Here is a 56,537-nt window from a genome sequence, read left to right on the forward strand (position 1 = left end):
CGCACTTCCATCCTGCCGCCAGGACCTACCCCTTCCTCACGCCCGGCCCCGTGTCACCAACGTCATGAACCACAACACCTAGGCCGCCCTCCCGCTCGGGTAGTCTCGACCGCGATGTCTACCCTCCCCACGCAGCCCGCCGCCGCTGCGACCACGCGCAAGCCCCGGGTCATGGTCCTCTTCGGGGGCCGTTCCGGCGAGCACGCCATCTCCTGCGCGACGGCGGCCGGCGTGCTGCGCGCGATCGACCGCGACCGGTACGACGTCGTCCCCGTGGGGATCACGCGTGAGGGCCGGTGGGTGGTCGCGGCCGACGAGCCCGAGCGCTGGGAGATCACGGCCGGGCGGCTGCCCGAGGTCGTCGCGAGCGACGGCGAGGTCCTCGTGCCGCTGTCCGTGGGGGACCGGCGCCTGCGCGTGCTCGACGCGCTCGAGCCGCCGCGCGAGCTGGGCGAGGTGGACGTCGTCTTCCCGCTGCTGCACGGACCGTTCGGCGAGGACGGCACCCTTCAGGGCCTGTTCGAGCTCGCCGACCTGCACTACGTGGGCGCGGGCGTCCTGGCGTCGGCCGTGGGCATGGACAAGCACTACATGAAGCTCGTGCTGGCCGGGCAGGGGATCCCTGTCGCGCCGTACACGGTGGTCCGGCCGGGGGAGTGGGAGCGCGATCCCGAGGGCGTGCGCGCCCGCGTCGAGCCGCTGGGGCTGCCCCTGTTCGTCAAGCCTGCACGGGCCGGGTCGAGCCTCGGGATCTCGCGCGTCGACGACCTCGACGACCTCGCCGCGGCCCTCGCCGAGGCGGGGCGGCACGACCCGAAGGTGCTGGTGGAGTCCGGCGTCGACGGGCGCGAGATCGAGTGCGCGGTGCTCGGTGGCCGCGTCGGGGAGCGCCCGCGCGCCTCGCTGCCCGGAGAGATCGCTGTGACGGGCGACGCCCACACGTTCTACGACTTCGAGGCCAAGTACCTCGACGAGGCCCACGTCGCGCTGACCTGCCCCGCCGACCTGCCGGACGACGTCGTCGAGCGCGTGCGCGACCTCGCGGTGCGCACGTTCGAGGCGATCGGGGCCGAGGGTCTCTCGCGCGTCGACGTGTTCGTCACGTCCGACGGCGGCGTCGTCGTCAACGAGATCAACACGATGCCGGGCTTCACGCCCCTGTCGATGTACCCGCGCATGTGGGCCGCCTCGGGCGTGGACTACCCGGAGCTCGTCGACGAGCTCGTCCAGCTCGCGCTCGAGCGCCCTACCGGCCTGCGCTGACGCGCCGGCGTCAGCTGGTGCAGCGCTTCGTGGCCCTGACGTCGAGGACCGCGGGCGCGACGTCGACCAGCGCGACGGTCGGCTGGCCCTCGCCGAGCGACTGCGGCACCTGCACCTCGATCGCCGGGTCCCGTCCATAGGTCACGAACGTCCAGCCGCTCGAGGACTCGGTCGCGACCCAGTCCACGCTGCTGCCGTCGGGGTTCTCGATGGACTGGCACTGGTCCGACGGGCCCGGCTGCTCGACGCCGCAGCGCAGCGTGATCGCGCTGCCCGCGCCGCCCCAGGCGGACGTCGCCTGGCTCGAGGTGGTCCGCTGGTCCTGCCCCGCGACCTGGTCGGGGAGGTCGAGGACGACGTCCGCGCACGCGGGGTCGGTCGCGTTCGCCGCGGCGGGGACGGAGATGACGGGCGAGCACGCGGAGACGGCGGCCCCGACGACGCCGGCCGCGAGGACCGAGAGCGTGAGGACGGCGCGACGACGGCGGGGCGCCGAGGAACGGGGCCGGGACGAGCGGGGCACGGTGCCACGGTAGCGAGCCGACCTGAGAACGTCGGGTCCGTCTAGGGTTGCCCCCGTGCCTGAGACCTCCGTGCCCGCAACCCCTCCGCCCGCCGGCGACGGCCCCCTCGTGCGGGACGTGTCCGAGGACGAGCTTCTCGCGGCGATCTTCCCTCTGCTGCCCGCGGGCAGCGCGACGCTCGTCGGTCCCGGCGACGACGGCGCGGTCGTCGCGGCCCCCGACGGCCGGTTCGTCGTGTCCACGGACGTCCTCGTCGAGGACCGCCACTTCCGGCGGGCCTGGTCGACCGGCCACGACGTCGGGCGCCGGGCCGCCGCCCAGAACCTTGCCGACGTCGCAGGGATGGGCGCGCGTCCCACGTCGCTCGTCGTGTCGCTCGTCGTCCCCGGTGACCTCCCGGTCGCCTGGGTGACGGGCCTGGCGCAGGGGTTGGCCGACGCGTGCGCGCCGGTGGGCGCGGCTGTCGTGGGCGGAGACCTCTCGGGCGGCGACGCGGTCGTCGTCGCCGTGACCGTCCACGGTGACCTCGACGGCCGGGCGCCCGTGCTGCGCTCGGGCGCCCGCCCGGGCAACGTCGTCGCGCACGCGGGGGTGCTCGGGCGGTCGGCCGCGGGGCTGGCGCTGCTGGCGGCGGGGCACGACGCGGCGTCCGGCCCGCTCGCCGCGCTCGTGGACGGCTACCGCGCGCCGGAGCCCCCGCTCGAAGCCGGGCCCGCCGCCGCGCTCGCGGGCGCGACGGCCATGCTCGACGTGTCGGACGGTCTGCTCCGCGACGCCGGGCGCCTCGCTCGCGCGAGCGGCGTCGTCGTCGACCTGGACCCGGCTGCCCTGGCCGGCGACGGCGCGCTCGCCGAGGCTGCCTCGCTCGTCGCGCACGAGGGCGACGGGTCCGCCCTGGTCCGCGCGTGGGTGCTGGGCGGGGGAGAGGACCACGGCCTGCTCGCGACCTTCCCGGCGGCCGCGGTGCTGCCGCCGGGGTTCCGTCGCGTCGGGACCGTGCGAGCGTCCGGCGGCCCCGTGGTCCCCGGCGTCCTGGTGGCGGGCGCGGAGCCCGACGTCCCCGCCGGCTGGGACCACTTCTCGCGCGAGGTGTGAACCGCGTCAGCCGCGGCGGAACCGCACCTCGGTGAGGTCAGCCCCGCCGATGTCCTCCCGGCGCTCGACGCCGTCCGGCTGGAAGCCGTGCCGCCGGTAGAAGTGGTGGGCGCGGGGGTTGTCCGCGAGCACCCACAAGGACACCGGGACGCCGGGCGTCACCTCGGCCAGGAGCGTGCGCATGAGGTCGCGCGCGACGCCGCGCCCCCAGGCCTCCGGGTCCAGGTAGATGGCGTAGAGCTCGAGGTCGCCGTGCTCGGCGTCCTCGTCCCGTGCCGGGCCGAGCGTCGCGAAGCCGAGCGTGCGCCCCTGCGACGCGGCGATCCAGGTCTGCACCTCGGCCTCGGTCAAGGACCTGCGCCACGCCTCGGCACGGGCCGCGATGTCGAGCGAGGCGAGGTAGGCGTCGGGCACGATGCCCGCGTAGGCGCCGCGCCAGGAGGCGACGTGGACGGTCGCGATCGCGTCGGCGTCGTCCGCCGTCGCGCGTCGGATGGTAACGGTGTCAGGTTCCATGGCACCCAGGTCCACGAAAGGCCCCCTCGTGTGTCGCGTCGTCGTGGCTGCTTCCAGGGTGCCACCCGGGCCGGTGCAGGTCGACCCCGGGTCCACCCGGAAAAGACCCCGAGACGCGACGACGCCCGCCGGTCCGAGGACCGACGGGCGTCGTAGGGCTGGGCTCGAGCCACCCCGGCTCAGGCCGGGCGGGTGACCTTGCCGGCCTTGAGGCACGAGGTGCACACGTTCACGCGCTTGGGGGTGCCCCCCACGATGGCGCGGACGCGCTGGATGTTCGGGTTCCAGCGGCGCTTGGTACGCACGTGCGAGTGCGAGATGCTGTGCCCGAAGCCCGGGCCCTTGCCGCAGACGTCGCAGTTGGCAGCCACGGTTTGCTCCTGATCGTCGTGCACGCCCGAGCCACGGCCAGGCGATGAGTGGTCATCTGAGTGGTCACGGTCCGCACCCGCGCTGGACTGGGCCCGAAGGGGCGTCCACGCGTGCGGCCGATGCCGATGCTTGCCCGGCGTCACCAGGCAACCTCGATATGGTAGCCGACGAACGGCGTCCGCCCCAAACGGTGGTGCGTCGCCGTCCGAGCTGAGGAGGCCCCGCCCTGTGACCGACGGTACCGGCGCGCTGCCCGTGCGCGCGTGGGCGCGGCTCGCCGTCGGCGCCGCCGAGGCCGCCGTCGACCCCCTCGACCGTGCCAACGTGTTCCCCGTGCCCGACGCCGACACCGGCACCAACCTCCTGCTCACCCTGCGCGAGGGTGCCGCCGCGGTGGCGCGGGCCGAGCCGGGCGCGGACCTCGCGGCGAGGTTCGCGCGCGGCTGCGTGCTCGGCGCGCGGGGGAACTCCGGCGTGATCGTCTCCGCGTGGGTGCGCGCGCTCGTCGAGGGGTGGCCCACCGGCCCGGCGCGTGCCCTCGCAGCAGCGGCGGCGGCTGCTCGCACTGCGGTCGCCGACCCCGTGGACGGCACGGCGCTGACCGTCGCCGACGAGGCCGCGCGGGCCGCCGGGGCGGCCGCCACGGACGCGCCGGTCGCCGTCCTCGTGGCGGCCTGCGACGGGGCCCGGGCGGCCGTCCTCCGCAGCCCGAGCGAGCTCGGTTCGCGCGGCCGCGGTCGGCTCGACGCCGGCGCGCAGGGCCTGCGGCTCGTGCTCGGCGCTCTGGCGGCCGCCTGCGGAGCGGCCGACCCCGAGCTTCTGCGGGTCGTGCCGGCGGACGCCCCGGGCGTGTCGGTGGCCGGCGGCACGCTGGGTCTCGAGCGGCGCACCGGCGCCGTCGAAGCCGTGGAGGAGGTCCCGGACGTGCCGGCTGCTGAGGGTGACGACGAGCTCGAGGTCATGTTCACGCTCGACGTGCCGGAGGCCCAGGAACCCGAGGAGCCGGCCGGCGAGGACCGCGGCGACGTCGCGGACGCGATGCGCGCCGCGCTCGCCGCCGCCGGGACGTCGGTCGCCGTGGTCGGCGGGGACGGGACCTGGCGGGGGCACGTCCACACCGCCGAGCCCGGCATGGCGCTCGACGCAGCGGTCCAGGTCGCGAAGGACGCGGGCGGGAGGCTGCGCGACGTCCAGGTCCAGGACCTCGGGCGGCCCCGCCCCGGCGGGCTCGGCGTCGTGGCGGTGACGTCCGCACCGGGCCTGGTCGTCGAGCTCGCGCGGGCCGGCGCGGTCGTGCTCGCCCACGGGCGGCGGCGCACGCCCCCCAGCCCGGCCGCCCTGCGGCGGGCGCTCGAGGAGACCCGGGCCCGCGTGGTCCTGCTCGTCGCGCCGCCCGGCACGCCGGTGCCCGACGACGAGGAGGCCGTCTCGGGGGCGCTCGGGCCCGTCGTGGTGCGGGTCGAGACGCCGACCGACGCGCACACGGTGTCCGCGCTGGCGGCGCTGGCGACCCTCCCGCACGCGCCGGATCCGGACGTCGCGGCGCTCCGGGCGGCGGCGTCGCGCACGCGCGAGACCGTGGCCGGCGTGCGCGGCGCCGTCCTGCCGACGGAGTGGGGGAGCGCGGTCGGCGTCGTGGAGGCCCTCGTGGCGGCCGCGTCGCCTGCGGGGAGCGCCGGGAAGGCCGCGACGGGGGTCGTCGTGCTCGTCCACGGCGTGCGCGCCGACGACGAGCTCCTCGCCCGGGTAGCCGAGCACGTGTCGGCACGGGACCCGCACGCCGAGGTGCTGGTGCTGCCGTCGGGCCGGGACGACGCCGTCGTGCACGTGGGGGTCGAGCCCCCGGCGCCGCCCGGGCCGGGCCTCGCGGGCTCCTCGGGCGGCGCGGCCCGCGAGGGCGCGGCGTGACGGCCCCCGCCGCGGGCGTGGGCACCGAGGCCCTCGCGCGGGCGCTGACGAAGGCGCTCGGCCCGCGATCGGCGAACGCGCTCGCCAAGCTCGGGCTCGAGACGGTCGGCGACCTGGTCGACCACGTGCCCCGCCGCTACGACCAGCCCGGCAGGCTCACGGACCTGCGCTCGCTGCAGGTCGGGGAGCACGTGACGGTGCTCGCGCGCGTGGACTCGGCCACGGTCACCACCATGCGGTCACGCCACGGCGCGATGCTGAACGCCGTGGTCACCGACGGCGCCGGGCAGCTCGACCTCACCTTCTTCGCCAAGGGCAAGGGGGGCCTGCGGCACCACGAGCACCAGCTCGCCGCCGGACGCACGGGCCTGTTCACCGGGACGGTCGGCGTCTACCGCGGACGCCGCCAGCTCACCCACCCCCAGTACCAGGTCTTCGGGGCGGGAACCGGCGTCGACGAGGCGGAGGCCGCGCTCGAGGACGCCAGCAAGCCGATCCCGATCTATCCCGCCGGGGCGTCGATCGCGTCGTGGCAGATCCACAAGGCCGTCCGCACGGTCCTCGAGCCGCTGCGCGAGGCCGACGTGCCGGACCCGTTGCCCGAGGAGCTGTGCGCGCGCCGCGGGCTCCGGACCCGGCTCGAGGCGCTGCGGGACGTCCACGTCCCGGCGGTCGACGCCGACTGGCGCCGCGGCCGTGAGCGGCTCCGGTTCGAGGAGGCCTTCGTCCTGCAGGCGGCGCTCGCGCAGCGGCGCGCCGCGGTGGCGCGCGAGCCCGCGACCGCCCGCCCCCTGCCGCCGCCGGGATCGCCGAGCCTGCTCGCGGACTTCGACGCCGCGCTCCCGTTCGAGCTCACGGGCGGCCAGCGCGACGTCGGCGAGCAGCTCGCGCGTGACCTCGCCGCCGACCGACCCATGCAGCGGCTGCTGCAGGGCGAGGTCGGCTCGGGCAAGACCGTCGTCGCGCTGCGCGCGATGCTGCAGGTCGTCGACGCCGGCGGGCAGGCCGCGCTGCTCGCGCCCACCGAGGTCCTCGCGGCCCAGCACGCCCGGTCGCTGCGTGCACTCCTCGGCCCGCTGGCGGAGGGCGGGCTCCTCGGTGGGGCGGACCACGGCACGCGGGTGGCCCTGCTCACCGGCTCGCTCGGGGCTGCCGCGCGCAAGCAGGCGCTGCTCGACGCCGCGAGCGGGGCGGCCGGGATCGTCGTCGGGACGCACGCGCTGCTCGGCGAGCAGGTGCAGTTCGCCGACCTCGGGCTCGTGGTCGTCGACGAGCAGCACCGGTTCGGCGTCGAGCAGCGCGACGCCCTGCGCGCGAAGGGAGACCGGCAGGCGCACGTCCTCGTCATGACGGCGACGCCGATCCCGCGCACGGTCGCCATGACGGTCTTCGGCGACCTGGAGACCGCGATGCTCACCGAGGTACCGGCGGGCCGTCCGGGCATCGTGACGCACGTCGTGCCGGCGTCGAAGCCGGCGTGGGTCGCGCGGACCTGGCAGCGGGTGCGCGAGGAGGTCGACGCCGGCCACCGCGCGTACGTCGTGGCGCCCCGGATCCATCCGGACCCCGAGGGCCGGCAGGCGGGCGGCGTCGCGGAGACCGACGACGTGCTCGAGTTTCTCGACGAGGCCGGCGACGGGGTCGAGCGGGCGCCGCTGCGCGCCGTCCTCGAGGTCGTCGAGGAGCTGGGGCGCACCCCGGCGCTCGCGGGTGTCGACGTCGGCGTGCTGCACGGGCAGCTGCCGCCGGCCGAGAAGGACCGCGCGATGGCGGACTTCGCGTCCGGGCGCACTCCCGTGCTCGTGTCCACGACGGTCGTCGAGGTGGGCGTCGATGTCGCCGAGGCGACCGTGATGGTCGTGCTCGACGCCGACAGGTTCGGGATCTCCCAGCTCCACCAGCTGCGCGGCCGCGTCGGGCGTGGGACCGCACCCGGCCTCTGCCTCCTGGTCTCGGACGCCGAGCCGGGCACCCCGGCGCACGAGCGGCTCGACGCGCTCGCCTCGACGTCGGACGGGTTCGAGCTCGCGCGCCGCGACCTCGAGCTCCGCCGCGAGGGCGACGTGCTCGGCGCGGCCCAGTCGGGGCGGGCGTCGTCGCTGCGCCTCCTGCGGGTCCTGACCGACGCCGGTCTCATCGCCGACGCGCGCACCGAGGCGACGGCCGTCGTCGAGCAGGACCCGGACCTGGCCGAGCACCCGTCGCTCGCCGCGGCGATCGCCGACCGGCTCGACCCGGAGCGCGAGGAATTCCTCGAGCGGGCATGAGCGGGCGGGCGCTGGATAGGCTCGGGGCGTGACGAGGATCGTGGCCGGGACTGCAGGGGGACGCGTGCTCGAGGTGCCGGTGCGCGGCACCCGGCCGACGAGCGACCGGGTCCGGGAGGCCGTGTTCTCGCGGCTCGAGCACCAGGGGTCGGTCGACGGCGCCCATGTGCTCGACCTCTACGCCGGCTCCGGCGCGCTCGCGCTCGAGGCGATGAGCCGGGGCGCGGACGACGCGACGCTCGTCGACGCGGCGCGCGCCGCCGTCGAGGTCTGCCGTCGCAACGTGCGCGCGCTCGGCCTGACGCGCGTGCGCGTCGCGCAGCAGCCCGCCGAGCGGTTCGTGCGGGAGGTGCCCAGCCGCCCGTGGGACCTCGTGTTCCTCGACCCGCCGTACGACGTCGCGGCGTCCGAGCTCGTCCAGGTGCTCGGGCATCTCGCCCAACCCGGGGCGCTCGCGCCCGAGGCGGTGGTCGTCGTGGAGCGGCGCGCACGGGACGCGGAGCCGTCCTGGCCCGGCGGTCTCGGGCTCGTCGCGCGCAAGGACTACGGGGAGACGGCGGTGTACTACCTCGAGCCGTTCGCGGGCGCGGACGAGGGCGACGACGGGGTCCCGGGCGCGGACGCCTCCGCGGCGGGGAGCGTGCCCACCGGGAGCTGATCGACCGCGTCGAGCCCGACGAGCGCGACCTCGGCCCCGGACGCGGCGTCGAGCAGGCGGCGCGTGGCGGCGTCGTCGGCGAGGGCGCCCTCGCACGCGACGAGCCAGTCCTTGAGGAAGGCGCGCAGCGGTGCGGCCGGCAGGGCGCTGCGGTCGTCGGCGCGGAGCACGACGAGCATGAGCGCCGGCACGCGCGGCGCCCCGGGCCCGACCCCGGGCTGGAAGTAGGGCAGCGCGAGCGCCTTGCCGCCGTGCCTGGCGTAGAACCGGACGCGGGCGGTCGGGTCGCCGTGGGCCTCGCTCGCCGCGTGGTGGTCCGGGTGCTCGACCTCCGCGACGACCGCGAGCGGGTCGTGCGAGGCGGACCACGTGTCGAGCGCCGCGGAGAGCAGCGCACCGCCGACTCCGCCGCCCCGGTGCCCGGGCGCGATCGCGAGGTACAGCACCAGGAGGACGCGCTCGTCGGGGAACCACGCACCGACGACGCCCGAGACCAGCCGCGGCTCGCCGCCCGACTCCTCGAGCGTCCCGAGCGCCTCGAGCGACCCGAGCTCGACGTCGCGCCAGAGCTCCTCCGCGTCGACGAGCTCGGCGGGCGGGAACGACGGCGCGAGGACGTCACGGTGCAGCGCGAGCACCTCGGCCCTGGTGGTGAGCCGGCGGGGGGCGGTCATGGTTCGACCCTACGGTGACGGGTTCCCGCGGGCCGGTCGGGCGGTCCGTCCGGTCCGGCCGTCCGCGGAGTGGCACCGCCGCGGGCGGTGTCCGGTGGACTAACGTGACGCCGTGACCATCGCCGTCTGCCCCGGCTCGTTCGACCCGATGACGCTCGGGCACCTGGACGTCGTGCGCCGTGCGCGCTCGATGTTCGACGAGGTCGTGGTCGGAGTGGCGCGGAACGCCGGCAAGTCGGCCCTCCTGACCGTGGACGAGCGGCTCCAGGTGGCCCGCGCCGCGGTCGAGCACGCGGGGCTCGACGGCGTCGGCGTCGCGCGTGTCCCCGGACTCGTGGTGGAGTTCTGCCGCGAGATCGGGGCGCGCGCCGTCGTCAAGGGGCTGCGGGGCGGCGCCGACTTCGACGCCGAGGTCCCCATGGCCCTGATGAACCGGCACCTCGCGGGCGTCGAGACGGTGTTCGTGATCGGTGACCCGGCCCTCGCGCACGTGGCGTCCTCCCTCGTGAAGGACGTGGCGCGGCACGGGGGCGACGTCGACGACCTGGTGCCGCCGGGCGTCGGCGACGTCGTGCGCGCCGCGCTGGCGCGGACGGCCTGAGGTCAGCATTGCCCAGCAAGGAGGAGGAGCCGTGAGCAGCAGCGGAGGGCACGGAGGAGACGTGCGCGACCAGCGTGACGGGGGCGCCGTGGCACCGCCTGCGCAGGGGGCCGACCCGGTCGCGACCCTGACGGCGATCGTCGCGGACCTCTCCGAGCTGGTGGCGGGGGCCCGCACCGGCCCCTTGGGGGGCGGCACGCTCAAGGTGCCGCGGGACCAGCTCGTGGCGCTCGTCGACGAGCTGCGGGAGGCGGTGCCGCACCAGCTCGACGAGGCCGACCGCGTCCTCGAGGACGCGGACCGGGTGCTCGGCGAGGCGCAGGCCCAGGCCGAGGACGTCCTGTCGACCGCCCGCGCCCGCGCGATCGAGCTCGTCCAGCGCGAGCAGGTCGTCGCCCAGGCGCAGGCACGCGCCGCGCAGGTCGTCGCGGCCGCCGAGGCGGACGCGGTCCGGATCCGTCAGGACGCCGACGACTACTGCGACCGCAGGCTCTCGATGCTCGAGGACGTGCTGGAGCAGGCCGGCGCGCAGGTGCGGGCGGGCCGCGAGCGCCTCGTCGAGCGCGCGCTCGAACGGTCGGCGGAACGCGCGGACTGAGGGCCGCGCGTTTGGGCAGGCCCGGACCGATGCCGTACAGTTGACGGTTGGTCCTGCTGGTCATGTGATCCCCGGTCGTCGGGGGTCTCCGCGGACCGAGATCACCTCCTCGCCGTGGGTGCCGCGCGGGTCCGTCAGGGCCCGCCCGTCCTCCTCACGCGCAAGGACCCGGAGAGAAGCCATGGAGCGTCACATCACCCTCGACCCGCGATCGCCGTTCGTGCTCGACACCCACGAGCTCAGCCGACGTCCCGGGTCCCAGCGTGAGATCGACCGCACCGTAGCCGCACCGGAGGGTCTCGGCACCGTCGTGACCGGCATCCCCGCCGGCGACGACATCGAGCTGCACGCGCGTCTCGAGGCCGTCATGGAGGGGGTCCTGGTCACCGCGGAGATCCGTGGCCGGGCGGTCGGGGAGTGCGTGCGCTGCCTGGACGAGACCGTCGACGACGTCGACGCCACGTTCCAGGAGCTCTACGTCTACTCGGAGCGCGCCCGTGCCGCGGAGGAGTCCGGGGACGACGAGGAGGACGTGCGCGAGCTCGAGGGCGACCTCATCGACATCGAGCCCGCGCTTCGGGATGCGGTGGTCACTGCACTACCATTCCAACCGTTGTGCCAGCCGGACTGCCCGGGTCTGTGCTCCGAGTGCGGGGCGCACCTGGCGGACGACCCTGGCCACCACCATGACGTGGTCGACCCCCGGTGGTCGGCACTGAAGAGCATGCTCGGCACGCCCGTGCCGGACGAGACGAAAGAGAGCTAGCCGTGGCTGTTCCGAAGCGCAAGATGTCGCGCAGCAACACCCGTGCGCGCCGTTCGCAGTGGAAGACGACCGCCGCGAACCTCACGACGTGCCCGCAGTGCAAGGGCCAGAAGCTGTCGCACACGGCCTGCCCGACGTGCGGTACGTACAAGGGTCGCCAGTACACGGCGGCGCTGCGCACCGAGCACGCCTGAGCGACCCGTGCCCGCTCAGCGCGAGCGTCCTGACACGCAGGCCGGCGCCGGCGGAGCCGATGTACTTCTCGAGAAGCTCGGGGTCCGTGTGGACCCCGAGCTTCTCGTGCTGGCGCTGACGCACCGCTCGTTCGCGCACGAGGCCGGTGGCATCCCCACCAACGAGCGCCTCGAGTTCCTCGGCGACTCGGTGCTCGGCTTCGTCGTCACGGACGCCCTGTACCGCGACCACGCCGACCTCCCGGAGGGCGAGCTCGCCAAGATGCGCGCGGCCACCGTGTCGCAGCGCTCGCTCGCCGCGATCGCCCGCGAGCTCGACCTGGGCCGGTTCATCCTGCTCGGCAAGGGCGAGCTGGGCACCCGCGGGTACGACAAGGACTCGATCCTCTCGGACACCGTCGAGGCGATCATCGGTGCGGTCTTCCTCAGCGGCGGGATCGACGCGGCCCGCACGTTCGTTCACCGGCTTGTCGACGCGACCCTCGAGGTCGCCGCCGACCTGGGCGCCGGCCTCGACTGGAAGACGTCCCTCCAGGAGCTCGCAGGCGAGCTCGGCCTGGGCGCGCCCGAGTACCGCTGGGAGGCGGAGGGGCCCGCGCACGCGCGCGTCTTCACGTCCCACGTGGCGCTCGACGGCGAGGTGCTGGGCACCGGCACCGGGTCCGCGAAGAAGCACGCGGAGCAGGAGGCGGCGGAGCACGCGTACGCCGCGCTGCGCACCCGCGCCGACGACGCCGCGCGGGCCTCGGACGCGTCCGCCGGCGGACGCGGCTGACCGTTGCCCGAGCTGCCCGAGGTCGAGACCGTCCGGGACGGCCTCGCACGGCACGTGCTGGGCGCGCGCGTCGCCTCGGTCGAGGTGCTCCGCGACTACTCGGTGCGCCACCAGGACGGTGGCGCGCCGGCGTTCGTCGCCGCGCTCACGGGTGCACGGCTCGAGGCGGCGGCGCGCCGCGGCAAGTTCCTCTGGCTCGAGCTCTCCGGCGACGGTGACGGCGACGCCGCCCCCGCCCGGGCGCTCGTCGCCCACCTCGGGATGAGCGGCCAGCTGCTGGTCCGCGCAGGGAAGTCGGGCACCGGCGGTTCCGACGACGGCGCCGCGGGCTGGGAGGAACACCGTCACCTGCGCGTCCGTCTGGCGCTCGAGCAGCCCGACGGCTCGGAGGCGGCTCTCGACTTCGTGGACATGCGGACCTTCGGGCACCTCGTCGTCGCCCCGCTGGTCCCGACGCCGGACGGCGCTCCCGGTGGTCTCGGCACCGACCGGGCGCTCGTCCCCGAGCCGGCCGCGCACATCGCGCGCGACCTCCTCGACCCCGCGCTCGACGAGACCGCGCTGGTCGACGCGCTGCGGCGTCGTCGGACGGGCGTGAAGCGCGCCCTGCTCGACCAGACGCTCGTCTCGGGGGTGGGGAACATCTACGCCGACGAGGCGCTGTGGCGCGCGCGGCTGCACTACGCCCGGCCCACGGACACCCTCCGCCGCGCTGAGGCCGCGCGGCTCCTCGAGGCCGCCGAGGAGGTCATGCGCGAGGCGCTCACGCAGGGCGGCACGAGCTTCGACGCGCTGTACGTCAACGTGAACGGCGCGTCCGGCTACTTCTCGCGGTCGCTCGCCGTCTACGGGCAGGAGGGGCGGCCGTGCCCGCGCTGCGGGACGGCGATCCGCCGGGACGCGTTCATGAACCGCTCGTCGTTCACGTGCCCGCGCTGCCAGCCTCGCCCCCGCAACGGTCGGTGGTGAGCGTCCGGCTCACAGCCGGAGCAGCGCCAGCAGCGGCTTGATCAGGACGAGCTCGCCGAAGCGGTAGTCGCCCGCGCGACGCAGCCGCGCCCACGTCGCGGGGTCCTGGCGTCGCAGGTAGCGGCGCGCCTTGCGGGCGTGGAAGGTGTCGGAGGCGATCACGACCTCGTCGAACCCCCGGACCAGCGGCAGCGTGCGCGCCACGTTCTCCCACGTCGTGCGCGCCTCCTCCTCGAGCACGACGTCCGAGCGCGACACGCCGAACCGCTCGACGGCGAGCTCCGCCATCACCGCGGCCTCGGAGGGCTCGTCGGCCGGCCGGTGCGGGCTGCGGCCGGTGAGGACGAGGACGCTGCGGCCGGCCTCGGGCTCGCGCGAGCGGACGGCGACGCGGACCCGGTAGTGCTGGACGAGGCCCGGCCGGCCGTCGCGTCGGCCCGGGAAGCCCAGCACGACGACCGCCTGCGTCCGGCCCGGCACGGGCGCGTCGCGCGGCGCCACGGGCAGGTCGGAGCGCGAGGCGCGCCACGCTGCGACCTCGCCCCAGGCCAGCACGAGGGCGGCCCCGCACAGCGCGCCACGCGGCGACCCGACCGACATCGCCCGCGCCCCCTCAGCGCGCCACGAGGTTGCGCAGGGGCGTTCCCGTGCGGAGCGCCTCGAGGTTCGCCTCGATCAGCTCCTCGGCGTGCTGCGGCCGGCCGCCCGCGGCGTGCGGCGTGAGGATCAGGTTCGGCACGCCCCACCACGGCGAGTCCTCGGGCAGCGGCTCGGTCACGACCACGTCGAGCGCCGCGCCGGCGATGGTCCCCTCGCGCAGCGCGGCCTGCAGCGCCGGCTCGTCGACGGTCGCGCCGCGCCCGACGTTCACGAACCACGCGTGCGCGGGCAGCCCGCGCAGCAGGTCGGCGCCGAGCGCGCCCTGCGTCGTCGGGAGCGACGGAAGCAGCGAGACGAGGACGTCCGCCGTCGGGAGCAGGTCCGGGAGCTCGGCGTCGGTCACGACGGGGAAGCCCGCCCGCTCGCCCGCCGACGACGCGACGCCCGTCACGCGCGCCCCGAGCGCCGAGAGCAGCGGCGCGAGGCGCTGCGCGATGGAGCCGAAGCCCCAGATCACCACGTGGGCGCCGTCGAGGGACCGGAACACCGTGTCGGTCCGGTCCGACTGGACGCCGCCCAGCTCGTCGGCCCAGCGGTGCGCGCGCTGGGCGTCGCGGGCCAGGTCGAGGCGGCGTGCCGCCGCGAGGACGAGGGCGAGCGTGTGCTCGGTGACGGGTCCGTCGTGGAGCCCGCGGCCCGAGGCGAGCGCCACCTCCGGCCGGAAGCCCGTCGCGACGAGCGTGTCCGGGCCCGCCATGAGGCCTTGCACCAGCCGAAGGCGGGTGAGGCGCGACGCCGCATCCGCGAGGTTGCGGCGCCCGTTGCCCCACGCCACGAGCACGTCCGCGTCCTCGGATCCGGCCGGGAAGGCGGCGCGCACGGCGTACGGCACGACGACGTCGTCGGCGGTCGTGCGGAGGTCGAGGGGGATGGTGTCGGGCACGAGGATCTTCACCCGTCCGACCCTAGCCGGGTGCCGGCTCGGCGCGCCGACCTGCGACGACGGCGCTAGCGTCGGGCTGGGACGGGCGCGCGGCGCCGGTCCGGAACCGGGGGCTCTCGCAGGAGGTTCTGATGTCCGACGCCGTCGCCGGGGGAACGGAGCCCGCCGCCGCTCCCGCCGCGAGAGGCCGGGCCGCGGTCGTGCCGCGCTCGGCCCGCACCTACATCACGTGGGTCACGCTCGCGTTCATGATCACGTCGTCGGTCGCGAGCCTGCGGGCCGCGCCGACGATGGCTGTCTACGGGCTCGCCGCGGTGTTCCTGTACGTCGTTCCGGCGATCCTCTTCCTGCTGCCGACGTCGCTCGTCTCGGCCGAGCTCGCGTCCGGGTGGTCCGGGGGCGTCTACCGGTGGGTGGCCGAGGGGCTGACGAAGCCGCTCGGGTTCCTCGCCGTGTGGTGCCAGTTCGCGATGACGATCTTCTACTACCCGAGCCTGCTCGGGTACGTCGCGAGCACGTTCGCCTACGTGATCAACCCCGAGCTCGCGAACAACGGCCTGTACGTCGCGATCGTGATCATCGTCGTCTACTGGGCGGGCGTCTACATCTCGTCGCAGGGCACCAAGACGGTCGCCGGCCTGTCGAGCTTCGGGCTGATCATCGGGACCCTCGTCCCGGCGGCGATCCTCGTCGTCCTCGGCATCGTGTTCCTGGGGCAGGGGCACACGTCCGCGGCGCCCATGAACGCGAGCCACCTGCTCCCGCAGTGGACCGGCATCGCGTCGCTCGTGCTCATCGTCAACAACTTCCTGTCGTACGCCGGCATGGAGATGAACGCCGTGCACGTCACGAGCCTGCGGAGGCCGGGGCGCGAGTTCCCGCGCGCGATGTTCCTCGCGATCGGCCTCGTGCTGCTGATCTTCATCCTGCCGGCGCTCGCGATCTCGTGGGTGATCCCCGCGGACCAGCTCAGCCTGACCGCCGGCGTGATGCAGGCGTTCGACGCGTTCTTCGCGAACTTCCACGTCAGCTGGCTGACCCCCGTCATCGGGCTGATGCTCATCGCGGCGTCGATCGGCGGCATGCTCACGTGGCTGGCCGGACCGTCCAAGGGCCTGCTCGAGGTGGGGCGCGAGCAGGGCTACCTGCCGCCCTACCTGCAGCGGCTCAACAAGCACGGGGTGCAGCAGAACATCCTCGTCTCACAGGGCGTGTTCACCACGCTCATCGCGCTGCTCTACGCGTTCATCCCCGACGTGTCCAGCGCCTACTGGATCCTGTCGGTGATCACGACGCAGGTGTACCTGATCATGTACCTCCTGCTGTTCGTCGCCGCCGTCCGGCTGAGACGGATCAAGCCCGACCATCCGCGGGGCTTCCGGGCGCCGTGGCTCACGCTCCTGTGCGGGGTCGGGTTCGTGGCGTCGGTCGCCGCGCTGTTCATCGGGTTCGTCCCCCCGGCCCAGTTCTCGTCCGGCAGCGTCTGGCTGTACGTCCTGATCGTGGGCGGGGGGCTCGTGATCGTCGGGCTGGTCGTGCCGTGGCTGTTCTACACGCTGCGCAAGCCCTCGTGGCGCCGCCCCGACGCGCCGGAGGCGCCCGACGACACCCTCGCCGACGCGGGGGCGGAGTCATGAGCGCGCACCACGAGCCCGGGCCCGCGCACGAGCCGGTCGAGCCCCGCCGCGGCTGGGTGTTCTACACGACCGTCGGCCTGCTGCTCGCGGGCGTGCTGCTCGTCATGCTCGTGGTCTTCGACAACCACCGCGACAACCAGGACGCGCGCCAGGCGGACCAGCTCGCCCAGACGCTGCAGACCGAGCTCAGGAACGCGGGGATGATCGTGCCCGAGCAGCACACGATCGAGCAGGTGCTCGGCTCCGACGGCGGCGCGGTGTGCGCCGACCCCGGCGGTCACCTGCAGTCGCTGCGGGACCTCAACGGGGTGAGCGGCGCCGCCGGCCCGGGCCTGCGCCCCGGCCCCGTGGTGGAGCGGCTCGTCGACGCGGAACGCCTGGTCGTCCAGGTGTACTGTCCCGACGAGCTGGACAGCTTCGACGACTACGTCGGCTCGCTCAACCTCGGCGACTCCACGACCACCACCACCGACCAGGAGTGATCGACCATGCCCGCCCCCGTTCCCGCCCCCGCGCTCGGCGCCCTCCGCGAGGCCGTCTCCGGCCTCATGCCGCGCGCGCTCGACGACCTCGCGGCGCTCGTGGCGATCCCGTCCGTCGCCGACGAGCGCGTCCAGCCGCGCAGCGAGTGCGTGCGGGCCGCGCAGTGGGTCGCGGACGCGTTCCGGGCCGAGGGCGTCGAGGACGCGCGGCTCGAGCGCACGCCCGACGGGTCCGACGTCGTGGTCGGCCACGTGCCCGCGCCGGTCGTGGACGGCCGGGCCGCGCCCACCGTCCTGCTCTACGCGCACTACGACGTGCAGCCCCCGCTCGACGACGACGCCTGGACCAGCCCGCCGTTCGAGCTCACGGAGCGCGACGGTCGCCTCTACGGCCGCGGTGCCGCGGACTGCAAGGGCAACATCGTGGCCCACCTGACGGCGCTGCGTGCGCTGCGCTCCCTCGGCGGCGGGTCGTTCCCGGTCGGCGTGCGGATCGTCGTCGAGGGCTCGGAGGAGCAGGGGACCGGCGGCCTCGACGACTGGGTCCGCGAGCACCCGGGCGAGCTGGCGGCGGACGCGATCCTCATCGGCGACACGGGCAACGCCGCGCTCGGCGTCCCGACGCTCACGGTCGCGCTGCGCGGCGCGTCGAACGTCGTCGTGACGGTCGAGTCGATGGCGAGCGAGGTCCACTCGGGCATGTTCGGCGGTGCGGCGCCGGACGCCCTGGCGGCCCTGGTCGCGATGCTCGCGACGCTGCGCGACGCGGAGGGGAACACGACGATCCGCGGGCTCGACGCCACGCGGACCTGGGACGGCGTGCAGTACCAGCCGGACGCGTTCCGCCGCGACGCAGGCGTGCTCGACGGCGTGGGGCTGCTCGGCAGCGGGAGCGTCGCCGACCAGCTCTGGGCTCGGCCGGCCGTGACGATCCTCGGGATCGACGCGCCCAAGGTCGTCGGGTCGTCGGCCGCGATCCAGCCGCGCGCCGCGGCGCGCCTCAACCTCCGCGTCCCGCCGGGCACCGACACGGCCGCCGCGGTCGCCGCGCTCGAGGACCACCTGCGCGCCGTCGCGCCGTGGGGCGTCCACGTGACGCTCGAGCACGACACCCCCGGTCAGCCGTTCCAGGCCAGCACCACCGGGACCGTGTTCGAGACCCTCAGCCGGGCGCTCGCGGACGCGTTCGACGCCGACGCGACGACGACCGCCGGGCAGGGCGGCTCGATCCCGCTGTGCAACGTCCTCCAGGACGCCTACCCCGACGCGGAGATCGTCCTGCTGGGCGTCGAGGAGCCCGCCTGCCTCATCCACGCGCCGAACGAGAGCGTGGACCCCCGCGAGATCGAGCGGATCGCCGTCGGCGAGGCGCTGTTCCTCGCGCGGCTGGGCGCGACCGGGGCCTGAGCGCCGGCCCGGCGACACGCAAGGCGGCCGGCTCCCCGTGTGGGGGAACCGGCCGCACTCTCTCGTCGGAACTGCGTGTCGCCGAGCTCAGCCCTGGGCGATCGAGAACACCCGGGCGTTGCCGGTCGTCGGCAGAGTCACCGAGACGACCTTCGTGCCCGACGGCGCCGTGTACGGCGTCGTCGCGAACACGTACGCGCCGGGGTCGGACGAGCCGGCGTTCCGCACCGGCGTCCAGGCGACGACCGTGTTGCCGTAGACGGGCGCGAGCGTGCCCGTCGCCTTGTCGCCCGTGCTGGACGGGAGCACCCAGTCCCCGAAGGACAGGTCGGCCGAGGCGGTGGTCCCGTCACTGAGGGTGACGGTCGCCGTGCCCTTGCCGCCGCCGTTGACGCCGGCCCCCACGAACGAGATCGACGAGGCCGGGCGCGCGAGCGTGATCTTCTGGCCCGCGGGTGCGATCGTGTCGGCGAAGCCCTCCGGCGCCGACGGCCGGGTGAGCGTCGTCCCGTTGGCGAGCTTCGTCGTCGAGCCGGGCTTCAGCCCGACGGAGGCGAGGGAGTCGCGCGAGTAGCTGTTCTGCCCCCCGTCGATGTCCCCGTTGACGGCGTGCTCGGACGACGTCCCGATGACGTTCGCGGCGGCCTGGAGCCCGCCCTCTCGCGCGACGCGCACCGTGAGGTCGCTCCGCACCGTGTCGGACCCGACCTTCGCGGCGAGCCGCACGGGGTAGTACCCGTCGGCGACGCCTGACGCGACCTTGAGCGTGAGCGTCGCGCGCCCGGCGCCGGTGGCGTCGAGGTGCGCGGCGCCCGAGGTCACCGTGACGCCCCGCGTCGTGCTCGTGGCGCTCAGTCGGACCTGCGGCGACGTCTTCTCGAGCCGCTGCACGTCGACCGTGAGGCTCGTCGAGGAGCCCGGCGTCACGGCCGGGTTGTCGGGCGTCGCGTGCACCGCGACAGCGGCGGAGCCCTTCCCGTACGACGGCGGGGCGTCCTTGCTGCTCGTGCCCCAGGTCCGGCTGGGCTTCGACGAGAGCGTGAAGCCCACCGACGAGGCGCCGCGTCCCCGGGTCAGCGAGGCGAGGTCCGTCCAGGTGGCGCTGGTCTTGTGACCGTCCACCGCGAGCCCGGACACGTACCGCTTGCCCTCGTTCGCGCCGGCTGCGGTGACGTCGATGGTGCGGCCCGACGCCAGGTGGATGCGGGCGGCGTCGAACGCTGGGGCGTTGACCGTGAGGACGTCGGTGCCGGGCGTCGCGGGGAAGAGGCCGAGGGCCGCCCACACGTACCAGCTCGACTGGGCGCCGAGGTCGTCGTTGCCGGGCTCGGCCTTGTCGGGCTGGGTGCCGAAGAGCGTCGTGCGGATCTCGTCCACGACCTCCGACGTGCGCCACGGCTGGCCGACGTAGTTGTAGTACCACGGCACGTTGAAGTCGGGCTCGTTGCCCGCCCACATGTACGGCTGGTTGGCGCCGACGTTCATCCCGTGGGTCATGAAGGCGTCCAGCCGGTCGGCGAACGTCTGGTTGCCGCCGAGGGCGGTGACGAGACCGTTCACGTTCTGCGGGACGAGCCACACGTACTGCTCGGCGTTGCCCTCGTCGTACCCGACCGAGCCGAAGCCGGTGATGTGGCCCCGGTACCCGAAGTCCGACGGGATGGTGAGGCCGTCGCCCGTCGGGAACGCGCCCGAGGCGTCACGCAGCGAGACGTAGCGCGTCGTCGGGTTGAACAGGTTCTGCCAGTAGTTCGAGCGTGCCTGGAAGGTCGTCGCGACGTCCCTGCGCCCGAGCGCGCCGGCGAGCTGCCCGATCGCGAAGTCGTCGATCGAGTACTCCTCGGTGATCGAGCCGCCCGTGACCGCGTGGTCCGTCTGGAACTCCTTGGTCTGCGGGGCGTAGTGCCGCTCGTTGTAGACCTGGGCGCCGAACCGCTCGACCGACTGGTCGTTCGTCCCGCCCGTGTTCTTCCCGGCGTCGGGCCCGACGGCGCCCTTGACCATGTAGTCGAGGGCCGTGCGTACGTCGAAGTCCCGCGCGCCGAACGCGTAGGTCTGCGCGATCAGGGCCGCCGGGTTGTCGCCGCTCATCTGGTTGGTGCCCGCGTTCGCGAACGCCCAGCGGGGGTACGAACCGCTCTGCTCGGCGTCGTTCACCAGCGACTGCGCCATGTCGGACGCCTCGTCGGGGAACAGCATCGCCTGCAGCGGGGCCAGGGTCCGGTACGTGTCCCAGTCGGAGAAGTACGCGTACTGGTGCCGCCGACGGCCGTCGGCCGCGGGCTTCTCGGACACGTCGTGGACGACGGGGTTCTTCTCGAACCCGATGTACTGGCCGTTCACGTCGTCGAACGTGTTCGGGTGCAGCAGCGACCGGTACACCGAGTGGTAGAACGTGCCGGTCTCGTCCGCGGTGGCGGTGTCGCTCACCTGGACCTTCTCGAACGCGTCGTTCCAGGTGTCGTGCGCGGCCTTGCGGACGCCGTCGAACGCGGCGCCCCACGACGCGTACGCGTCGGTGCCCGGGGCCGCGGCGCCGGGCGTCGGGACCTCGGTGTTCATGTTGAGGATCGCGTTGTCGGTGCTGACGTACGAGAGCGCGATCTTCAGGCGGACCGTCGTCGTGCCCGCGGGGAACGAGACGTAGCCGCCGGCCTTGGTGTTCGCGACCTCGGCGTCGTGCGAGCCGTCACCGGCCGTGACGGTGCCCTTCGACTCGTCCCACGCGCCGTACGACGTGAAGTCCTGGTCGACCTTCGCCGCGAAGAACGCCGTGTAGCCGTTGTTCTTGCCGCAGAAGTTCCCGGACTTCGTCCAGCCCGTGATGATCCCGGTCTTCGGGTTGACGTTGAGGGAGCCGGCGCGCGTCGAGCTGTTGGAGACGCCCGAGCGGAACGTGATCGACGGCGTCGTGCCCGACGGGAAGGTGAAGGTCGCGACGCCGGTCCGCGTCGACGCGGTCAGCTCGGACGTGATGCTCGAGCCCGCGGCGTCCTTCGACAGCAGCTTGTAGTAGCCGGGCGAGCCCTCCTCGCCGTCGTGCGTGTAGGACTCGGTCTTGGTCCACGGCGTGGCGCTCGCGGCCATGCTGGTGGTCGTCGGCAGGACCGGGAAGTCGCCGAGCGCGCCGCAGCCCTGGGAGGCGTGGTCGAGGCCGAACCCGCGCAGCGTGCTGTTGGCGTAGTAGTAGCCCTGGCCGGTGCCGGGGTTGTCGGGGGAGAACTGGACCATCCCGAACGGGACCGACGGGCCGGGGAAGTTGTTGATCGAGCCGACCGTGTCGCCGCCCGTCCCCGTGCCGGCGAGCGTGCTCACCGTCGACGCCGGGTCGGTGACGAACGACGGGTCGCCGCCGTGTGCCTGCGCCGGGACCGCGAGCGTGAGGGAGGCCGCCGTCGTGGCGGCGAGGGCGAGCGTGCCCGCCGCGAGCGCGCCGCGTGGCACGCGTCGTCGGCCGGGCAGGGGGATGCGTCTCATCGCGTGGACTCCTTCGTCGTGCGGGTGAAGATCGAACGCTGACATCGTTGTCAGTTTCGGCGGGTTCGTCAAGCGACACGCGACGGAACTGTCTACGCGGCCGGTGCGTGCGCGTCGTCGAGGGACAGCACCGCGTCCGCGGCGTCGAGCGCGCCGCGGTGGTGGGTCGCCATGACGACGGTCCGGCCGTGGGCCGTCAGCCCGAGCACCATGCGGACGACGGCGTCCGCCCCCTCGGGGTCGAGGTGCTCCGCGGGCTCGTCGATGACCAGGACGGGGGCGCGGGACACCAGGGCGCGCGCCACCAGGAGGCGGCGCCGCTCGCCCCCGGACACCGCATCGCCGCCCGGGCCCACGACCGTGTCGAGGCCGTCCGGCAGCGACGCCGCCCACGGCCCGAGCCCGACGGCGGCCAGGGCGTCGCGCGCCTCGTCCTCCGTCACGCCGCCCCGCGCCACGCGGAGGTTCTCCAGGACGGTCGTGTCGAACAGGTGCGCGTCCTCCGCCGTCCACGAGGCCTCGGCGTGGCGCTCGAGCCGGCCGCCCACCGGGGCCAGCAGGCCCGCGAGCGTCAGCAGGAGCGTCGTCTTGCCGGCGCCGCTCGGGCCGACGACGGCGAGGGACCCGCCCGCGGGAACCGTGACGTCGAGCCCGGCGACGGCCGGCGCGGGGCGCGACGGCCAGCCGCACGCCAGGTCGTGGGCCGCGAGGGCCGTGCCGTCGTCGGACGGGGTGACCGCGACGGGCGCGGGCGCGGAGGGGTCCGGCGCGGCGTCGTCGAGGAGCGCCATGATCCGCGCGGCGGCGGCGCGCGAGCGCCGCAGCTGCACGGCGGCCGCGGGGAGCGCCCCGACCCCCTCGAAGGCCGCGAGCGGCGTCAGCACGACGACGGCCAGGTCCTCGGGCGACAGCCGGCCCGACGCGACCGCGGGCACGCCGAGCAGGAGCGCCGCGACGACCGCGACGCCCGTCGCCGCGGTCTGGATCGCCTCCGACGTCGCCGACGTGCGCGCCCCGACGTCGGTCGCCGCCACCAGCTCGCGGTCCGCGCGGCGCAGGTCGTCGAGGCGGGCGTCGAGCGCGCCCGAGACCGCGAGCGGGCCGGCGTCGCCGAGGACGTCGAGCGTGGCCGCCGTCATGTCGGCGCGCGCCCGCACGGAGCGGCGTTCGGTCTCGCGGGCCGCGCGGTCGGCGAGCCACGGCGCGCCGACCCCGACGACGAGCAGGAGGACGAGCAGGGCCGCGCCGGCCTCGGGCAGGAGCACGCCGACGATCGCGACGGCGAGCAGCGAGACGGCCGCCGCGACGCCCGCGGGCACGAACGCGCGCACCACGACGTCGCCGACGGCGTCCGCGTCCGCGCCGGTCCGGGCGAGCAGGTCGCCCTCGCGCAGCGCCGCGACGGCCTCGGACCGCCCCGCCGCGAGCCGGGCGTAGAGCGTGGTCCGCAGCGAGACGACGCCGCGGAGGGCGACGTCGTGCGAGACGAGCCGCTCGGCGTACCGGAGCGTCCCGCGCCCGACGCCGAACGCCCGGACCGTCACGGCCGCGACGGACAGCACGAGCACGGGGGGCTGCTGCGAGGCGCGCGCGATCAGCCACGCGGCGACCGCGGCCAGCCCCACGGCGCAGCCGAGGGCAAGGGCCCCGAGCGTGACCGCGCCCGCGACGCGACGCCAGGGGACGTCGAGCAGCCGGACCGCCCGGCGGAGCGGGTCCTCGCGCCGTCGGGCGGTCATGCCGCCACCCCTGCGCCCGCGTCGGCGTCCGCTCGTCGTGAGACCGGTGCCGACCGGACCTCGACCGCGCGGTCGCACGCCTCCACGAGCGCCGGCCGGTGCGCCACGACGAGGACCGCTCGGCCCTCGTCCCGCAGCGCGCGCACGGTCCGGACGACCGCCGCCTCGCTCGCGTCGTCGAGATGGGCGGTGGGCTCGTCGAGCACGACGAGCGGCCGGCGGGACACCAGGGCGGCGGCGAGCGCGACCCGCTGGCGCTGCCCGACCGACAGGCCCAGCCCGTCGCGCCCGATGCTCGTGTCCCAGCCGGCGGGGAGCGCGGCCAGGACCTCGTCCAGCGCGGCGAGGCGCGCGGCCCGGGCCAGGCGAGCGTCGTCGGCGGGACCGGATGCAGCGCCGAGCACGGCGTCGCGCAGCGACCCGGGCGCGAGGCGTGGGCGCTGCGGCACCCAGGCGACCTGCGCCCAGAACGCCGCGGGATCCAGGGCCGAGACGTCGAGGGGTTCCGCGGGGGAGCCGGCGCGGACGACGACCGCGCGGCCGCGCGCGGGCGGCACCAGGCCGAGCAGCACCTGCACCGCCGTGGACTTGCCCGCGCCGTTCGCCCCGACGAGCGCCACCGCCTCGCCCGGCCCGACGGACAGCGAGAGGCCCGCGGGGGCGAGGACGCCGCGGCCGGGCGCCTCGACGCCGACCTCGTCGAGCACGAGGCGGTCGCGCGCGAGGTCGACCGTGGCCGCGCCACGGGCGGGGAGCGGCTCCTCGAGGACCTCGAACGCGGCGCCGGCCGCGGCGATCCCGTCGGCGGACGCGTGGAACTGCGCGCCGACCTGCCGCAGCGGCAGGTACACCTCGGGGGCGAGGACGAGCACGGTGAGGCCGGTCACGAGGTCCATGCGGCCGTCGACGAGGCGCAGCCCGATGCTGACGGCGACGATCGCGACGGACAGCGTCGTGAGCAGCTCGAGCACCATGCCCGACAGGAACGCGACCCGCAGCGTGCCCGTCGTGGCGCGGCGGTTGGCGTCGCCGAGCGCGCGGACCCGCTCGCGGGGGCCCTCGGCGCGACCGAACGCGCGCAGCGTGGGCAGCCCGGCCACGAGGTCGAGCAGCTGCGCGCCGAGCCGCTGGAGCGACGCGAGCCGCCGCTCCGACACGCCCTGCGTGAGCCTCCCGACGAGCACCATGAAGAGGGGCACGAGCGGCAGGGTCACGATCACCACCAGCCCCGACACCCAGTCGAGGCCCAGCACCACGACGACGAGCAGCGGGGTCACGACCGCCGTCAGCAGCAGCTGCGGGACGTAGCGGACGAAGTACGGCTCGAGCGCGTCGAGGCCGGTCGTGGCGAGCGTCGTCAGCCGGACGCCGCGGGCCGAGCCGCGCCAGCGTGGGCCCAGCGCGGTCGCGTGCCCGACGAGCGCCTCCCGCAGCTCCGCTACCGTGCTCGCCGCCGCGCGGACCGCGAAGCGCTCCTGGCACCACGACACCGCCGCGCGGGCCGCCACGACCGCGACGAGCCACGCGAGCCGCGGGGCCAGCGCGTCGAGGCGGGCGCCGTCGTGCACGGCCCGGCCGAGCGTCTCGCCGATCAGGACGGCCTGCGCCACGACGAGTGCGCCCGCGACGACGCCGAGCGCCGTCGTCAGCGCCAGGTAGCCCCGTGCCGACCGGGCGTGGCGCAGGAGCCGCGGGTCGAGCGGTCTCACACCTTCGTCCGGCGCAGGCTGAGTCCGATCGGGTCGGGGATCGCCGCGGCCGTGAGGCGCTTGCGGAACACCCAGTACGTCCAGCCCTGGTAGAGCAGGACCACCGGGGTCAGGACCACCGCGACCCAGCTCATGATGACGAGCGTGTAGTGGGTCGAGCTCGCGTTCGTGACGGTGAGCGAGTGGGCGGGGTCGGTGGCCGGCATGACGTCGGGGTACATCGAGCCGAAGATCAGGACGACGGCCGCCACGATCGCGACGGCCGACAGCACGAACGCCCAGCCCTCGCGCACCCGCCACGCCGCGGCCACGACCCCGAGGAGTGCCAGCGCCGCGACGGCGACGGCCGCCCAGGTCCACCCGGTCCCGTACGCGACCTGCGCCCACACGGCCCAGGCGCCGCCCACCACGAGCGCCCCGACCGAGAACGGCTTGGCGAGCCGCATCGCACGTTCGCGCACGTCGCCGGTCGACTTGAGCCCGAGGAACACCGCGCCGTGGGTGAGGAACAGCGTGAGCGTCGTGAGCCCGCCGAGCAGGGCGAACGGGTTGAGCAGCGCCCAGAACCCGCCGACGTAGTCGTGCTGCGCGTCGAGGTCGACGCCGCGCACCAGGTTGGCGAAGGCCACGCCCCACAGGATCGACGGCAGCCACGACCCGACGATGATCGCGCGGTCCCACCAGCGCGCCCAGCCGGGGTCGGAGACCTTGCCGCGGTACTCGAAGGCGACGCCCCGGACGATGAGGGCGAGCAGGATGAGCAGGAGCGGCAGGTAGAAGCCCGAGAACAGGGACGCGTACCACTCCGGGAACGCCGCGAACGTGGCGCCGCCCGCCGTGATGAGCCACACCTCGTTCCCGTCCCACACCGGTCCGATGGTGTTGATGACGAGACGCCGGTTGCGGTCCCGCTCCCTGGCGTCGGCGCCCCGGCCGATGATCGGCAGCAGCATCCCGACCCCGAAGTCGAAGCCCTCGAGCACGAGGTACCCGGTCCACAGGACCGCGATGATGATGAACCACAGCGTGGTGAGCTCCATGGCTGGCTCTCCTCTCGTGCTCAGTACGCGAAGGACAGGGGACGGTCGGCGTCGTCGGGGGTGCGCGCCTCCGGGGAGTCGTCGTGCACCTCGTCGGGGGCGCCCTCGATCGTGTACCGGTGCATGAGCCGGTACCAGACGACGGCCAGCACCCCGTAGACGACGGTGAACGCGATCAGCGACGTGAGCACCATGCCCGCCGGCACGTTGGTGGACACGCCGCGCTCCGTGAGGAGGCGGACGTCGTCGAGCCCGCTCGGGTTGGGCGCGACCACCCACGGCTGCCGGCCGGTCTCCGTGAAGATCCAGCCGAACGAGCACGCGAGGAACGGCGCGGGCAGCGCCCACAGCGACACGCGCGAGAGCCAGCGCGAGTCGCTGACCCGGCCCTTGCGGGTGAGCCACCACGCGACGGCGCACAGCGCGATCGAGAAGAACGCCCACCCGATCATCAGCCGGAAGCTCCAGTACGTGAGCGCGAGGTTGGGGCGGTAGTCGACCGGGTCGCCGTTCGCGTCGGTGTCGCCGTAGCGCTGGGTGTACTCCTCCTGGACCTGGTTGATGCCCGTGACGGTGGAGTCGAAGCTCCCGGTCGCGAGGAAGGAGGTGAACCCGGGGATCCAGAGGACGCGGGTGGTCTCCTCGCAGTTGCCCTGCAGGTTGCCGATCGTGAGGATCGAGAAGTCGGCGCTCTTCTCGGTGTTGCACAGGGCCTCGGCCGACGCCATCTTCATGGGCTGCTGCTCGAACATGAGCTTGCCCTGCTGGTCCCCGGTGAGGAAGACACCGACGCCGGCGATGACCATGACGAGGCAGCCGAGCCGGACGGCGGGCCGGTACACGGTCCGGGCGGTCTCGAGGTCGCCCTCCCCGCCGCGGCGGACCAGCCGCACCATCCACCACGCGGCGATCCCGCACACGAACGTCGCGGCGGTGAGGAAGGCCGCGGTCACGGTGTGCGGGAACGCGGCCCACAGCGTCGAGTTGCCGAGCACGTCGCCGATGCTGGTCATCTCCGCGCGGCCCGTGTCGGCGTTGTACTTGACGCCGACCGGGTGCTGCATCCACGAGTTCGCGGCCAGGATGAAGAACGCGGACAGGTTCGTCGAGATCGCCACGAGCCAGATCACCGCGAGGTGCAGCTTCTTGTTGAGCTTGTCCCAGCCGAAGATCCACAGGCCGAGGAACGTGGACTCCACGAAGAACGCGGCGAGCGCCTCCATGGCGAGCGGGGCACCGAAGACGTCGCCGACGAACCGGGAGTACTGGCTCCAGGTCATCCCGAACTGGAACTCCTGCACGATCCCCGTCACGACGCCGATCGCGAAGTTGATGAGGAAGAGCTTGCCGAAGAACTTGGTCAGCCTCAGCCAGCGGTCCTTCTTGGTGATGACCCAGGCGGTCTGCATGATCGCGACGATCGGGCCGAGCCCGATCGTCAGCGGGACGAAGACGAAGTGGTACACGGTCGTGATGGCGAACTGCCACCGCGCGAGATCGAGCACGTCGGGCATGGTGTCGGGCTCCTGGCCGGTCGGCGCGTGGCCCCGGAGGCACGCGTTACCAGCACGGTAGGCCCGGACGCCCGGGCCGGACACTCGAACCGGGCAGGTCGTGAGACATGCCACGCGCCGACCGGCGTAGGTCACTACTGTGTGTGCGTCGGGCAACGTTTCGGTCGGGAGAGGGTGGCGCCCGCGGTCGACCGGCGGCGCGTCGTCGTGATCGAGTCGTGACCTGGTGTGCGATACTTCTCATGACTTCGGGGGTGCCCGTACGCCCCCGACGCACGGCCCGCAGCACCCCGCGACTCGCGGCTCGCGGAGCGGCCGCCGCCGCTGCACCAGACGCAGCGTGACGGCAGGCGCCCCCCGTCGCCCGCGGGGCTACGGACCGCCACCGACGACTTCCGTCGCGGTCGGAGGCCCACCCCCTCGGGGGTGACCCCCGGCGAGCGACGACCGACCGCCCGCAGGGCCAGCAGCTACGGGCACGGCCCTCCGGGGTAGGAGCGACGCGTGACTCGCGACGACACCACTGCACCCCACGAAGACACCACGTCCGCCGAGGCGTCGCGCAAGCGGCCGCGCCGGCGCGCGACCCGGAACGTCGGTGCGCCCACCGACGTCGTCGTGGTCCCCGAGGGCTCGGGAGCCCACGGCGGTCCCCTCGAGATCACGCTCCCGCAGCCCGCGGCCGAGCGCGCCGCCGCGGTCGCGGAGGCACGTCAGGAGCCGGCCGGCGAGCCGGCCCCCGCGCTCGACGTCCTCGCCGAGCTGGGCGTCTCCCGCCCCACCGCCGCGCCGCGTGGCCGCCGTCGCGCCACGTCCGCCCCGGCGGAGGAGGAGTCGCGCGCCGACGTCGGCCTCGCCGACATCGCCCTGCCCGACGCCGAGCGGCCCTCGCGCACGCGGCGCAAGGCCACGCGGCCCACCGCCGCGCCGGAGGCCGAGCCGGCCGAGACCGTCGCCCCGGCCGAGCCCGAGGCCGTTGCGGAGGCCCCGAAGGCCCCCGCCCGGCGCAGCCGCGCGCGCAAGCCGGTCGCCGCCGAGCCCGCCGCCGAGCAGGAGGCGCTCGAGCCCTCGGCCGTCGAGCCCGCTGCCGCCGGGTCTGCTGCCGCCGAGCCGGTCGACGAGGCCGCGCCCGAGCCGGCCGCGCCCAAGAAGCGCAGCAGCCGCTCCCGCAAGTCGGCTGCCGAGCCGGTCGACGACGCACCGCCCGCGGCGGCGGTGGCGCCCGCGAACGACGCAGCGTCGCCGACCGCCGCCGCGCCCGCGACCGTCCCGACCACGCCCGGCGGTCAGCCCCGCCTGGCCACCACCGCCCTCCTCTTCCAGGCCCCCGACCCGACGGCGGCGCCGCGGCGCAGCCGGCGCGCCCAGGCGCCCGCGGGTCCGCCACACCCCGTCGCCGAGGTTGCCGCGGAGCAGGCGCCCGAGCGGCCCGTGCGCGAGCGTGCGACGTCGCGGCGCTCCGCCGCACGCGCCGCCGCCACCCAGGAGCCGTCGGCTCAGGAGTCCCCGGCCCAGGAGTCCCTGGCCAAGGACTCGACGGCCCAGCCGTCGGCCGAGCAGCCGACGGCCGCGAAGGCCCCCGACTTCTCGGTGGACCGGCTCTCTCGCGAGGAGCGCGAGGCGATCGACGAGATCGAGATCATCGAGGCCGAGCTCGTGGCCGAGGGCCTCGAGGCCGAGCTCGTCGGGTTCGGCGACCTCGACTTCGTTGTCGAGGACGAGGACGAGGACGAGGACGCCGCGGCGGAGGCCACCGGCACCGCCGAGGATGAGCCGGGCGACGAGGCGGAGGACCGCGACGCCGCGCCGCGTCGCCGCCGCCGCCGAGGCGGCCGGGGCCGCCGCAACCGCGGCGGCGAGAACGGCGACTCGGACGAGGACGAGTCCGACCGGTCCGGCGACGAGACCGAGTCGGAGACCGCTTCCGCCGAGCCTGCCGACACGGACTCCGACGCCGAGGGCGAGGACGCCGACGCGGGCACGAGCCGTCGTCGTCGGCGCCGTCGCAGCCGCGGCGCCGCGGCCGAGGGCACCCGGCCCGGCCGGGCGAGCGACGAGGTGACCGCGCTCAAGGGTTCGACGCGCCTCGAGGCGAAGCGCCAGCGCCGCCGCGAGGGCCGCGACGCCGGCCGGCGCCGCCAGATCATCACCGAGGCCGAGTTCCTCGCACGTCGCGAGTCGGTGCAGCGCTCGATGGTCGTGCGCGAGCGTGACGGGCGGACGCAGATCGCGGTGCTGGAGGACGGGGTGCTCGTCGAGCACTACGTGTCCCAGCAGGCGCAGGCGTCGATGGTCGGCAACGTGTACCTCGGCAGGGTCCAGAACGTGCTGCCCAGCATGGAGGCCGCGTTCGTCGACATCGGCAAGGGTCGCAACGCCGTGCTGTACGCCGGCGAGGTCAACTGGGATGCCGCGGGCCTCGAGGGCCAGCCGCGGCGCATCGAGGAGGCGCTCAAGTCCGGCGACTCGGTGCTCGTCCAGGTCACGAAGGACCCGATCGGGCACAAGGGCGCGCGGCTGACGTCGCAGGTCACGCTTGCCGGCCGGTTCCTCGTGCTCGTCCCCGGCGGCGGCATGACCGGCATCAGCCGCAAGCTCCCCGACACCGAGCGCGCCCGCCTCAAGAAGATCCTCCGCGAGGTCGTGCCCGACGGCGCGGGCGTCATCGTGCGCACCGCCGCCGAGGGGGCGAGCGAGGAGGAGCTGCGCGCCGACGTCGCCCGCCTGCAGGCACAGTGGGAGGCGATCGAGAAGAAGTCCGCGAAGTCGTCGTCCGCGCCCGCGCTCCTGCAGGGCGAGCCGGACCTCGCGATCCGCGTGGTGCGCGACATCTTCAACGACGACTTCGGCTCGCTCGTCGTCGAGGGCGAGGGCCCGTGGAGCGAGATCTCGTCGTACCTGGGCGAGCTCGCCCCGGACCTCGCCGAGCGCGCGTCCAAGTGGGTGGAGAACACGGATGTCTTTGCGGTGCACCGCATCGACGAGCAGCTCGCCAAGGGCATGGACCGCAAGGTCTGGCTGCCGTCGGGCGGCTCGCTCGTCATCGACCGCACCGAGGCCATGACGGTCGTCGACGTCAACACCGGGAAGTTCACGGGCTCGGGCGGCACGCTCGAGGAGACCGTGACCCGGAACAACCTCGAGGCCGCCGAGGAGATCGTCCGGCAGCTCCGCCTGCGCGACATCGGCGGGATCATCGTCATCGACTTCATCGACATGGTCCTGGAGTCCAACCGCGACCTCGTGCTGCGGCGGCTCGTCGAGTGCCTGGGCCGCGACCGGACCAAGCACCAGGTCGCCGAGGTGACCTCGCTCGGGCTCGTCCAGATGACGCGCAAGCGCGTGGGCCAGGGCCTCGTCGAGGCGTTCTCGGAGACGTGCGAGCACTGCCACGGACGCGGCTTCATCGTCCACTCCGAGCCGATCGAGCGGTCGGGCCAGAACGGCCAGGGGGGCGAGACGCACGTGCACGGCGGCGCCGAGACCGCGGGCACGGACGACTCGCGCCGCGGGTCGCGCCGGCGTCGGGGCAAGTCCGTCGAGGCGGCGCCCGCGGGCCCGGCCGGCGGCCCGGCCGTGCCCGTGCTGCCCGAGTCGCGCGACGCCGTGAAGGCGACGCTCGCGACCATCGCGGCGGCCGCCGCGCACGCCCACGACCACCCGCACGAGCACGAGGCGCACGACGCCGCCGACCAGGATGCCGTCCTCGCCCAGGTCCACGAGGGCCGGGGCGACGAGGGGTTGGACGAGGGCGAGGGTGTCGCGGTCGAGGATGCCGGGAGCACCGAGGACGCACTCGACGCCGCAGCACCGACGGACGCGCAGGACGACTGACCGCGTGCCTCCGGAGGTCCTCGCCCGCGGGCCGCGCGTCGTCCTGCGCGGCTGGGCCGCTGCCGATCGCGCCGTGCTGCGTGAGTGGTTGCGGCCGGAGCACGAGTGGCACCGGTCGGATGGGCCCTACTACCCGGTGCCGTCCGACGACGAGGCCGCGGCCATCGCCGAGGGCGCCGGGCGCAGTCCCGGCCCCGGGCTGCCGCCGGGCCGTCTCGTGATCGACGTCGACGGCCGGCTCGTCGGTGCCGTGTCGTGGTACTGGGAGTCCGAGGAGACCCAGTGGGCCCGGATGGGCGTCACCGTGTTCGACCCGGCCGAGCGCGGCCGGGGTCTCGGGCGCGAGGCGCTCGCGCTCTGGACCTCGTACCTGTTCGGCGCGACCGACTGGGTGCGCCTCGACCTGGCGACCTGGTCGGGCAACGCGGCCATGATCGCGGTCGCGCGCGCCCTGGGCTTCGTCGAGGAGGGCCGGTTCCGCCGTGCCCGCGTCGTCGACGGGACGCGCTACGACGCGGTGGTGCTCGGCGTCCTGCGTGAGGAGTGGGAAGCAACGAGGAAGGAGCCGGCGTGAGGCCGACCGACATCGAGACCTTCACCCAGGTGGGCGCGCTCACCGTGGACCCGGACGGGAGCCGCGCCGTCGTCGCCGTGTCGTACGCGTCGCTCGCGGCCGACGCGACCGTGGGTCAGCTCTGGGAGCTGCCGCTGGGCGACGAGGCGGGCCCGGGCGGGGCGCGCCGGCTCACGCGCGGACGCCGCGACCTCGCCCCCCGCTTCTCGCCGGACGGGCGCCTCCTGGCCTTCCTGCGGGCCGTGCCCGGCGGCAAGCCGCAGGTCCACGTCGTCGACGCGCGCGGCGGCGAGCCGCTCGCGGTGACGGACCAGCCGCTCGGCGTCAGCGACCTCGCCTGGTCGCCCGACTCGGCCCGGATCGCGTTCGTCGCGGCCGTCCCCGAGCCGGGCCGGTACGGCACCGTCGACGGGCTCGGCCCGGACGCCGAGCCGGCGCGGCGCATCACGACCGTCCGCTACTCGGGCAACGGCCGGGGCTACACGATCGACAAGCGGTCCCACGTGTTCGTCGTCGACGTGCCCGACGTCGCGGGGGAGCCGTCGTACGAGCCGGCGCCGGACGTCCCGGCCGAGGGCGGCGAGGACGCGGCCGGCGAGTCCGCGGTGCCCGTGGCCCGCCGCGCGACCCACGTCGACACCGACCACGGCAGCCCGGTCTTCACGGCCGACGGCGAGCGGCTGCTCGTGATCGCGGCGCTGCACGACGGGCGCGACACGGACCTGCGCACCGACGTCTGGTCGTTCCCGGTACCGGCGGGCGACGCCGACGACGAGCCGGCCGGGGAGCCGGTCCGCGTGACGGGCGACGAGAACCTCGACGTCGGGGCGGTCACGGTCGGCCCCGACGGGCTCGTCTGGTTCACCTCCGCAGAGATGGGCGGGAGCGGCCGGGACTTCGTGGCACGCACCACCGCGGCCTACGTCGTCGAGCCCGGACCGAACGGCTGGGGAGAGCCGCGGCGCGTGACGGACCCGGCCCAGCACGACCTTGCGCTCGCGGGCTCCGACGCGGGCCTCGTGGCCGTTCCGGGTGCCGTGCTCGTCGTCGACCGGAGTCGCGGGCGGGGGCCGGTCCTGCGCGTCGATGCCGACGGCGAGGTCACGACCGTGCTCGACGGCGACCTCGAGGCCACGGGGCTGGCGGTCGGCGGCGGGACGCTCGCGGTCGGGGTCGTCACGCCCGCCAGTGCGGGCGACGTGGTGGCCGTGGCCCTCGACGACGACCACCGTCCTGTCGGCGCGCCCCGAGCCTTGACCGACCTGGGCGGAGCGGCGCGGGCGAGCGGCGTCGTCGTGCCCGTCGAGGAGGAGCACCCGAGCGCCGACGGCACGCCGGTGCACGGGTGGGTCGCGGTGCCGGACGGGCGTGCGGAGGGATCCGGCCCGCACCCCGTGCTGCTCATGATCCACGGCGGGCCGTTCGCGCAGTACACGGTCGGGCTCTTCGACGAGACGCAGGTCTACACGTCGGCCGGGTACGCCGTCGTCTACTGCAACCCGCGCGGGTCGGCCGGCTACGGGCGCGAGCACGGCCTCGCGATCAAGGAACGGATGGGCACCGTCGACCTCGAGGACGTCCTCGGCTTCCTCGACGGCGTGCTCGCGGCGCACCCGGAGCTCGACGCGGACCGGGTCGGGATCCTCGGCGGCTCGTACGGCGGGTACCTCACCGCGTGGACCGTCGCGCACGACCACCGGTTCGCGGCCGCGGTCGTCGAGCGGGGCTTCCTCGACCCGGAGGCGTTCATCGGGACGAGCGACATCGGGTCGTTCTTCTCCGAGGAGTACACGGGCGCCGACCCGGCGCACCGGGCGGCGCAGAGCCCCCAGGCGGTCGTCGGGCAGGTCCGCACGCCGACGCTCGTCGTCCACTCCGAGCAGGACCTGCGCTGCCCGCTGTCCCAGGCCGAGCGCTACTACGCCGCGCTGCGGCGGGGCGGGGTGGACTCCGAGCTCCTCGTGTTCCCGGGCGAGAACCACGAGCTGAGCCGCGCGGGCCGTCCCCGGCACCGGGTGCAGCGGTTCGACGCGATCCTCGACTGGTTCGGCCGCTACCTGCCGGTCTGACGGTCCGGCGCGGCCGGCGTCGTGGGCCCGCGGCAGGATGAGGGCATGACGGGACGGGTCGAGGTCGTCGTCGGGCCGATGTTCGCCGGCAAGACGGAGGAGCTCCTGCGCCGGGTGCGCCGCGCGCAGGTCGCAGGCCGCACCGTGGAGGTCGTGAGCCACGCGCTCGACGTGCGCCGCGGGGCCGGGCGCGTGAGCACGCACTTCGGCCTCGCGGTGCCGTCGCGGGTCGCGTCGCAGGCCGAGGAGGTCGCGGCCGGCCGGGACCCGGCCGCCGAGCTGCTCGCGGTCGACGAGGCGCAGTTCTTCGGTCCCGAGCTCGTGGACGTGGTCCAGCGGCTCGCCGACGACGGCGTCGTCGTGGTGGTCGCCGGCCTCGACGTGACGTACGACCAGCGGCCCTTCGAGCCGATGGCCGCGCTCGCGACGCTCGCCGAGCGGACCGACCGCCTGCTCGCCGTGTGCGCGGTGTGCGGCGAGGACGCCCCGTTCCACGTGCGCGTGGCGCAGTCCACCGACGACGACGCGGCGGAGGCCACCGCGGAGCACGTCGGCGGGTCCGACAAGTACCAGGCCCGGTGCCGCGCGCACCTCGACGCCCCGCCCTGGCGCTGAGGCCGGGAGCCCGGCCTCGCGCGATCAGGCGAGCGGGCCGCGCAGCGGGACGAACGAGTACGAGCCGTGCTCGCTCGCGTGCGCGCGCCCGTGGCGGTCGACCTCCAGCAGCACCATGGTCGTCCGCACCGGCACGACCAGGCGGCCGCCGGGCGCGAGCTGGCGCACGAGCGCCCGGGGGAGCGCGTCGGGGGAGGCCGAGACGAGGATCCGGTCCCAGCCGCCCGGGCGCGCGCGGCCCAGGTGCTCCGGGTCGGCGGCCTCGACCCGCGCCCAGGGCGTGGCGCGGGCGGCGACGTTCGCGCTCCCGAAGGCGACCAGGGCGGGCTCGAGCTCGAGGCCGAGCACCTCGCCGTCGGGCCCGACGAGGTGGGCGAGCAGGGCGGTGGTCCAGCCGGAGCCCGAGCCCACGTCGAGGACGCCCTGCCCGGGCCTCACGTCGAGCAGCCGCAGCATCGCCGCGACCGTGGTGGGCTGCGAGCCGGTCTGACCGTGCCCGAGAGGGAGTGCGACGTCGTCGCTCGCGCGTCGGCGGACGTCGCCGGGCAGGAAGTCGCGTCGCGGGACCGCCCGGAGCGCCTCCGTCACCGCGTCGTCGAGCGGGCCCGCTCCGACGGGCCGGGCCGGCCGTGACCTCACCTCTCGACGGTAGCGCGGGGGGCCCGGGTGCGAGCGCGGGCGTGCGGGCGGACGCTGGTCGGACAGGCATCGAGGAGGAGACATGAGCGCATCGGTCGCCCGGATCACGCACATCTCGGCGAGGTCGGACACGAGCTTCGAGGACGCGGTGCGGCTCGGCGTCGAGCGGGCCGCGCAGACGCTGCGGAACGTCTCCGGCGCGTGGGTCAAGGACCAGACCGTCAAGGTCGAGGGCGGGCGTATCGTCGCGTGGCAGGTCGTGCTCGAGGTCACCTTCGTGCTCGAGTGAGGGGCCCCTCCGGCGCGGTTTGACCCCGGACGGGCGCGGCCCGTACCCTTGAACGTCGGCGCGTGTCATGCGCGCTGGTCCCGTGTGCCCATGGTCCGGCCGCACTCGCACGCCGCGGCGTGACGCAGTTCCCAAGACGATCGACCATGACGAGCACGCCCAGACGAGTAGAGATGAGCAGCAACGTGGTGTACGCGATCGTAAAGGCTGGCGGCCGCCAGGAGAAGGTCGCGGTCGGCGACGTCGTCGTCGTGGACCGCCTTTCCGCAGGGGTCGGCGACTCGGTCGAGCTTCCCGCGCTCCTGCTCGTCGACGGGGAGAAGGTCACGACCGACGCGGCGAAGCTCGCGAAGGTCAAGGTCACCGCCGAGGTCGTGCGGGACGAGAAGGGTCCGAAGATCGCGATCCTCCGGTACAAGAACAAGACCGGCTACCGTCGCCGCCAGGGTCACCGTCAGCAGCTGACCCGCCTCAAGGTCACCGGCATCAAGTGAGTCGCTCCCGTCGCACCGCGACGGGGTCTCACACTTCCCACTTCTCCCTCGGTACGAGAGCAGGTCATCAGACATGGCACACAAGAAGGGCGCGAGCTCCTCGCGCAACGGTCGTGACTCCAACGCCCAGCGCCTCGGCGTGAAGCGCTTCGGCGGCGAGCAGGTCAAGGCGGGCGAGATCATCGTCCGCCAGCGCGGCACGCACTTCCACCCCGGCAACAACGTCGGCCGTGGCGGCGACGACACGCTGTTCGCGCTGACCGCGGGCGCCGTCCAGTTCGGGACGCGCCGCGACCGCAAGGTCATCGACATCGTCCCGGCCGAGGCCTGACCGGGCCGACCAGCCGGCTTGACCCGAGGGGCGCACCGTTTCGGCGGTGCGCCCCTCGGCCTGTTTTTCCCATCCCGCTCGAGAGGACCTTCCCCATGGCGACGTTCGTCGATCGCGTGGTGCTGCACGCGCACGGCGGTGACGGGGGCAATGGCTGTGCCTCGATTCACCGGGAGAAGTTCAAGCCGCTCGCGGGCCCCGACGGGGGCAACGGCGGCAACGGCGGGTCCGTGATCCTGCGCGTCGACCCGCAGACCACGACACTCCTCGAGTACCACCACGGTCCGCACCGGCACGCGGCGTCGGGCACCCAGGGCATGGGCGACCACCGCGCCGGCGCGAACGGCGGCGACCTCGTGCTCGGCGTGCCCGACGGCACCGTCGTCACCTCGGAGGACGGCGAGGTCCTCGCGGACCTCGTCGGCACGGGCGCGGAATTCGTCGTGACCGAGGGCGGACGCGGTGGCCTCGGCAACGCGGCCCTCGCGAGCCAGCGGCGCAAGGCGCCGGGCTTCGCCCTGCTGGGCGAGCCCGGCGAGGAGCGCGACGTCGTGCTCGAGCTCAAGACCATCGCCGACGTCGCACTCGTGGGCTACCCCAGCGCGGGCAAGTCGAGCCTCGTGGCCTCGATCTCGGCGGCGCGCCCCAAGATCGCGGACTACCCGTTCACCACGCTCGTGCCGAACCTCGGCGTCGTGCAGGCGGGGGAGGCGCGGTTCACCGTCGCCGACGTCCCCGGCCTGATCCCCGGTGCCAGCGAGGGCAAGGGGCTCGGCCTGGAGTTCCTGCGCCACATCGAGCGCTGCGCCGTGATCGTCCACGTGCTGGACTGCGCGACGCTCGAGCCGGGCCGCGACCCGATCAGCGACCTCGACGTCATCGAGGGCGAGCTCGGGGCGTATGCAGCCGCGCTCGACGAGGAGGCGGGCGTCGCGGGCGGTCGCGTCCCTCTCATGGAGCGCCCGCGCGTCGTCGTGCTCAACAAGATCGACGTGCCCGAGGCGCGCGAGCTCGCCGACTTCGTGCGGCCCGAGCTGGAGGGCCGCGGCCTGCGCGTGTTCGAGATCTCGACCGCGAGCCACGAGGGGCTGCGGCCGCTCACGTTCGCGCTCGCGGAGATCGTCGACAAGGCGCGCGCCGAGGCGCCGGCCCCCGAGGCGGCCCGCATCGTCCTGCGCCCCCGGGCCGTCGACGAGAAGGGCTTCACGGTGACCCGCCGCGAGGACTCCGACGGCGTGTACTTCGAGGTGCTCGGCGCCAAGCCCGAGCGCTGGGTGCGCCAGACGGACTTCTCGAACGACGAGGCCGTCGGCTACCTGGCGGACCGGCTCGCGCGGCTCGGCGTCGAGGAGAAGCTCTTCAAGACCGGGGCCGTCGCGGGCGACGAGGTGCGCATCGGGAGGAAGAACGCCGTCGTCTTCGACTGGGAGCCCACGCTGCTCACCGGCTCGGAGCTGCTCGGCGGGCCGCGCGGGACGGACCTCCGCCTCGACGACCGCCTGCGCCCGTCCCGCAAGGAGAAGCGCGCCGAGTTCCACGACCGTATGGACGCCAAGGCCGCCGCACGCGAGGAGCTGTGGACCGAGCGGTCGTCGGGCCACTGGTCCGACCCGGCCGACGCAGCCCGCACCGAGCCGGACGCGGACGACTCCGAGGACGACCGGGCATGACGTCCGCGACGGCCACGCCCGTCGTCGGGACGGGCTCGCGCGCGGACGTCGCGGCTGCCCAGCGGGTCGTCGTGAAGATCGGCTCGTCGTCGCTCACCGGCGCGGACGGGCTCCTCGACGTCGACGCGCTGCACCGGCTCGTCGACGTGCTCGCGGCCCGGCGGGCCGAGGGCAAGCAGGTCGTGCTGGTCACGTCCGGCGCGATCGCGGCCGGCGTCGGGCCGCTCGGCCTGTCGGGCCGGCCGCAGGACCTCGCTACCGCTCAGGCGGCCGCGAGCGTCGGGCAGGGGCTCCTCGTGGCCCGGTACGCGGAGGCGTTCGGGGCGCACGGCCTCCGGGTCGGCCAGGTGCTCCTGACCGTCGAGGACACGGTGCGCCGCGGCCACTACCGCAACGCCCAGCGCACCCTGGAGACGCTGCTCGACCTCGGCGTGGTGCCGATCGTCAACGAGAACGACACGGTCGCGACGCACGAGATCCGGTTCGGCGACAACGACCGCCTCGCGGCGCTCGTGTCCCACCTGGTCCGCGCCGACGGCCTGGTCCTGCTCACCGACGTCGACGGCCTGTACGACGCGCCGCCGAGCCAGCCCCGCGCGCAGCGCATCCGCGAGGTGCGGTCGGCCGCGGACCTCGACGGCGTCGAGGTGACCGGCCGCGGCTCCGCCGTCGGGACGGGCGGCATGATCACCAAGCTCGACGCCGTCCGGATCGCGTCGGCGTCCGGCGTGGCCGCGGTCCTCGCGCGCTCCGACCAGGCCGCTGCCGCGCTCGCGGGCGAGGACGTCGGCACGTTCTTCGCGGTCACCGGCAAGCGTTCGAGCCGGCGCAGGCTCTGGATCGGCTACGCCGCCCGCTCCCAGGGGCGCCTTGTGCTCGACGCCGGGGCCGTCCGGGCGGTGCAGGGCGGCAGGGCGTCGCTGCTCCCCGCGGGCGTGGTCGGCGTCGACGGGGAGTTCGACACGGGCGACGTCGTGGACCTCGTCACCGAGGACGGGCGCGTGGTCGCGCGGGGGATCGTCGCGTTCGACGCCTCCGAGCTCCCGCAGCTGCTCGGGCGCTCGACGCACGAGCTGCGCGCTGACCTGGGCGAGGGGTACGACCGCGAGCTCGTGCACCGCGACGACCTGGTCCTCGTGCGGGGGCGCCGCGCGGCGTCCTGAGGTGCGAGGCGGGCGGCCGCCGATGAGTCGGGCGCCGTCCGCGGGTCTGCCCGGGTGACACACTCGCCCAGCACCCGGAGGCACGCTCGTGCGCACGCTCGCGATCACCCAGAACCTCACCCTCGACGGCGCCGTCGAGATGCTCGACGACTGGTTCGAGCCCACCGCCCAGGCGGACCAGGCCGACCTGCTCGCCGAGCTGCGGCGCCAGGACGAGGAGGCCGACGCGCTGGTCGTGGGGCGACGGACCTTCGAGGACTTCCGGGGCTACTGGCGGCACCTCGACGACGCGGCCGGCATCGGCGCCTACCTCGACCACGTCGAGAAGTACGTCGTCTCCTCGACCCTCGCCGAACCCGGCTGGGAGCACACGACCGTGCTCGGCGGGGACCCGGTCGAGCAGGTGGGCGCGCTCAGGCGCGCGGCCGGGCGGGACGTCGTCGTGACCGGCAGCATCACGCTGTGCCATGCGCTGATCGCCGCCGACCTCGTCGACGAGTACCGGTTCTTCGTCTACCCGGTCGTGCAGGGACGCGGGCGGCGGCTCTTCCCCGACGGGGTGCGCATCCCCTCGCTCCGGCTCCTCGGGTCGCGCACGTTCGACGGCGGGGTCACGCTGCTGCGCTACGCCCGGGCCTGACGCGTCACACCGGCTCGGACCGTGAGACGAACGCCGCCCGCGTTGACGTGGGCGCGGCCGGGACGCTCGACTGCGCGCGTGACGACCGAGCTCCCGCGCATCACGCGCCTCGCCTTCCTGACCCCCGGCAACTTCCCCGACGACGACCCGGCCACCGGCCTCGAGCACACGCTCGAGGTCTTCGAGACGGGGGAGCGGCTCGGGTACGGGGGCGCCTGGGTCCGCCAGCGACACCTGGAGCACGGGGTGTCGTCGGCGGTCGTGTTCCTCGCGGCCGCCTCGCAGCGCACGAGCCGCATCGAGCTCGGCACGGCCGTCATCCCCGTCGGCTACGAGAGCCCCTGGCGGCTCGCGGAGGACGTCGCCACCGCCGACGTGCTGTCGGGCGGCCGGCTGCAGGTGGGGCTGTCGGCGGGCACGCCGCCGCACGTGGAGCTCATCGGCGAGCGCGTGTTCGACGGCGACTGGTCGGGACAGGACTTCTCCCACGCCCGGATCGAGCGGCTCGCCGAGAACCTGCGCTCCGACTACCTCGGCGACGAGTCCACGGTGGTCCGCTCGCCCGGCAACGTCCAGCGTCCGCGGCTCCAGCCGCGCGCGGAGGGCATCGTGGACCGGCTCTGGTACGGCGCCGGGTCGTGGCGCTCGACCGCGTGGGCCGCGCGGACCGGGCTGAACCTGCTGAGCGGGAACATCGTGGCCGGCGAGGACAGCGACGACTTCGCGACCCAGCAGCAGCTCAACGTGCGGCGGTACCGCGAGCAGTTCGTGGGGTCGCGTGCGCCGCGGGTCGCGCTGGGGCGGGTCCTCCTCCCGCTCGACGGCGCCGACCGCCCCACGCGCGAGCGGTACCGCGCGTACGGGGCGAGCCGCCGCGCCCGCACGCTCGGGCCGCAGGGCGAGCGGCGCACGCTGTTCGCGCGCGACCTCGTCGGCACGTCCGAGCAGATCCTCGAGGCGCTCGCCACGGACGTCGCGCTGCGCGAGGCGGGCGAGCTGCGGCTCGAGCTGCCCTACGAGCTCGAGCGCGAGGACTACGAGCAGATCCTCACGGACGTCGCCACGACGATCGCGCCCACCCTCGGCTGGAGCCCCGAGGGCACGGAGGTCCCCTTCACCGGGCTCGACGTCGCGTCGCCGTCTCGCGTGCTGACACCGGCCTCCCCGGACGTCGTCTCACGACCGTAGGCTGGAACCATGTCGACCCTCGCCCACGAGACGCAGACCCACGCCACGTCCCGCACGGCCGCCCCGGCCCCGGGCGGTGCCCCCGCGGCCGACGTCGAGGACGCGGTCCGCGCGGTCGCCCGGCGGGCCAAGGTCGCGTCGCGTGCCCTCGCGACGGCGAACCGCGCCACCAAGGACGCCGCCCTCGAGGCGCTCGCGGACGCGCTCGTCGCGGCCACGGACGAGATCGTCGCGGCGAACGCCGTCGACCTCGACCGCGGGCGCGCGTCGGGCCTCCCCGACGGGCTGCTGGACCGGCTCGCGCTCACGCCAGCGCGCATCGCCGGCATCGCGGACGCGCTCCGCGAGCTCGCGGGCCTCCCGGATCCCGTGGGCGAGGTCGTGCGCGGCCAGACGCTGCCCAACGGGCTGCGGCTGCGGCAGGTGCGGGTGCCGATGGGTGTGGTCGGCATGATCTACGAGGCCCGGCCCAACGTGACCGTCGACGCCGCGGGGCTCGCGCTGAAGAGCGGCAACGCGGTCGTCCTGCGGGGCGGGTCAGCGGCGGCCGGGTCGAACCGGGTGATCGTCAGCGTCCTCGGGCGGGCCCTCGAGGCCGTCGGGCTGCCCGCCGACCTCGTGCAGTCCGTCGACGAGCACGGCCGCCCCGGCGGCGTCGCGCTCATGCGCGCGCGGGGGCTCGTCGACGTGCTCGTGCCGCGCGGCGGTGCGGACCTGATCCAGACCGTGGTCCGCGAGTCGACGGTGCCCGTGATCGAGACGGGCGTCGGCAACTGCCACGTGTACGTCGACGCGAGCGCGGACGAGGCCATGGCCCTCGAGATCCTGCTCAACTCCAAGACCCAGCGCGTGGGGGTCTGCAACGCGGCCGAGACGCTGCTCGTCCACGCCGACGCCGCACCCACGTTCCTCCCGACCGCGCTCGCCGCGCTCGCGGAGGCGGGCGTCGTCGTGCACGGGGACGCCGAGACCGAGCGCCTGGCGCCCGAGGGCGTCGAGGTGCGTCCCGCGACGGACGAGGACTGGGCGACCGAGTACCTCGCCCTCGAGATCGCGGTGCGGGTGGTGCCCGACCTCGACGCGGCCCTCGACCACGTCCGGACCTGGACGTCGGGGCACACCGAGGCGATCGTGACGCGGGACCTGCCGTCCTCCGAGCGGTTCGTGGCCGAGCTCGACTCGGCGGCGATCATGGTCAACGCGTCCACGCGGTTCACCGACGGCGGCCAGCTCGGGCTCGGCGCCGAGATCGGCATCTCGACGCAGAAGCTCCACGCCCGCGGCCCGATGGGCCTCGCGGAGCTCACGACGACCAAGTGGGTCGTCCACGGCGACGGCCACGTGCGCCCCTGAGCGATCCTCCGGGCTGTGGGTCACCTGACCCAGCGGACGTGAGAGACTGGTGCCGCCCGCCAGCCTGGCCCTCGTGGTCGGACGGCGGACGACAACCTGTCAGGCGCGACGCGGCGGCGTCGCGAGAGCGTAGGAGGACTCGTGTCCGCAGCTGTTCTGGTCGCCGAGAAGGTCAACGAGCTCCCGGTCTCCCCGTACGTGTACGGCGGCACGGCCCTCGCCATCCTGGTGGGCCTCCTCGCCATCACCTTCGCGTTCCGCAGCGTCGGCACGCGCCACTGAGAGCCGGGAGAGCCCAGGGTGCGAGCGCGCTCTTGGACGCGTCTGCAGACCCGACACCCGTGGTACCGATGAGCGACGCGCCCGTGCGCCTGGGCGTCATGGGCGGGACGTTCGACCCCATCCACCACGGGCACCTCGTGGCCGCGAGCGAGGTCGCGGCGCGATTGGCTCTCGACGAGGTCGTGTTCGTCCCGACGGGGCAGCCGACCTTCAAGCAGCACCAGCGCGTCACGGCTGCCGAGCACCGCTACCTCATGACGGTGGTCGCGACCGCGTCGAACCCGCGCTTCACGGTGAGCCGCGTCGACGTCGACCGGGGCGGGCTCACGTACACGATCGACACGCTGCGCGACCTCAAGACGCAGCGGCCCGCGGCCGAGCTGTTCTTCATCACCGGCGCGGACGCGATCGAGCAGATCCTGCGCTGGAAGGACGTCGACCAGCTCTTCGAGCTCGCGCACTTCGTGGCCGTGACCCGGCCCGGTCACCACCTGTCCCTCGAGGGCCTTCCGCCGGACCGGGTGACCATGCTCGAGGTGCCGGCGCTCGCCATCTCCTCGACCGGTGTGCGGGAGCGCGCCGTCTCCGGTCTTCCCGTCTGGTACCTGGTTCCCGACGGGGTCGTCCAGTACATCAACAAATACGGTCTGTACGAAGGTCCTGCGGCATGAGCGATCAGAGTGGATCCAACCCGGGAGGCGGCGCCCCGCTGACGCGTCGCGAGGTGCGCGAGCGCGAGCAGGCGCTCGCGGCGGCCCGCGACGAGCAGCAGCGCGCGGCCGAGCGCCGGGCGACGCTGGAGCGGCTCGCGCGCGAGCGCGCCGCGCAGCAGCCCCAGCCGGCGCCACGTCCCGCGCCCGCGCCGTCGGCCCAGCCTCCGGCGGCTCCCCGGCCCGCGCCCTCGAGCCCGCCGCCGGCCGCCCACCCGTCGGGATACCAGGCCGCCGGGGTCACCGCGCCGTGGGGGCCGGCCGCCGGTTCGCCGCCGCCCGCGCCGGCGACGCCGCCCGCTCGCCGGTCGTTGCGGGACAGCGGCCAGCCCGCCCCGGTCGTGCGCCCGCCGGCCGGTATCGCGAGCACCCGCGCCGTGGACGCGACCGGCCGCCTCATGCCCGTCCAGCCCGTCGCACCGCCGAGCGCCGCGCCCGCGCCGGCCGCCCCCACCGCCGGGCAGCAGCCCGCGGCGCCGACGCGGACGTCGATGCGCCCGGCATCGGCGGCCGCGGTAGCCCCCGCGTTCGGCTCCACGAGCGGAGCCCCGGCGCCGGCGTTCGGTCCGACGAGCGGGGCTCCCGCTCCCGCCCCGGCCGCTCCCGCACCGGCGCCCGCTCCCGCGGCGCCGTGGGCGTCGACGACGGGCGCCGCGTCGGCGGCTCCGTCGTTCCCCGCCGCGGTCCCTTCGACGTCGGAGCCTGCTCCCGCGGGCTACGTCGACGACCCTTCCGCCACCGTGGTCGCCCCGTGGGGCGCCACCGGCGCCGAGGCGCCCGTCGCCGCGACGGCCATGGCGTTCGCGCCGACCGCCGGCGGCCCGGTCCCGGCGCCCGACCTGACGCCGGCCTACGCGGACGCTCAGGGCGGCTACGACGACGCGGACGACGAGATCGAGCCCCCGCGTCACGCGTACACCTGGCTGCACTACCTCATCCTCGTCGCCGTCGCGTTCGTGCTCGGACTGCTGATCTGGCAGCTCATGCTGAGCGGTCACGGCGCCGGACCGCGGACGGCCTCCGGGAGCGCTCCCACCGTCCAAGCCCTGCACGACCCCGTGCAGCACGACCCCGAAGGAACCCTGTGACCGCATCCGCACGCGCCGTCGAGCTCGCGGTGGCCGCCGCGCGCGCCTCCGCCGACCTCAAGGCCGAGGAGATCATCGCCCTCGACGTGAGCGAGCAGCTCGTCCTCACCGACGTGTTCGTCATCGCGTCCGGCACCAACGAGCGGCAGGTCGGCGCGATCGTCGACGCCGTCGAGGAGGCCCTCCACAAGCTCGGCGCCAAGCCGCTGCGCCGCGAGGGCAAGGGGGAGGGGCGCTGGGTCCTGATCGACTTCGGCGACGTCGTCGTGCATGTGCAGCACGCCGAGGACCGCGTGTACTACGCGCTCGAGCGGCTCTGGAAGGACTGCCCCGTGATCGAGCTGCCCGCGGACGTGGTCGCGGGCGCCGACGCGGAGTGACGCGCCGGTGAGCGCGCGCACCCTCGTCCTCGTCCGGCACGGCCGCACCGAGTGGAACGCCACCGGGCGTCTGCAGGGCCACGCGGACGTCGCACTCGACGACGTCGGGCGCTGGCAGGCCCGGCGCGGCGCCCAGACGCTGTTCCGCCGGCACAAGGCAGCGCTCGTCGTCGCGTCGGACCTCACCCGTGCCGCCCAGACCGCCCAGGCGTACGCCGACGCCGCGGGCGTGCCCGTGGTGCTCGACGCGCGGCTGCGCGAGCGCGGGTTCGGCCAGTGGGAGGGCATGACGGGCGAGGAGCTCGTCGGAGGCTGGCCCGAGCAGTACGCGGCGTGGCGCCGCGGCGAGGAGCCGAGCGGCATCGGCGCGGAGACCAAGGCGGCGGTCGCCGCTCGCATGGTCGACGCGATCGGCGCGTACGCCGACGAGCTCGAGCCCGACCAGACCCTGGCGGTCGTCTCGCACGGCGCCGCCATCTCCCTGGCGATCGCCGCGCTGCTCGGTCAGGACGCGTCGTACTGGCGGGGGATCGCCGGGCTCAACAACGTGCACTGGTCGCAGCTGAGCCGTGCGTCGGCCGGCGCCGTGCCCGACTGGCGCCTCGTCACGCACAACGCCGGGCCCGACTACCCCCTCGACGAGTGGAACTCCGGACCGGCCGATCTGGGCGACGACGCGGATTGGATTTCCGCGCCGGGTTCCGCCTAGACTGACGACGCTCCGCAGGACGGAAATCGTCCGGCGGGACGTCTCGGGGCTGTGGCGCAGCTGGTAGCGCACCTGCATGGCATGCAGGGGGTCAGGGGTTCGAGTCCCCTCAGCTCCACCGAAGTGATGACGAGAGAGAGCCCGGCCGATGGCCGGGCTCTCTTTTTCGTTGCCTCACGATGCCCGTGGCGCCGGGCTCGCCTGGCAGCCGTGTGCTCCCTGCTGCTCGCAGGCTGGGACGATGGGTGCATGCCCGCTCCGCCCCGCGCCGGTCTCACCGTGAGCCCGCAGCTCACGATCCCGCGTGCCGAGCTCCGGGAGCGGTTCTCACGCTCGTCCGGCCCGGGTGGGCAGGGCGTGAACACGACGGACTCTCGTGTCGAGCTGTCCTGGGACGTCGACCGGTCGGCCGTCCTGACGCCCTCCCAGCGCGAGCGGATCCGCGCCCGGCTCGGAGCTCGGCTCGTCGACGGCGTCCTGACCGTGGTCGCCTCGGAGCATCGCGAGCAGCTCCGCAACCGGGACGCGGCCGCGGGGCGCCTGGCCGCCGCGGTCGCCGACGCCCTGGCCGAGCCGTCACGGGGCCGTCGGCCCACGCGGCCGACCCGCGGCTCCCAGGAGCGGCGCCTGACCACCAAGAAGCAGCGCTCGGCGACCAAGAGCCTCCGCGCCTCACGCCCCCGCCGCGACGACTGACTCGTGGTCCCCGCCTGACCGGGCTGGCGAAATCCCGGCGCCCCGGAGTGCTCGGGCATGGGATCCTGGGGCCTCTCCCCGCTGAAAGGAACCACCGTGGGTCACCTCGAGGTCGCGCACGTCGAGTACGTGCTGCCGGACGGGCGCGCCCTGCTCGACGACGTCTCGTTCCGCGTGGGCGAGGGGAGCGCGACCGCGCTCGTCGGTGCCAACGGCGCGGGCAAGACCACGCTCCTGCGGCTGCTCTCCGGGGACCTCGCGCCGTCGTCGGGCACGGTGACGCGCAGCGGCGGGCTCGGGGTGATGCCGCAGTTCGTGGGGTCGGTGCGCGACGCGACCACGGTGCGCGACCTGCTCGTCTCCGTGGCGCCGGCGCGCATCCGCGACGCCGCGCGGGCCGTGGACCGGGCCGAGCTCGCGGTCATGGAGGTCGACGACGAGCCCGCCCAGATGGCGTACGCGCAGGCGCTCGCCGACTGGGCCGACGCGCGCGGCTACGAGGCCGAGACGCTGTGGGACGAGTGCTCGACGGCGGCGCTCGGCATGCCCTACGAGCGGGCGCAGTGGCGCGAGGTCCGCACGCTGTCCGGGGGCGAGCAGAAGCGGCTCGTCCTCGAGGCGCTGCTGCGGGGGCCCGACGAGGTGCTGCTGCTCGACGAGCCCGACAACTACCTCGACGTGCCGGGCAAGCGGTGGCTCGAGGACGCCCTGAGGAGCACCCGCAAGACCGTGCTGTTCGTGAGCCACGACCGGGAGCTGCTGGCCCGCGCCGCGGACCGGGTCGTGGCGCTCGAGGCCGGGCCCGGCGGGGCCGACGCGTGGGTCCACGGCGGCTCGTTCGCGACCTTCCACGCCGCCCGGCGCGAGCGGTTCGCGCGGTTCGAGGAGCTGCGGCGGCGCTGGGACGAGAAGCACGCCCAGCTCGTGCGGCTGGTCCGGGACCTGCGTCAGGCCGCGGCGAACAGTCCCGACATGGCGTCGCGCTACCGGGCGGCACAGACGCGCCTGCGCAAGTTCGAGGAGGCCGGCCCGCCGCCCGAGCCGCCGCGCGAGCAGGACATCACGATGCGGCTGCGCGGTGGGCGGACGGGTGTCCGGGCGATCACGTGCGAGAACCTCGAGCTGACCGGCCTGATGCGGCCGTTCGACCTCGAGGTGTTCTACGGCGAGCGGGTCGCGGTGCTCGGCTCGAACGGGTCGGGCAAGTCGCACTTCCTGCGGCTGCTGGGCGGCGACGACGTCGCCCACACGGGCTCGTGGCGGCTGGGTGCGCGCGTCGTCCCGGGGTCGTTCGCGCAGACCCACGCGCACCCGGAGCTCGTCGGGCGCACCCTGCTGGAGATCCTGTGGGAGGACCACGCCCACGACAAGGGCCGCGCGATGCCGGTGCTCGGACGGTACGAGCTCATCGTCGCCGCCGACCGCCCGTTCGAGAAGCTCTCGGGCGGCCAGCAGGCGCGGTTCCAGATCCTCCTGCTCGAGCTGAGCGGCTGCACCGCCCTCCTGCTCGACGAACCGACCGACAACCTCGACCTCGAGTCGGCCGACGCCCTGCAGGAGGGCCTCGAGGCGTTCGACGGCACCGTCGTCGCCGTCACGCACGACCGCTGGTTCGCGCGCTCCTTCGACCGGTTCCTCGTGTTCGGGTCGGACGGCGTCGTGCGCGAGACCGACGAGCCGGTCTGGGACGAGCGCCGGGTGGCGCGGGCGCGCTGAGGCGCTCGCCGGTGCGTCGACCGTGGTCAGCGCACCGGCGCGTCCGCGGCAGGTGCGCTCGCGACCGCGGCGACCTGCGCCCGGGCCCGGGCGATCGCGTCCGGCCCCGCGCCGGCGTCGGCGAGCGTGAGAACGGCCGCGCCGACGATGGGCCGTTCCCGCGTGGGGCGCAGCTCGGCGCGGGGGAACGCCGGTGCGATGGCGTCGCGGACCCGCGCAAGGAGTCCCGGGTCCCCGGCCGCCAGCACCCCGCCGCCCAGGACGACCGGGACCGGAGTGTCGCGGAGGTCGAGCCGCTCGAGCGCGACCCGCGCGAGGAGTGCGATCTCGTCGCCCAGGTGGTCGACGATCGACCGCGCCACCCGGTCTCCGTCGCGCGCGGCGGCGAGGACGACGGGCGCGAGGCCGGTGAGGTCGTCGTGTGCGATCCGACCGAAGTGCAGCCCCTCGACGACGGCGGTGAGGTCGCGCTCGCCGAAGTACCGGGGGATGAGCGTCGTGAACGCCGTGGATCCGCCGCGACCGTCCTCGGCGCGGGCCGCGTACCAGAGGGCCTCCTGCGCGATGCCCGAGCCGCCGCCCCAGTCTCCCGAGATCGGGCCGAGGGCGGGGAACCGGGCGTCGCGCCCGTCGGCCCGGACGCCCACGCAGTTGATGCCCGTGCCGCACACGACCGCGACCGCGTCGGGGGCGTCGGTGCCCGTGCGGAGCAGGGCGAACATGTCGTTGTCGAGGTGCACGGGCGCCTCACGCGCCCACGCCAGGTCGGCGACGGCCGCGCGGAACGTCGTGATCTCCTGCGGCAGGTCGAGGCCCGCGAGGTAGGCGCCGACGGCCGCCACGGGGAGCCCCGCGTCGGCGCGCACCCGCGAGACGAGCTCGTCGACGACGCCGACCGCCGCGGCGAGCCCCCGGGTCTGGGCGTTCGAGGCGCCGCCACGAGCGAACGCGAGGACCGTGCCCTCGAGGTCGACCGCGACGGCGTCGGTCTTGGAGCCGCCGCCGTCGAGCGCGATCACGGCGTGCGAGCGTGGGTCGGCCGCGTACGCGCGAGGGGTGTCGTCTGCGGTCATCGTGCCCACGCGAGGTGCTCCTTGTTGGACGCGAGGAGCAGGTCCGTGAGCTTCTCGGCGCGGTCCCACTGCCCGACGAGCGGGTGGGCGAGGAGGGCGTGCAGCACGCGGTCGCGGCCGCCGTGGAGCGCGGCGTCGAGCGCGAGCCGCTCGTACCCGGCGACGTGCGAGACGAGACCTACCAGGTCGGGGGAGAGGGTAGGGAGCTCGGTGGCGACCGGGCCGTCGGCCGTGACCGTCGCCGGAACCTCGATGACGTGGTCGTCGGGCAGGAACGGCAGCGAGCCGTCGTTGCGGAGGTTCACGACCTGGACGTCCCGCGCGTCGGACAGGAGCGACGCGATCAGGTCGACGGCCGCCTCCGAGTAGTAGGCGCCGCCGCGCTTCTCGAGCAGCTCGGGCTTGGTGTCGACGTGCGGGTCGGCGTAGAGCTCGAGCAGCTTGTTCTCGACCTCGCGGACGGCCTCCGCGCGCGTCGCGGACCGGAGCTGCTCGCGCAGCACCTCGTCGTGCGCGTAGTAGTAGCGCAGGTAGTAGCTCGGGACCGACCTCAGCATGGTGAGCAGGTCCGCCGGCAGCTCGACCTCGGACGCGAGGTCGCCGAGGTGGGTGGAGAGCAGGTCGCCCAGGACCTCGCGCTCCCCGACGTGGACCCCGAGCTCCCAGGTGAGGTGGTTGAGGCCGACGTGGTCGAGCCGGACGTCGCGGTGGTCGACGTCGAGCAGGCGCGCGAACCGGCGCTGGAAGCCGATCGCGACGTTGCACAGCCCGACGGCGCGGTGGCCCGCCTCGAGCAGCGCGCGCGTCACGATGCCGACCGGGTTGGTGAAGTCGACGATCCATGCGTCGGGCCTGGCATGGCGCCTGACCTGCTCGGCGACGTCGAGGACGACCGGAACCGTGCGCAGCGCCTTCGCGAAGCCGCCCGGCCCGGTGGTCTCCTGGCCGAGCACGCCCGCGTCGTGGGGGAACGTCTCGTCGCCCTGACGGGCCTCCTGCCCGCCGACCCGGAGCTGGAGGAGCACGACGTCCGCGTCGGCGACCCCCGCCGCGACGTCGCGGTGCAGCGTGACCTTGCCCGGGTGGTCGACCCGCGCGAACATCCGCTGCGCCATCCCGCCGACGAGTGCGAGCCGACGCTCGTCGACGTCCACGAGCGCGAGCTCGTCGATCGGGAGCTGGTCGCGCAGGCGCCCGAAACCGTCCACGAGCTCGGGCGTGTACGTCGACCCGCCGCCTACCACCGCAAGTTTCATCTCTTCGTCCCGTCGTTCTCGGTTGGTGCCGGACTGCGAGGGGACCGACGCCCCCGGGCCGCCGGTCGTGGTCAGTCGATCTGCCCCGCGACGTCGAGCAGGCGGTCGCGCAGCCCGCGGGCGAGGACGTCGCGCGCCCCCTCCAGGACGGGGTCGTCGACCTGGCTGGCGGCGACCCGGGTGTGCCAGGGCGTCGACGCCGAGAGCCAGTGCGCGACGAGCCCCGCCAGCCGGTCGCCCCCGGCGCCGGCGGGCGGGCCGGCGAGCACCAGCAGGCCGGGGTCGAGGGTCGCGAGCACCGGTGCCACGGAGAGCGCGATGCGCCGGGCGACCCGGTTGAGCGTCTCGTCGTGGCCGGCGATCGCGAGGAGCGTGGCGGCGGCGTCGTCCGGGTCGGACCCGGGGACCGCCTGTCGGGCCGCGAGGTCGAGCACCGCCTCGACGCTGAGGAGGTGGTGGATGGTCGGCGGGTCGACCGGGTCGGTGAGCTGGACGTCCGCCGGCACGGGCAGGTAGCCGATCTCGCCCGCCGCGCCCGCGACCCCCTGCACGACGACGCCGCCCAGATCGACGGCGAGGCCGACGCCGGGTCCCATCCAGAGCTCGACGAAGCCGGGCGAGCCCTGCCCGGCGCCGTGCACGCGCTCCGCGACCGCGGCGAGCTTCACGTCGTTGTCGAGCTGCACCTCGCACCCGAGCGCGTTCGCGATCGAGGTCCGGACGCCGGTCGTGGGCCACCGCGGGAAGTCGTCGGCGAAGCGCAGCGCGTCGGTCACCGGGTCGACGGACGCGGACACGCCGACGACGGCGAGCCGGAGCGCCGCGCGCTCGATCTGGCCCGCCCGGCACGCCTCGGAGACGATCTCGGCGACCTCCCCGATCCCGGCCTGGAGGTCGCGGTCGCGCCGGGCGGCGCCGAGCTCGCGTCCCTTGACGTCGACGACCGTCGCGGCGATCGCGTCCTGGTCCGCAGCGATCGCGACACCCACGTGCCCGGTGTCGACGACGTCGTACGCGGCGGCGTCGGGCCCGCGGCTGGTGGAGACCCGGGCGACGGAACCGATGATGCCCTTGCCCTCGAGCCGCTGCACGGCCTGGGCGGCGGTCTGCTTGGAGAGGCCGGTGAGGGTGCCGATCCGCGCCCGCGTCAGCGGGCCGTGCTCGAGCATGAGCTCGACGACCCGACGGTCGTTGAGGGCGCCCACCAAGGCGGGGCCGGTCGTTCCGGACATCGCTCGTCTCGCTCTCGGGTGCAGGGGTGATGGTCGAGGATCCTCGGATGCTAGCAGGAGTCCTGACTGTGGGTGCGTCTCTCACTGTGCCACACGACACGAATGGTCGTGACGCGATCGACTCAGATTCGTAACATGCCTGCTCTTGGCACGCGAGGCTTCCGGGTGCAGACTGTCAGGAATCTTGTCCATAGGACGTCGTCGTCGTGGAGGTAGCCGTGAGAATCACCCTTCGAGCCCGTACACGTGTCGCGGCGATCGCCGCCGTCGCGGGAGCCGCCGCGCTCGCACTCTCCGGATGCGGCAGCGGCGGGGACGGCGGCGGCGAGACACCGATCGCCTCCGCGGCCCCGAGCCACCTCTCAGGCACCGTGAGCCTGTGGCACTTCTTCTCCGACCGTGAGGCCAAGGTCATCCAGGGAGTCGTCGACGACTTCGAGAAGGCCAACCCGGGCGTCAAGGTCGTCGTTCATCCCGGCCAGGACGACGAGAAGCTGCGCAAGGCGATCGCCGCCGGCAACGACGTCGACGTCGCGGTCTCCTACTCGACCGACATCGTCGGGAACTTCTGCCAGTCCGGGGCGTTCCAGGACCTGGCGCAGTACATCCAGCGCGACAAGGTCGACCTCGGCCAGCTGCTGCCCACCGTGCGCAGCTACACCGAGTTCGACGGGACCCGGTGCGCCATGCCGGTGCTGGCCGACGCGTACGGCCTCTACTACAACAAGAACCTGCTCGCGAAGGCCGGGATCGCCACGCCGCCCAAGACGCTCGACGAGCTCGAGGCCGACGCGGTCAAGCTCACCACCTACAACGCCGACGGCTCGATCAAGACCCTCGGCTTCAACCCCTGGATGGGCTACCAGGAGATGGCGCCCGCGCACCTCGCCCCGGCGACCGGCGCGAAGTGGCTGGACGAGAACGGCAAGTCGCTCGTCGGTACCGACCCCGGCTGGAAGGAGCTGATCGAGTGGCAGAAGGCGTTCGCCGAGAAGATCGGCACCGACAAGCTCAAGAAGTTCACCGCGGCGAGCGCCGACGAGTTCTCCGCCCAGAACGACTTCGAGATCGGCCGGGTCGCGATGAACCTCGACGGTGAGTGGCGCGTCGCGTTCATGAAGGACCAGGCGCCGAAGGTCGACTACGGCACCGCGCCCTTCCCGACCGGCTCGGACCACACCGACCTGTACGGCGGCGGGTACCTCACCGGGAACATCGGCGGCATCGCCAAGGGCTCCAAGAGCCCCGAGCTCGCGTGGGCGCTCCTCAAGTACCTCACCACCGACACGGCCGCCGTCGTGAAGCTCGCGAACGGCCTGCAGAACGTCCCGACGATCACGTCGGCCTACGACTCGCCCGATCTGGTGCGCGACCCGCAGTTCGAGACGTTCCTCAAGATCGCGCAGAGCCCGCACAGCCTGACGACGCCGCCCAGCCCGAACGGCGCCGGCTACCAGCTGGCGTTCGGCGACTGGTGGCAGAAGTACCAGTCGCAGCCGGGAACGAGCGACCTCGACGCCGAGCTGAAGAAGGTCGACGACCAGATCAACGCGGCCGCGTCCCTCAACTCGGTCCCCTGACCGGCCCGGAGGACCCGATGACCGCCCTGTCCGACACCCGCCCGGCCGGGGTGCCCAGCACCCCGGCCGGGGCGCCGGCACCTCGCCGACGCTCCGGCCTGCGCCGCCACCGCCAGCGGGTCGCGCTGCTGCTCGTCGCGCCCGCGCTGCTCGGCCTGCTGATCTTCTTCGTCTATCCGCTGGTCGCCACGGTGTTCTACTCGTTCACCCACTACGACCTCGTGTCGTCGCCCCGCTGGGTCGGCCTCGCCAACTACAAGTACCTGTTCACGCAGGACCCGAGCGTCGTCCAGGCGGCGCGCAACACGCTGTGGTTCGTCGTCTTCATGGTGCCGATCCGGATCCTGTGCGCGGCCGTGGTCGCGGCGCTGCTGACGCGCCCCCGCCGCTCCACCGGCGTGTTCCGCACGGTGTTCTACCTTCCGGCTCTCGTGCCGCCGGTGGCCTCGGTGCTCGCGTTCGTCTACCTCTTCAACCCCGGCCTCGGGCCCGTGAACCGGGTCCTCAAGGTGTTCGGGATCGAAGGGCCGCTCTGGTTCAACGACCCGCAGTGGGCCAAGCCGTCGCTCCTGCTCCTCGCGATCTGGATGATGGGCGACGTCATGATCATCATCCTCGCGGCGCTGCTCGACGTGCCGCGGGACCAGTACGAGGCGGCGTCGATCGACGGCGCCAAGGGCTACCAGAAGGCCTGGTACATCACGGTGCCGAACCTGCGGCCCGTGATCGTCTTCTCGGTCGTCACCGGCGTGATCGCGGCGTTGCAGTACTTCACCGAGGCCGCCGTCGCCGCGGGCGTCGCGTCCGGGAAGGCGCTCGTGGGGGAGGGCACCGGCTCGGGCCTCGGCTACCCCGAGGGTTCGACACTGACCTATCCCCAGTGGCTGTACGTGGAGGGCTTCAGCAACTACGCGCTGGGCTACGCGTCGGCGCTCGCCGTCGTCCTCTTCGTCGTCGCCGCCGCGTTCGTGGTCTTCCTCCTGCGGCGCACCAAGTCCTTCACCGGGAGCGGATCATGACCCAGCTCGACGCCACCCTCGACGTCGCGGTCGGCCCGGGCGCGGCGGGGACCCCGCAGCCGCCCGTAACCCACCGGCGGCGTCAGCCCGCTCTCCTCTGGGTCGCCGAGCACGTGGTCCTCGTGACCCTCGCGGCGCTCTTCGTGGCGCCCGTGGTGTTCGTCTTCCTCACGTCGGTCATGAACAACGACCAGGCGCTCACCTCGAGCCTGTGGCCCGACCACTGGGCGTGGAGCAACTACGCCCACGTGTTCCAGGTCGCGCCGCTCGCAGCGTGGTTCGGCAACTCCGCGCTCTACGCGGTGCTGGCGACGGCGTTCATGCTCGTCTCGTCGATCCCGGCCGCCTACGCGCTCGCGAAGATCGAGTTCCGGGGGTCGGGCCTGCTGTTCATGGCGATCATCGTCGCGATGCTTCTGCCGCCCCAGGTGGTCTCGATCCCGCAGTACGTGATGTGGACCAAGCTGGGCCTGACGGGCACGCTCTGGCCGTTGATCCTGCCGAACCTGCTCGGGGACGCGTTCTCGATCTTCCTGCTGCGCCAGTTCTTCCTCACGATCCCGAACGAGTACACCGAGGCGGCCCGGATCGACGGCGCCGGCGAGCTCCGGGTGATCTGGAAGGTCGTCCTGCCGATGGCGAAGCCCGGCATCGCCGCGACCGCGATGTTCCTGTTCTTCCACTCGTGGAACGACTATTACGGACCGCTGCTGTACACGTCGGAGGCCGAGCCGGACCACTGGCCCGTGGCGCTCGGCATGGCCACGTTCAAGGGGGCGCACTCCGTCGACTGGTCGACGACGATGGCGCTCACGATGCTCGTCATGGTGCCTGTCGTGGTGCTCTTCTTCTTCGCGCAGCGGGCGTTCGTCGAAGGGGTGACGCTCACCGGCGTCAAAGGGTGACAGCTGCGCGGCACCAGACGGCCCGGCTCGGCGTCGTCCCGCCCGGCTCCCGCGAGACCGTCCCGCTCACCGTGTCGGCTCGGGAGTTCCTCGCCGTCACGGCAGCTGGATGTCGCCGTCCACGTAGTACCAGCGCCCGTCCTCGCGGACGAACCGTGACCGTTCGTGCAGGACCCCGAGGGCACCGTCGTCGTCCAGGTACGTCGCACGGAACTCGACGACGCCGGTGGTGTCGGTGGCGGCCCCGTCGACCACGTCGACGATCTGCAGGCCGCGCCACCGCGGGTTGTCGGACAGGTCCAGGTCGTCGGGACGCGTCGAGGGATGCCAGGTCGCGACGAGCCACCCCGCGTCGCCGGACCGGAACGCGGCGAAGCGGGAGCGCATGAGGCCCTCGGCGGTGGCGGGTTGATCGGTCATGCCACCAGCCTCGCAGGTTCCCGTGGTGGCGCGCCGGCCGCTCCTGGGCGCGCGCCCGGCGCGGCGTGCTCCGTGTCGTGCAGCGGGGCGCCGCGCGTGAACCGCGTCAGACGGAAGCTCCCCAGGCGACGGTCGTCGGGCGGCCGAGGTCGAGGGGCAGCGCGGCCGCCGCGCGCTCCACGGCCTCCCGTCCGGGTCCGTCGAGGGAGCGCCACGCCTCGACCACGACGCGGTGCGCGGCCCGCCGCCAGGTCCCCACCACCTCGCCCCCGACCAGCACCGCGCCCGGCCAGACGCGCGGCGTCCAGAGCAGGCCGCGGCGGTCGACGGAGGGCACGAGGAGCTCGCGATCGACGCCTTGAAGCAGCGTGTAGGTGTCGCCGCACGGCAGCAGGCGCGCGACGCGCGGTGCCGGGTCGACGACCGCGGCGCGAAGCGTGTCCTCGTCGGCGGCCAGGGCCCGAGCGTCGCCGACGGGGGTGCGAACCGCGATCAGCTCGTCGTCGAGCGCCCCGAAGATCGACCGGGCGGCGGACGGGCGCACGCCTGCCCAGGCGGCGTATCCCTCGACCGTCCCGGGCCCGAGGACGTGGAGGTAGCGGCGGACAAGCTCGCGCCGCGCGGCGGCGGCGTCGACGTCGGGTGGGGGTGCCGCTCGCACCGTGGGGCGGTGCGCGCCGTCCCACCGGAGGAGGACCCGTCCGGTCGGAGCCGCGTAGCGCAGGGCGTTCGGGTGCACCCCGAGCGGGCGGGCGGCGTCGGCGTAGTCGAGCTCGTCGTCGCCGAGCACGCCCGCGAGCCGCTCAGCAGTATCGACGGCGCGCGCGAGTCCGTCCGGGTCGTCCGGCAGGCGTCCTAGCGTGAAGACGGCGAGGTCCTCCCGC

Annotated in this window: 53 protein-coding genes and 1 tRNA gene (1 of these 54 running past the window's edge); 37 read left to right on the forward strand and 17 right to left on the reverse strand. The window is 74.6% G+C overall.

The window, feature by feature from the left end; genetic code table 11:
• The first annotated feature begins 114 nt into the window (after nt 1-114).
• Complete coding sequence (locus ACLQ14_RS18570; RefSeq protein WP_425815785.1) at nt 115-1,263, forward strand: D-alanine--D-alanine ligase family protein; 1,149 nt, start codon at nt 115-117, stop codon at nt 1,261-1,263.
• Between the two features lie 10 nt (nt 1,264-1,273).
• Here the strand turns inward: ACLQ14_RS18570 and ACLQ14_RS18575 are convergent, their stop codons facing one another.
• On the reverse strand, nt 1,274-1,786 hold the full coding sequence (locus tag ACLQ14_RS18575) for a DUF3515 family protein (protein WP_425815787.1): 513 nt from the start codon (nt 1,784-1,786) through the stop codon (nt 1,274-1,276).
• 55 nt (nt 1,787-1,841) lie between these two features.
• On the opposite strand from ACLQ14_RS18575, the gene ACLQ14_RS18580 reads away from it, so the two are divergent.
• Entirely contained in the window at nt 1,842-2,882 is a 1,041-nt protein-coding gene (locus tag ACLQ14_RS18580; protein ID WP_425815788.1) for a thiamine-phosphate kinase, read from the forward strand.
• A 6-nt stretch (nt 2,883-2,888) separates the two neighbouring features.
• Here the strand turns inward: ACLQ14_RS18580 and ACLQ14_RS18585 are convergent, their stop codons facing one another.
• Both ACLQ14_RS18585 and rpmB read right to left on the reverse strand, forming a co-directional pair.
• Nucleotides 2,889-3,398, reverse strand: a complete 510-nt coding sequence (locus ACLQ14_RS18585) for a GNAT family N-acetyltransferase (protein ID WP_425815790.1) — start codon at nt 3,396-3,398, stop codon at nt 2,889-2,891.
• A 179-nt stretch (nt 3,399-3,577) separates the two neighbouring features.
• Complete coding sequence (rpmB, locus tag ACLQ14_RS18590) at nt 3,578-3,769, reverse strand: 50S ribosomal protein L28 (RefSeq protein ID WP_036949419.1); 192 nt, start codon at nt 3,767-3,769, stop codon at nt 3,578-3,580.
• A gap of 229 nt (nt 3,770-3,998) precedes the next feature.
• Between rpmB and ACLQ14_RS18595 the strand changes: the two genes are divergently transcribed.
• Genes ACLQ14_RS18595 through rsmD form a run of 3 tightly spaced genes read left to right on the forward strand, consistent with a single transcriptional unit; the run spans nt 3,999 to nt 8,603 of the window.
• Complete coding sequence (locus ACLQ14_RS18595; RefSeq protein ID WP_425815791.1) at nt 3,999-5,678, forward strand: DAK2 domain-containing protein; 1,680 nt, start codon at nt 3,999-4,001, stop codon at nt 5,676-5,678.
• Nucleotides 5,675-7,945: an ATP-dependent DNA helicase RecG gene (locus ACLQ14_RS18600; RefSeq protein WP_425815792.1), complete on the forward strand. Its 2,271-nt coding sequence runs from the start codon at nt 5,675-5,677 to the stop codon at nt 7,943-7,945. Before ACLQ14_RS18595 ends, ACLQ14_RS18600 begins: the two co-directional genes overlap by 4 nt.
• Nucleotides 7,946-7,973: 28 nt before the next feature.
• Complete coding sequence (gene rsmD, locus ACLQ14_RS18605; protein ID WP_425815794.1) at nt 7,974-8,603, forward strand: 16S rRNA (guanine(966)-N(2))-methyltransferase RsmD; 630 nt, start codon at nt 7,974-7,976, stop codon at nt 8,601-8,603.
• Here the strand turns inward: rsmD and ACLQ14_RS18610 are convergent.
• Nucleotides 8,510-9,277: a GNAT family N-acetyltransferase gene (locus ACLQ14_RS18610; protein ID WP_425815796.1), complete on the reverse strand. Its 768-nt coding sequence runs from the start codon at nt 9,275-9,277 to the stop codon at nt 8,510-8,512. The two genes, rsmD and ACLQ14_RS18610, sit on opposite strands and share 94 nt — an antisense overlap.
• A 112-nt stretch (nt 9,278-9,389) precedes the next feature.
• Between ACLQ14_RS18610 and coaD the strand changes: the two genes are divergently transcribed.
• From coaD to mutM, 6 genes are all read left to right on the forward strand, one after another.
• Complete coding sequence (gene coaD / locus ACLQ14_RS18615; protein ID WP_425815798.1) at nt 9,390-9,878, forward strand: pantetheine-phosphate adenylyltransferase; 489 nt, start codon at nt 9,390-9,392, stop codon at nt 9,876-9,878.
• A gap of 31 nt (nt 9,879-9,909) precedes the next feature.
• The gene (locus tag ACLQ14_RS18620; protein WP_425815800.1) at nt 9,910-10,476 is read left to right on the forward strand and encodes a hypothetical protein; all 567 of its coding nucleotides are present in this window, start codon (nt 9,910-9,912) and stop codon (nt 10,474-10,476) included.
• Nucleotides 10,477-10,657: 181 nt separating this feature from the next.
• Nucleotides 10,658-11,242 carry a YceD family protein gene (locus ACLQ14_RS18625; RefSeq protein ID WP_425815802.1) on the forward strand — a complete coding sequence of 195 codons (585 nt, stop codon included), beginning with the start codon at nt 10,658-10,660 and terminating at the stop codon, nt 11,240-11,242.
• Between the two features lie 2 nt (nt 11,243-11,244).
• Complete coding sequence (gene rpmF / locus ACLQ14_RS18630) at nt 11,245-11,436, forward strand: 50S ribosomal protein L32 (protein WP_036949434.1); 192 nt, start codon at nt 11,245-11,247, stop codon at nt 11,434-11,436.
• Between the two features lie 7 nt (nt 11,437-11,443).
• The gene (rnc, locus tag ACLQ14_RS18635) at nt 11,444-12,211 is read left to right on the forward strand and encodes a ribonuclease III (protein WP_425815804.1); all 768 of its coding nucleotides are present in this window, start codon (nt 11,444-11,446) and stop codon (nt 12,209-12,211) included.
• 3 nt (nt 12,212-12,214) lie between these two features.
• Nucleotides 12,215-13,180: a bifunctional DNA-formamidopyrimidine glycosylase/DNA-(apurinic or apyrimidinic site) lyase gene (gene mutM / locus ACLQ14_RS18640; RefSeq protein WP_425815806.1), complete on the forward strand. Its 966-nt coding sequence runs from the start codon at nt 12,215-12,217 to the stop codon at nt 13,178-13,180.
• Nucleotides 13,181-13,189: 9 nt separating this feature from the next.
• Here the strand turns inward: mutM and ACLQ14_RS18645 are convergent, their stop codons facing one another.
• Both ACLQ14_RS18645 and ACLQ14_RS18650 read right to left on the reverse strand, forming a co-directional pair.
• Nucleotides 13,190-13,780, reverse strand: coding sequence for a YdcF family protein (locus ACLQ14_RS18645; protein ID WP_425815808.1), 591 nt, complete (start codon nt 13,778-13,780; stop codon nt 13,190-13,192).
• A 13-nt stretch (nt 13,781-13,793) separates the two neighbouring features.
• Nucleotides 13,794-14,735, reverse strand: coding sequence for a phosphoglycerate dehydrogenase (locus tag ACLQ14_RS18650; RefSeq protein WP_425815810.1), 942 nt, complete (start codon nt 14,733-14,735; stop codon nt 13,794-13,796).
• Between the two features lie 119 nt (nt 14,736-14,854).
• Between ACLQ14_RS18650 and ACLQ14_RS18655 the strand changes: the two genes are divergently transcribed.
• Genes ACLQ14_RS18655 through ACLQ14_RS18665 form a run of 3 tightly spaced genes read left to right on the forward strand, consistent with a single transcriptional unit; the run spans nt 14,855 to nt 18,249 of the window.
• On the forward strand, nt 14,855-16,360 hold the full coding sequence (locus tag ACLQ14_RS18655; RefSeq protein ID WP_425815812.1) for an APC family permease: 1,506 nt from the start codon (nt 14,855-14,857) through the stop codon (nt 16,358-16,360).
• Entirely contained in the window at nt 16,357-16,842 is a 486-nt protein-coding gene (locus ACLQ14_RS18660; RefSeq protein WP_425815814.1) for a hypothetical protein, read from the forward strand. Before ACLQ14_RS18655 ends, ACLQ14_RS18660 begins: the two co-directional genes overlap by 4 nt.
• A 6-nt stretch (nt 16,843-16,848) precedes the next feature.
• A complete protein-coding gene (locus ACLQ14_RS18665) occupies nt 16,849-18,249 on the forward strand; it encodes a dipeptidase (RefSeq protein WP_425815816.1) in 1,401 nt (466 codons plus the stop codon).
• 87 nt (nt 18,250-18,336) lie between these two features.
• Here the strand turns inward: ACLQ14_RS18665 and ACLQ14_RS18670 are convergent, their stop codons facing one another.
• From ACLQ14_RS18670 to ACLQ14_RS18690, 5 genes are all read right to left on the reverse strand, one after another.
• The gene (locus tag ACLQ14_RS18670; RefSeq protein WP_425815818.1) at nt 18,337-21,726 is read right to left on the reverse strand and encodes a GH92 family glycosyl hydrolase; all 3,390 of its coding nucleotides are present in this window, start codon (nt 21,724-21,726) and stop codon (nt 18,337-18,339) included.
• A gap of 92 nt (nt 21,727-21,818) precedes the next feature.
• Entirely contained in the window at nt 21,819-23,465 is a 1,647-nt protein-coding gene (gene cydC / locus ACLQ14_RS18675; protein WP_425815820.1) for a thiol reductant ABC exporter subunit CydC, read from the reverse strand.
• Nucleotides 23,462-25,174, reverse strand: coding sequence for a thiol reductant ABC exporter subunit CydD (cydD, locus tag ACLQ14_RS18680; protein ID WP_425815822.1), 1,713 nt, complete (start codon nt 25,172-25,174; stop codon nt 23,462-23,464). The genes cydC and cydD overlap by 4 nt, the downstream gene beginning before the upstream one ends.
• Entirely contained in the window at nt 25,171-26,214 is a 1,044-nt protein-coding gene (gene cydB, locus ACLQ14_RS18685; protein ID WP_425815824.1) for a cytochrome d ubiquinol oxidase subunit II, read from the reverse strand. Before cydB ends, cydD begins: the two co-directional genes overlap by 4 nt.
• A gap of 20 nt (nt 26,215-26,234) precedes the next feature.
• A complete protein-coding gene (locus tag ACLQ14_RS18690) occupies nt 26,235-27,728 on the reverse strand; it encodes a cytochrome ubiquinol oxidase subunit I (RefSeq protein WP_425815826.1) in 1,494 nt (497 codons plus the stop codon).
• A gap of 504 nt (nt 27,729-28,232) precedes the next feature.
• Here ACLQ14_RS18690 and ACLQ14_RS18695 point away from each other — a divergent pair.
• The 4 genes from ACLQ14_RS18695 to ACLQ14_RS18710 are packed head-to-tail and all read left to right on the forward strand — an operon-like array spanning nt 28,233 to nt 34,820.
• On the forward strand, nt 28,233-31,562 hold the full coding sequence (locus ACLQ14_RS18695; protein WP_425815828.1) for an Rne/Rng family ribonuclease: 3,330 nt from the start codon (nt 28,233-28,235) through the stop codon (nt 31,560-31,562).
• Between the two features lie 4 nt (nt 31,563-31,566).
• Nucleotides 31,567-32,136 carry a GNAT family N-acetyltransferase gene (locus ACLQ14_RS18700; RefSeq protein ID WP_425815830.1) on the forward strand — a complete coding sequence of 190 codons (570 nt, stop codon included), beginning with the start codon at nt 31,567-31,569 and terminating at the stop codon, nt 32,134-32,136.
• Entirely contained in the window at nt 32,133-34,205 is a 2,073-nt protein-coding gene (locus ACLQ14_RS18705; RefSeq protein ID WP_425815832.1) for a S9 family peptidase, read from the forward strand. The genes ACLQ14_RS18700 and ACLQ14_RS18705 overlap by 4 nt, the downstream gene beginning before the upstream one ends.
• A gap of 45 nt (nt 34,206-34,250) precedes the next feature.
• Nucleotides 34,251-34,820, forward strand: a complete 570-nt coding sequence (locus ACLQ14_RS18710) for a thymidine kinase (RefSeq protein ID WP_425815834.1) — start codon at nt 34,251-34,253, stop codon at nt 34,818-34,820.
• Nucleotides 34,821-34,844: 24 nt separating this feature from the next.
• Here the strand turns inward: ACLQ14_RS18710 and ACLQ14_RS18715 are convergent, their stop codons facing one another.
• A complete protein-coding gene (locus ACLQ14_RS18715) occupies nt 34,845-35,459 on the reverse strand; it encodes a protein-L-isoaspartate O-methyltransferase family protein (RefSeq protein WP_425815836.1) in 615 nt (204 codons plus the stop codon).
• An 82-nt stretch (nt 35,460-35,541) separates the two neighbouring features.
• Between ACLQ14_RS18715 and ACLQ14_RS18720 the strand changes: the two genes are divergently transcribed.
• The 16 genes from ACLQ14_RS18720 (at nt 35,542) to ACLQ14_RS18795 (ending at nt 48,168) form a co-directional block, all read left to right on the forward strand.
• On the forward strand, nt 35,542-35,748 hold the full coding sequence (locus ACLQ14_RS18720) for a dodecin family protein (RefSeq protein WP_425815838.1): 207 nt from the start codon (nt 35,542-35,544) through the stop codon (nt 35,746-35,748).
• A gap of 185 nt (nt 35,749-35,933) precedes the next feature.
• Complete coding sequence (gene rplU / locus ACLQ14_RS18725; RefSeq protein ID WP_227994653.1) at nt 35,934-36,242, forward strand: 50S ribosomal protein L21; 309 nt, start codon at nt 35,934-35,936, stop codon at nt 36,240-36,242.
• Nucleotides 36,243-36,315: 73 nt separating this feature from the next.
• The gene (gene rpmA / locus ACLQ14_RS18730; RefSeq protein WP_036949482.1) at nt 36,316-36,573 is read left to right on the forward strand and encodes a 50S ribosomal protein L27; all 258 of its coding nucleotides are present in this window, start codon (nt 36,316-36,318) and stop codon (nt 36,571-36,573) included.
• A gap of 95 nt (nt 36,574-36,668) precedes the next feature.
• On the forward strand, nt 36,669-38,243 hold the full coding sequence (gene obgE, locus ACLQ14_RS18735; protein ID WP_425815841.1) for a GTPase ObgE: 1,575 nt from the start codon (nt 36,669-36,671) through the stop codon (nt 38,241-38,243).
• Nucleotides 38,240-39,406 (forward strand): glutamate 5-kinase, encoded by a 1,167-nt coding sequence (gene proB / locus ACLQ14_RS18740; RefSeq protein WP_425815843.1) that lies wholly within the window; start codon nt 38,240-38,242, stop codon nt 39,404-39,406. The genes obgE and proB overlap by 4 nt, the downstream gene beginning before the upstream one ends.
• Nucleotides 39,407-39,494: 88 nt before the next feature.
• Nucleotides 39,495-40,046, forward strand: coding sequence for a dihydrofolate reductase family protein (locus tag ACLQ14_RS18745; RefSeq protein ID WP_425815845.1), 552 nt, complete (start codon nt 39,495-39,497; stop codon nt 40,044-40,046).
• A gap of 78 nt (nt 40,047-40,124) precedes the next feature.
• Nucleotides 40,125-41,234 carry an LLM class flavin-dependent oxidoreductase gene (locus ACLQ14_RS18750; protein WP_425815847.1) on the forward strand — a complete coding sequence of 370 codons (1,110 nt, stop codon included), beginning with the start codon at nt 40,125-40,127 and terminating at the stop codon, nt 41,232-41,234.
• A 9-nt stretch (nt 41,235-41,243) separates the two neighbouring features.
• Entirely contained in the window at nt 41,244-42,587 is a 1,344-nt protein-coding gene (locus tag ACLQ14_RS18755) for a glutamate-5-semialdehyde dehydrogenase (protein ID WP_425815849.1), read from the forward strand.
• A 141-nt stretch (nt 42,588-42,728) separates the two neighbouring features.
• Nucleotides 42,729-42,869: a hypothetical protein gene (locus ACLQ14_RS18760; RefSeq protein ID WP_425815851.1), complete on the forward strand. Its 141-nt coding sequence runs from the start codon at nt 42,729-42,731 to the stop codon at nt 42,867-42,869.
• Nucleotides 42,870-42,937: 68 nt separating this feature from the next.
• Nucleotides 42,938-43,540: a nicotinate-nucleotide adenylyltransferase gene (gene nadD, locus ACLQ14_RS18765; protein WP_425815853.1), complete on the forward strand. Its 603-nt coding sequence runs from the start codon at nt 42,938-42,940 to the stop codon at nt 43,538-43,540.
• Nucleotides 43,537-44,667 (forward strand): hypothetical protein, encoded by a 1,131-nt coding sequence (locus ACLQ14_RS18770; RefSeq protein ID WP_425815855.1) that lies wholly within the window; start codon nt 43,537-43,539, stop codon nt 44,665-44,667. The genes nadD and ACLQ14_RS18770 overlap by 4 nt, the downstream gene beginning before the upstream one ends.
• A complete protein-coding gene (gene rsfS / locus ACLQ14_RS18775; protein WP_425815857.1) occupies nt 44,664-45,047 on the forward strand; it encodes a ribosome silencing factor in 384 nt (127 codons plus the stop codon). The genes ACLQ14_RS18770 and rsfS overlap by 4 nt, the downstream gene beginning before the upstream one ends.
• A 7-nt stretch (nt 45,048-45,054) precedes the next feature.
• Complete coding sequence (locus ACLQ14_RS18780) at nt 45,055-45,756, forward strand: histidine phosphatase family protein (protein ID WP_425815858.1); 702 nt, start codon at nt 45,055-45,057, stop codon at nt 45,754-45,756.
• Nucleotides 45,757-45,801: 45 nt separating this feature from the next.
• A tRNA-Ala gene (locus ACLQ14_RS18785) sits at nt 45,802-45,874 on the forward strand.
• Nucleotides 45,875-46,005: 131 nt separating this feature from the next.
• Nucleotides 46,006-46,452 (forward strand): alternative ribosome rescue aminoacyl-tRNA hydrolase ArfB, encoded by a 447-nt coding sequence (arfB, locus tag ACLQ14_RS18790; RefSeq protein ID WP_425815859.1) that lies wholly within the window; start codon nt 46,006-46,008, stop codon nt 46,450-46,452.
• Nucleotides 46,453-46,548: 96 nt separating this feature from the next.
• Nucleotides 46,549-48,168 carry an ABC-F family ATP-binding cassette domain-containing protein gene (locus ACLQ14_RS18795; protein WP_425815861.1) on the forward strand — a complete coding sequence of 540 codons (1,620 nt, stop codon included), beginning with the start codon at nt 46,549-46,551 and terminating at the stop codon, nt 48,166-48,168.
• A gap of 26 nt (nt 48,169-48,194) precedes the next feature.
• Here the strand turns inward: ACLQ14_RS18795 and ACLQ14_RS18800 are convergent, their stop codons facing one another.
• The 3 genes from ACLQ14_RS18800 to ACLQ14_RS18810 all read right to left on the reverse strand — a co-directional run bounded on the left by ACLQ14_RS18800 (nt 48,195) and on the right by ACLQ14_RS18810 (nt 51,729).
• On the reverse strand, nt 48,195-49,241 hold the full coding sequence (locus ACLQ14_RS18800; protein ID WP_425815863.1) for an N-acetylglucosamine kinase: 1,047 nt from the start codon (nt 49,239-49,241) through the stop codon (nt 48,195-48,197).
• Nucleotides 49,238-50,497 carry a 6-phospho-beta-glucosidase gene (locus ACLQ14_RS18805; RefSeq protein WP_425815865.1) on the reverse strand — a complete coding sequence of 420 codons (1,260 nt, stop codon included), beginning with the start codon at nt 50,495-50,497 and terminating at the stop codon, nt 49,238-49,240. Before ACLQ14_RS18805 ends, ACLQ14_RS18800 begins: the two co-directional genes overlap by 4 nt.
• 71 nt (nt 50,498-50,568) lie before the next feature.
• Nucleotides 50,569-51,729 (reverse strand): ROK family transcriptional regulator, encoded by a 1,161-nt coding sequence (locus tag ACLQ14_RS18810; protein WP_425815867.1) that lies wholly within the window; start codon nt 51,727-51,729, stop codon nt 50,569-50,571.
• A gap of 218 nt (nt 51,730-51,947) precedes the next feature.
• Here ACLQ14_RS18810 and ACLQ14_RS18815 point away from each other — a divergent pair, with 218 nt between their 5' ends.
• Genes ACLQ14_RS18815 through ACLQ14_RS18825 form a run of 3 tightly spaced genes read left to right on the forward strand, consistent with a single transcriptional unit; the run spans nt 51,948 to nt 55,233 of the window.
• A complete protein-coding gene (locus ACLQ14_RS18815) occupies nt 51,948-53,309 on the forward strand; it encodes an ABC transporter substrate-binding protein (RefSeq protein ID WP_425815869.1) in 1,362 nt (453 codons plus the stop codon).
• 17 nt (nt 53,310-53,326) lie between these two features.
• Complete coding sequence (locus tag ACLQ14_RS18820; protein WP_425815871.1) at nt 53,327-54,328, forward strand: carbohydrate ABC transporter permease; 1,002 nt, start codon at nt 53,327-53,329, stop codon at nt 54,326-54,328.
• Nucleotides 54,325-55,233 (forward strand): carbohydrate ABC transporter permease, encoded by a 909-nt coding sequence (locus tag ACLQ14_RS18825; protein ID WP_425815873.1) that lies wholly within the window; start codon nt 54,325-54,327, stop codon nt 55,231-55,233. Before ACLQ14_RS18820 ends, ACLQ14_RS18825 begins: the two co-directional genes overlap by 4 nt.
• Before the next feature lie 96 nt (nt 55,234-55,329).
• Here ACLQ14_RS18825 and ACLQ14_RS18830 read toward each other — a convergent pair whose 3' ends face one another.
• A complete protein-coding gene (locus ACLQ14_RS18830) occupies nt 55,330-55,653 on the reverse strand; it encodes a YchJ family protein (protein ID WP_425815875.1) in 324 nt (107 codons plus the stop codon).
• Between the two features lie 106 nt (nt 55,654-55,759).
• A protein-coding gene (locus ACLQ14_RS18835; protein WP_425815888.1) for a DNA glycosylase AlkZ-like family protein crosses the window boundary here: on the reverse strand, nt 55,760-56,537 show its 3' portion. It continues 242 nt past the right edge of the window; 778 of the gene's 1,020 nt are visible here — the last part of the coding sequence; its start codon lies off the right edge, out of view; it ends in the stop codon at nt 55,760-55,762.

The sequence above is a fragment of the Luteimicrobium sp. DT211 genome, from assembly GCF_049844995.1.
Lineage (GTDB): Bacteria > Actinomycetota > Actinomycetes > Actinomycetales > Cellulomonadaceae > Luteimicrobium.

Coding starts and splice junctions, on each gene's coding strand:
- ACLQ14_RS18665 (WP_425815816.1), top strand. CDS start 16,849: ATGCCCGCCCCCGTTCCCGCCCCCGCGCTCGGCGCCCTCCGCGAGGCC.
- proB (WP_425815843.1), top strand. CDS start 38,240: ATGACGTCCGCGACGGCCACGCCCGTCGTCGGGACGGGCTCGCGCGCG.
- ACLQ14_RS18690 (WP_425815826.1), bottom strand. CDS start 27,728: ATGCCCGACGTGCTCGATCTCGCGCGGTGGCAGTTCGCCATCACGACC.
- ACLQ14_RS18645 (WP_425815808.1), bottom strand. CDS start 13,780: ATGTCGGTCGGGTCGCCGCGTGGCGCGCTGTGCGGGGCCGCCCTCGTG.
- ACLQ14_RS18825 (WP_425815873.1), top strand. CDS start 54,325: ATGACCCAGCTCGACGCCACCCTCGACGTCGCGGTCGGCCCGGGCGCG.
- ACLQ14_RS18805 (WP_425815865.1), bottom strand. CDS start 50,497: ATGAAACTTGCGGTGGTAGGCGGCGGGTCGACGTACACGCCCGAGCTC.
- ACLQ14_RS18720 (WP_425815838.1), top strand. CDS start 35,542: ATGAGCGCATCGGTCGCCCGGATCACGCACATCTCGGCGAGGTCGGAC.
- rpmA (WP_036949482.1), top strand. CDS start 36,316: ATGGCACACAAGAAGGGCGCGAGCTCCTCGCGCAACGGTCGTGACTCC.
- ACLQ14_RS18810 (WP_425815867.1), bottom strand. CDS start 51,729: ATGTCCGGAACGACCGGCCCCGCCTTGGTGGGCGCCCTCAACGACCGT.
- arfB (WP_425815859.1), top strand. CDS start 46,006: ATGCCCGCTCCGCCCCGCGCCGGTCTCACCGTGAGCCCGCAGCTCACG.
- ACLQ14_RS18800 (WP_425815863.1), bottom strand. CDS start 49,241: ATGACCGCAGACGACACCCCTCGCGCGTACGCGGCCGACCCACGCTCG.
- nadD (WP_425815853.1), top strand. CDS start 42,938: ATGAGCGACGCGCCCGTGCGCCTGGGCGTCATGGGCGGGACGTTCGAC.
- ACLQ14_RS18670 (WP_425815818.1), bottom strand. CDS start 21,726: ATGAGACGCATCCCCCTGCCCGGCCGACGACGCGTGCCACGCGGCGCG.
- ACLQ14_RS18710 (WP_425815834.1), top strand. CDS start 34,251: ATGACGGGACGGGTCGAGGTCGTCGTCGGGCCGATGTTCGCCGGCAAG.
- obgE (WP_425815841.1), top strand. CDS start 36,669: ATGGCGACGTTCGTCGATCGCGTGGTGCTGCACGCGCACGGCGGTGAC.
- ACLQ14_RS18660 (WP_425815814.1), top strand. CDS start 16,357: ATGAGCGCGCACCACGAGCCCGGGCCCGCGCACGAGCCGGTCGAGCCC.
- ACLQ14_RS18820 (WP_425815871.1), top strand. CDS start 53,327: ATGACCGCCCTGTCCGACACCCGCCCGGCCGGGGTGCCCAGCACCCCG.
- ACLQ14_RS18625 (WP_425815802.1), top strand. CDS start 10,658: ATGGAGCGTCACATCACCCTCGACCCGCGATCGCCGTTCGTGCTCGAC.
- ACLQ14_RS18610 (WP_425815796.1), bottom strand. CDS start 9,277: ATGACCGCCCCCCGCCGGCTCACCACCAGGGCCGAGGTGCTCGCGCTG.
- cydC (WP_425815820.1), bottom strand. CDS start 23,465: ATGACCGCCCGACGGCGCGAGGACCCGCTCCGCCGGGCGGTCCGGCTG.
- ACLQ14_RS18585 (WP_425815790.1), bottom strand. CDS start 3,398: ATGGAACCTGACACCGTTACCATCCGACGCGCGACGGCGGACGACGCC.
- ACLQ14_RS18770 (WP_425815855.1), top strand. CDS start 43,537: ATGAGCGATCAGAGTGGATCCAACCCGGGAGGCGGCGCCCCGCTGACG.
- ACLQ14_RS18830 (WP_425815875.1), bottom strand. CDS start 55,653: ATGACCGATCAACCCGCCACCGCCGAGGGCCTCATGCGCTCCCGCTTC.
- ACLQ14_RS18755 (WP_425815849.1), top strand. CDS start 41,244: ATGTCGACCCTCGCCCACGAGACGCAGACCCACGCCACGTCCCGCACG.
- ACLQ14_RS18655 (WP_425815812.1), top strand. CDS start 14,855: ATGTCCGACGCCGTCGCCGGGGGAACGGAGCCCGCCGCCGCTCCCGCC.
- ACLQ14_RS18570 (WP_425815785.1), top strand. CDS start 115: ATGTCTACCCTCCCCACGCAGCCCGCCGCCGCTGCGACCACGCGCAAG.
- cydB (WP_425815824.1), bottom strand. CDS start 26,214: ATGGAGCTCACCACGCTGTGGTTCATCATCATCGCGGTCCTGTGGACC.